Raw genomic sequence first — 55,200 nt, 5'->3', positions numbered from 1 at the left:
GGACCTTTTCCCGGCCGACGGCTGACGGCCATGCCGGAGCGACGGAGGCGGTTGCCTGAGGCAGCCCTGTCGGCTCGGCTGCCAGCCATGCAGGGCACCCCCGCTGGTCTTGGTGACCAGGCCGCCGGCGAGCGCGCTCCGGCCCGCTCGGCTCATCGGCTGGTGTCAGGCTTGTGAGAAGGAGCCCCAGGCGGAGGCCCCTGGAGCGTTCGGACCGGCGCCGGAACCCGGAACGTGGAGGGTTCGGGTCATGCCGGAACGCCAGGTCACGGCGACCGGTCCTCCTGCTGTGTGACGGGTTCGACGCCCCTGTGCCGCCCGCATGTCCATGGTCTCGGTGGCCCCAGTTAAATGGACGTCCTACTATCGGAGTGCCAACGACGGTCGTTGGTGTCCGCGTACCGTCCTCGGGAGCAAGCCACATGAGCGCAGCCACCGTGGTGGGCCAGGAGGCCCCCGCCCTGCACGTGCCCGTCTGGCCGGTGCGCGTCGTCACCGCGGCGTCGCTGTTCGACGGCCATGACGCGGCGATCAACATCATGCGCCGGATCCTGCAGGCCCAGGGAGCCGAGGTGATCCACCTCGGTCACGACCGGGGCGTCGACGAGATCGTGACGGCGGCGATCCAGGAGGACGCGCAGGCGGTCGCGATCTCGTCCTACCAGGGCGGTCACGTCGAGTACTTCACCTACCTGGTGGACCGGCTGCGGGAGCGGGGAGCCGGGCACATCGGTGTGTACGGCGGCGGCGGCGGGGTCATCGTGCCGGACGAGATCGCGCTACTGCACTCCCGCGGTGTCGCGAGGATCTTCTCCCCGGAGGATGGCCAGCGGCTCGGCCTGCACCTGATGGTCAACAGCATCGTCCGTGACGGGGACGTCGATCTCGCGGCGGGCCCGCCGGCGGTCGAGGCGGTGCGGGCCGGCGACGAGTCCGCGCTGGCCCGGGCGATCACCGTGCTCGAGGACGGCCGGAACCCGGCCCTGGCCGCAGCGCTGCGCGAGGCGGCCGAGCGCGGACCGGCCGTGCCGGTGCTCGGCATCACCGGTACCGGCGGGTCCGGGAAGTCGTCGCTCACGGACGAGGTGCTGCGCCGTTTCCGTCTCGACCAGGAAGACGGCCTGCGCATCGCCGTCCTCGCGGTCGACCCGACCCGGCGGCGTGGCGGCGGTGCGCTGCTCGGCGACCGGATCAGGATGAACGCGCTGGGAGCCGGCTTCCTCGGCGGTGAGCCCGACGGCGGCGGCCCGGCGGACGGCGGTCCGGCGGACGGCGGTCCGGCGAAGGGCCGCCAGGGGAACGGTGCCCAGGGGAGTGGCGTCCACGGGAGCGGGGTCTTCTTCCGCTCGCTGGCCACCCGCGGCGCGGGGCGCGAGCTGCCCGAGCACCTCGCCGACATCATCGCGGCCTGCAAGGCCGCCGGGTACGACCTGATCATCGTGGAGACTCCGGGCATCGGCCAGGGCGACGCGGCGATCGTGCCCTTCTGTGACGTCTCGATGTACGTGATGACCCCCGAGTACGGGGCCGCGTCCCAACTCGAGAAGATCGACATGCTCGACTTCGCGGATGTCGTGGCGGTCAACAAGTTCGAGCGCCGCGGAGCGGAGGACGCGCGGCGCGACGTCGCGCGTCAGATAGTGCGCAACCGGGAGGACTTCGGCGCTTCCTGGGAGGAGATGCCGGTGTTCGGCACCTCGGCCGCGCGGTTCAGCGACGACGGGGTGACCGCGCTCTACCAGTTCCTGCGCGACCTGCTGCGCGAGCGCGGGCTGCGCGTGGTCCCGGGCCGGCTGCCGGCGGTGGACGTCCGTGTCTCCTCGGGGCTGACGACGGTGGTGCCGCCGGCACGGGTCCGCTACCTCGCGGAGATCGCCGATGCGGTGCGCGGCTACCACGCGCACACCGAGGAGCTGTCCGAGCTCGCCCGCCGGCGCCAGCACCTGTCCACGGCGATCGCCGAGCTCGACGGCGCCCAGGCGGATCACGCGAGCTCGAATGGCGCCGGCGGTCCGGGTGACGCGCTGGCGCGGCTGCGGAGCCTCCGGAACGCGGCTGACGCGGCGCTGGACGCGCGGACCCGCGAGCTGCTCGACGGCTGGCCCGCCCTGGTCGCCGAGCGGTCCGGCGAGGAGATGGTCTACACGGTGCGCGACCGGGAGATCCGCACCCCGCTGCGGCGCACGACGCTGTCGGGTACCGCCGTCCCCCGGGTGGCGGTGCCGCGGATCGACGACGACGCCCGCCTCGTACGGTTCCTGCGGCGGGAGAACCTGCCGGGGCTCTTCCCGTTCACCGCGGGCGTGTTCCCGTACAAGCGGGCCGGTGAGGCGCCGGCGCGGATGTTCGCCGGCGAGGGCGACCCGTTCCGCACGAACCGGCGGTTCCACCTGCTCTCCGCCGACTCGCCGGCGACCCGGCTGAGTACAGCGTTCGACTCGGTCACGCTTTACGGGCGGGACCCGGGCCCCCGCCCGGACGTGTACGGAAAGATCGGGACGTCCGGGGTCTCCGTGGCGACGCTGGACGACATGAAGGCGCTTTACGCGGGATTCGACCTGTGCTCGCCGACGACGAGCGTCTCGATGACGATCAACGGCCCGGCCCCGGCGATTCTGGCGATGTTCCTCAACACCGCGATCGACCAGCGGCTCGAGCTGTTCCGGACGGAGAACGGGCGCGAGCCGTCGGCGGCCGAGACGGCCGAGGTGGCAGCCTGGGCGCTGGCGAACGTGCGCGGCACCGTGCAGGCGGACATCCTCAAGGAGGACCAGGGCCAGAACACCTGCATCTTCTCGACGGAGTTCGCCCTGCGCTGCATGGCGGACGTGCAGGAATGGTTCATCGACCACCGCGTCCGAAACTTCTACTCGGTTTCGATCTCCGGCTACCACATCGCGGAGGCCGGGGCGAACCCGATCAGTCAGCTCGCGTTCACGCTCGCCAACGGGTTCACCTACGTCGAGGCCTACCTGGCGCGCGGAATGCGGATCGACGACTTCGCGCCCAACCTGTCGTTCTTCTTCTCCAACGGCATGGACGCCGAGTACAGCGTGATCGGCCGGGTGGCCCGGCGGATCTGGGCGGTCGCGATGCGCGAGCGCTACGGCGCGGCGGAGCGCTCCCAGAAGCTCAAGTACCACGTGCAGACCTCGGGTCGGTCGCTGCACGCGCGGGAGATGAACTTCAACGACATCCGGACGACATTGCAGGCATTGTGCGCGATCTATGACAACTGCAACAGCCTGCACACCAACGCCTACGACGAGGCTGTGACGACGCCCACGGAGCAGTCCGTGCGGCGGGCGCTGGCCATCCAGATGATCATCGATCAGGAATGGGGGCTCGCCGGGAACGAGAACCCGCTGCAGGGCTCCTTCGTGATCGACGAGCTGACCGACCTCGTCGAGGAGGCGGTGCTGGCCGAGTTCGAGCGGATCTCCGAGCGGGGCGGTGTTCTCGGCGCGATGGAGACCGGTTACCAGCGCGGGCGCATCCAGGATGAGTCGATGCTCTACGAGCGGCGCAAGCACGACGGCTCCCTGCCGATCATCGGGGTGAACACCTTCATCGGGCCGGACGCCGACGACAAGGGAGCCGGTCCGCTGGAGCTCGCCCGGGCCACCGAGGAGGAGAAGCAGTCCCAGCTGCGGCGCCTGGCGGACTTCACCAGCCGTAACCGCGAGCCCGCCCAGCAGGCTCTCGAGCGGCTGCGGCAGGTCGCCGCGGCGGGCGGTAACACTTTCGAGGTGCTGATGGACGCCGTGCGGGTGTGTTCCCTGGGCCAGATCAGCGCGGCGTTCTTCGAGGTCGGCGGACAGTACAGGCGTAACATCTGATGACGTGACCGCGGGCCGGTGCCGGTGCGCGGGCAGCGGCGCGTCGAGCGTGTGCACCCACGCCACCTGGTTCGTCGATCATCAGGCGATCACCAGATGTCGGTCGGACGTCGATCCGGGCGTCGGCGGGGATGCGCACCTGGGCGCGCTGTGTGGCCTTCATGTTGCCGGCATCGCCAACGTTGCCAGCATCGCCGTTCCCGGATGCAACGGTCGTACGCCGGAATGGCTATTGTTGATGGCTCCGCTGTCGATGGTCTGCCGGCCCGACGATCCCGTCCTGGAGATATTGCACCCGTGTCACAGCCGAAACCGCTTCCGACCGACCCGATCGCGGAGGCGCACCGGCAGTGGACCGCCCACGGATGGGGGCCCGTCGCGGACGGCATGGCCGCCGTCACCTCGCTGATGCGCGCGCAGCAGATCCTGCTCGCCCGGGTCGACGAGGTCCTGCGGCCCCTCGATCTCACGTTCGCCCGCTACGAGCTGCTCATGCTCCTGCTGTTCAGCCGCAAGGGCTCGCTGCCGCTGAGCCGCATCGGGAGCCTGCTGCAGGTGCACCCGACCAGCGTCACCAGCGCCGTGGACAGGCTGGAGGCCCGCGGGCAGGTGCGCCGCCTGCCGCATCCGACGGATCGGCGCGCGATCCTCGCCGAGATCACTGAGGACGGGCGGGCGACGGCGCTCGCGGCCACCGAGAAGCTCAACGACACGGTGTTCGCCGACCCCGGGCTTCCTGACAGCGGTGTGCGGGACCTCGTCGAGCTGCTCACCGACCTGCGGCGCGGTGCCGGCGACTTCTGACCCGCCCGGACCCGGACCCGGGCCAGCCGGTGCCCCGGCCCGGTGCGCGGCCGGGTTCGGGCGGTCGTCCCGAGGCCGGGTGGGGCGCCCGAGTGGCAGCTACCCTCTACAGACGTGACCTACCTCGACCACGCGGCGACCACGCCGATGCGCCCGGAGGCCGTCGCGGCGTTCACCGCCGTGTTGACGGACGCCGGGAACGCCTCATCGCTGCACGCCGGCGGTCGGCGCGCCCGCCGGATCGTCGAGGAGTCGAGGGAGTCCCTGGCCGAGGTGCTGGGCGCGCGGCCGTCCGACCTGATCTTCACTGCGGGCGGCACGGAGAGCGACAATCTGGCGATCAAGGGGCTGTACTGGTCGCGCCGCGCCGCCGACCCGCGCCGGCGCCGGATCCTGGTCAGCGCGGTGGAGCACCCGGCGGTGCTGGACACCGCGTCCTGGCTGGCCCGGCGGCAGGGGGCGGTGCTGGAGACGCTGCCGGTGGACGAGACCGGCCTGGTCGCCCCCGAGGTGCTGCGCGCCGCGGTGGAGTCCGACCCGGCCTCGGTCGCGCTCGTCTCGGTGATGTGGGCGAACAGCGAGGTGGGCACCATCCAGCCGGTCGCCGAGCTGGCCCGGGTCGCCCACGCTCGCGACATCCCGTTCCACACCGACGCCGTCCAGGCGTTCGGGCAGATCGAGACGTCGTTCGCCGCCAGTGAGGCGGACGCGCTGACGATCAGCGCGCACAAGATCGGCGGCCCGGTGGGGGTGGGCGCGCTGCTCGTGCGGCGCGGGGTCGAGGTGGAGCCGCTGGCGCACGGCGGCGGGCAGGAGCGCGACGTCCGCTCCGGGACGCTCAACACCCCGGGAGTGGCCGCCTTCGCCGCGGCGGCGGCCGCCGTCACCGCGGAGCTGCCCGCCGAGCGGGTCCGGCTGGCCTCGCTGCGCGACGACCTCGTGCGCCGGGTGCTGGCCGAGGTGCCCGGGGCGACGCTCAACGGTGCCGCCCCCGGCGCCGGCCGGCTGCCCGGAAACGCACACCTGACCTTCCCCGGCTGCGAGGGCGACTCGCTGCTGATGCTGCTCGACGCGCACGGGGTGGAATGCTCGACGGGCTCGGCCTGCTCGGCGGGAGTGGCGCGGCCCTCGCACGTGTTGTTGGCGATGGGCGCCGGTGAGGCCCACGCCCGTGGGTCGCTGCGGTTCTCGCTCGGGCACGGCTCGTCGGCGGCGGACGTCGACGCGCTGGTCGCCGTGATCGGTCCGGTGGTGGCGCGTGCCAGCCGCGCCGGTGAGCTCGCGGGTCTGAGCGCGGGGTGAGTCGATGAGCCGGCGGCGGGAGCGCCCGCCGAGCCGGCGGTGTGGACGAGGGGTGGGATCGTGAGCCGGATGAGGGTGCTCGCGGCCATGTCGGGCGGCGTCGACTCGGCGGTGGCCGCCGCCAGGGCCGTCGACGCCGGCCATGACGTGACCGGCGTCCACCTGGCGCTGTCGCGCTCGCCCGCCTCGGACCGGGTCGGTGCCCGTGGGTGCTGCACGCTCGAGGACGCCCGCGACGCCCGCCGTGCCGCCGACGTGCTCGGCATCCCCTTCTACGTCTGGGATCTCGCGGAGCGTTTCGAGACCGAGGTCATCGACGAGTTCGTCGCCGACTACTCGGCCGGGCGCACGCCCAACCCCTGCGTGCGCTGCAACGAGCGCATCAAGTTCGCCGCGGTGCTGGAGAAGGCGCTCGCGCTCGGCTTCGACGCGGTCGTCACCGGGCACCACGCCCGGCTGGACGAGGACGGCACGCTGCGCCGCTCGGTGGACCCGGCGAAGGACCAGTCGTACGTGCTCGGCACCCTGCGGCCCGAGCAGCTCGCCGCGGCCCGGTTCCCGCTCGGCGACTCGACGAAGGCCCAGGTCCGCGAGGAGGCCGCGCGCCGTGGCCTCGCCGTCGCCGACAAGCCGGACAGCCACGACATCTGTTTTGTGGCCTCCGGGGACACCGGCGCCTGGCTGCGCGAGCGCCTGGGGCCGCGTCCGGGCCCGGTCGTCGACGCGGAGACCGGCGAGACCCTCGGCGAGCACGACGGGGCGTACGCCTTCACGGTCGGGCAGCGCCGGGGGCTCGGGCTGGGACGTCCCGCGCCGGACGGCCGCCCGCGCTACGTGCTGGAGATCTCCCCGGCGACGTCGACGGTGACCGTCGGCCCGTCCAGCGCGCTGGACATGCGCAGCCTGGTCGCGGAGCGGATGGTCTGGCCCCATGACGGGCCGGTGTCGTGCACCGCGCAGGTCCGGGCGCACGGCGGGGTGGTCCCCGCGGTGGTGACGGCCCGGGGCGACGAGCTCGACGTGCGGCTGGCGGAGCCGGTGCGCGGCACTGCGGCGGGCCAGGCCGTGGTCTTCTACGACGGCGACCGGGTGCTCGGCGGCGGGCGCATCCGCTCCCTGGCGGCCTGAGGCACCGGGCCCGCCCGAAGCCCGGCCGCCCGCCTGGCCGGAGTGGCTCGTGTGGCCTGCGGCGCGCCTTCGGTGATGCGCCGGGCGCGGTTGCCGCGTGCTGACGGGTCCTGCCAGCGAGTCATCCGAGGGGTTCCGCCGGCGGGTCGTTCCGACGGGTGATCCTGGTGGGTGATTCTGGCGAGTGATTCTGGTGGGTGTTGTTCGCCGGCCGTGGCCTGGGGTCGCGGCCGGAATCTAAGGAGTCGATGTGGTGATGACGTGGTCTGCCACTGAGCGGGGCGCGGGCCCGGAGCCGATCCGGGACGTGCCGGGGGAGGGTGTCTCACCGCTGGGCAGCGACGGGACCGCCGAGCGGGCGGGCATCCCCTGGCCGCCCGGGACAGCCTCCGGGATCGGGTCGCTGCCGGATCTCGACCCGGTCGAGGCCGCGCGGTACGTCCTGGGGGAGGTGCCGGACCTGCCGTTCCTGCCGGAGCTGCCGGGCCGCGGGGTCGGCGCCGACATCATCGGCCGTTCGTGCGCGCTGCTGGTGGACCTGCCGGTCGACTTCCAGCCGTCCGGGTGGCGGCTGGTGCCGCGGCCCGGCCTGGACCTGCGCCGGGCCCGTGACCTGCTCGCCCGGGATCTGGACGCGTTCACCGAGGCGGCCGCCGGCTACACCGGGCCGCTCAAGGTGTCGGCCGCGGGCCCCTGGACGCTGGCCGGCGGGGTCGAGCTGCCGCGCGGGCACAAGGCGCTCGCCGATCAGGGCGCGGCCCGGGACCTGGCGGAGGCGCTCGCCGAGGGGCTGGTCGCCCACCTGGCCGACCTGGGGCGACGGATTCCGGGTGCCCGGATGCTCGTCCAGCTCGACGAGCCGTCGCTGCCGGCTATGCTCGCCGGCCACATCCGCACTCCCAGCGGGTTCTCCGTCCTGCCCGCCGTAGAGGAGGGGCCGGCGACCGAGCGGCTGGCCGGCGTGCTGTCCGCGGTGACCGGGGCGGCGTCGGTCGCCGCGTCCGGCGTGCACTGCTGCGCGCCGGACGTGCCGCTCGACCTGCTGCGGCGGGCCGGCGCGCGGTTCGTCGGCCTCGACGCGACCCTGCTCACCCGGGCGCAGGACGACGCGGTCGGCGAGGCGGTCGAGGCGGGCGTCGGCCTGATGTTCGGCCTGGTGCCGACGGACGGCGCCGGGAACCTGTCGGACCCCCGTCGTACGGTCGCGGTGGCGGTCGACCTGTGGCGTCGGCTGGGGTTCGCTCCGGAACTACTCGGGGAGGTGGTGGCCGTGACACCGACGTGTGGTCTGGCCAATGCCAGGGTGGGTGACGCGCGCGCCGCGCTGCGGCACTGCCGTGAGGCGGCGCGGGTCCTGGTGGAATCTCCACAGTGAGCGTGGACGAGCGCGGCCTGGCTGCCGACGAGCGTGGCCTGGCCGCTGACGAGGTTGGTCTGGCCGCCGACGAGCGTGGCCGGGCCGCCGAGCTGGCCCGCGAGCTGGAGGAACACGCCTACCGCTACTACGTGCTCGACAAGCCGACCGTCGCCGACGCCGAGTACGACGCGCTTATGCGCGAGCTGGAGGCGATCGAGGAGCGGCACCCCGAGCTGCGCACCCCGGACTCGCCGACCCAGAAGGTCGCCGGCTCCTACTCGACGCTGTTCACCCCGGTCGAGCACCTGGAACGGCTGCTGTCACTCGACAACGTCTTCACCGACGAGGAGTTCCACGCCTGGGCGGCGCGCGCCGCGCGGGAGCAGCCCGTCACGGCGTGGCTGTGTGAGCTGAAGATCGACGGGCTGGCGGTCGACCTCGTCTACGAGGGCGGCCGGCTCGTCCGCGCGGCCACCCGCGGTGACGGTCGCACGGGGGAGGACATCACGCCCAACGTGCGGACCCTGGCGAGCGTGCCGTCCCGGCTGTGCGGCCCGGCCGTGCCGGAGCTGCTCGAGGTGCGCGGCGAGGTGTTCTTCCCGACCGAGCGGTTCACCGAGCTCAACGCCGCGCTGGTTGAGGCGGGGAAGGCACCGTTCGCCAACCCGCGCAACGCCGCCGCCGGGTCGCTGCGCCAGAAGGACCCCCGGGTCACCGCCAGCCGTCCGCTCGACATGATCGTGCACGGCCTCGGCGCCCACCAGGGCTTCGACGTGGCGTCCCAGTCGGGCGCGTACGCGCGGTTCGCCGAGCTGGGGCTGCCGGTCTCCGCCCGTCACGAGGTGATGGCCTCGGTGGAGGACGTGCTCGCCTTCGTCCGGCGCTGGGGCGAGCACCGCCACGACGTCGAGCACGAGATCGACGGGGTCGTCGTGAAGGTCGACGACTTCGGCCAGCAGCGTCGCCTCGGCGCCACCTCGAAGGCCCCCCGCTGGGCGGTCGCGTTCAAGTACCCGCCGGAGGAGGTCACCACCCGGCTGCGCGACATCCAGGTGAACGTCGGCCGCACCGGCCGGGTGACCCCGTTCGGGGTGCTCGAGCCGGTGAAGGTGGCGGGGTCGACGGTGGCGATGGCCACCCTCCACAACATCGACGAGGTGGGTCGCAAAGGCGTCCTGATCGGCGACACCGTGGTGCTGCGCAAGGCCGGTGACGTCATCCCCGAGATCGTCAGCCCGGTCGTCGACCTGCGTGACGGTTCCGAGCGCGCGTTCGTGATGCCCACGCACTGCCCGGAGTGCGGCACCGAGCTGGTCCGCCCCGAGGGCGAGGTCGACATCCGCTGCCCGAACACCGTCTCGTGCCCGGCGCAGCTGCGGGAGTCGGTGTTCCACCTGGCGTCGCGCGGCGCGCTCGACATCGACGGGCTCGGTTACGAGACGGCGACGGTCCTGCTCGCGGAGGGCCGGATCCACGACATCGGCGACGTCTTCCACCTGGCCCCGGAGTCCTTCGAGGGGCTGCGTGGCTTCGCCGACAAGAAGATCGAGCAGATCCTGCGCGGCCTGGAGGCGGCTCGTGACCGCCCGCTGTGGCGGTTGCTGGTCGGGCTGTCGATCCGTCACGTCGGGCCGACGGCCGCCCGCGGGCTGGCCCGGGAGCTGCGTTCCCTCGACGCGATCGCGACGGCGCCCGCCGAGCGGCTCGCGGCCGTCGACGGCGTCGGGCCGAAGATCGCCGACGCGGTGGTCGACTGGTTCGCCGACCCGCGGCACCGCGACATCGTCGCCCGGATCGCCTCGGGCGGGGTCCGCCTGGCCGACGAGGGCGCCGGCGAGGGCCCCGGGCCGCTGGACGGCGTCGCGGTGGTCATCACCGGCACCCTGGACGGCTGGAGTCGGGACACGGCGACCGAGGCGGTGCAGTCCCGCGGCGGCAAGGTGACGGGCTCGGTGAGCAAGAAGACGACGTTCGTCGTCGCCGGCGCCGATCCCGGGGCGTCGAAGTACGACAAGGCCCGCACCCTGAAGATCCCGCTCCTGGACGAAGCCGGATTCGCCGTGCTTCTCCGTGACGGAGCGGATGCGGCTAGGGCACTCGCCGTGCTCGAGGAGGTCGACGGGTAACCTTCGCATCCTGGCAGCGAAAGGTTCATTACGGTGAGCACTCATATGTTCCGTCATGTTCTCGTCGGTGTGGCCGGGCGTCGGTGCGCCCGTCCCCGACGCGTCGAGGGATCGACGCGGGGCCGTTCCGGTCGCCGCTGATGCGCGCCCCGCGAGCCGGCGGCGTGCCGCCGGAGCCAGGGGCCGGGTGGGGGGCCGCGGTCGGCGCGGCGGGATGCCTGACGGCCGCGGTGGTCGCCGTCGCCGGGGGCTGGCGCGGTGCCTTCGACAACCTGGGCGTGGCCTTCGTGCTGATCGCCGGGCTCGCCCTTCTCGTCGGGTCGCAGCCGGTGCCCGTCGGTGGGACCTGGCCGGGCGCCTTCGGGCCGGCCGGTCTGCCGGCGGGCGCGCTGGGTGCCCGGCGCCGAGCGGGCGGGCCGGGCGCCGGCGGCAGTGATCTCACGATGACCTTCCTGTTCGCGCTCCTGCTCGGTTGGGGAACGCCGCCCGCGCTGGCGGCGCACCTGGTCGTCGGCGTCCTGCTGGAGCTCGTGCGGGGCGCGCGCCCGCGGTGGGTGATGGTGGTCGTCGGGCGCCGCTCGCTGGCGCTGTGCGCGGCGGGAGCCGTGGTGGCCGCGTACGGCCTCGGAGCCGATCTCGGGGCCGGGGATCTGCCCGAGGTCGCGCTCGCCGGCCTCGCGCTGTTCGCCGTCGACGACCTGCTCGGCCTGCCTACGCACCCGCGCGGGCCGGCGGCCGTCGGCGGCGCGGCCGGCCGTGGCGGGGGCCGTGCCCACGCCGGGTACCGGGCTCCCCTCGCCGACCTGCGGCGCCGGGTGGCGGGCGGGGTGGCGACGCTGTCCCTCGCGCCGCTGGTGGTGGTCGCCGCAGCGCGAAGCGCCTGGCTGGTGCCGCTGCTGCTGCCGGCGCTGCTGGTGGTGGCCCGGGTCGGTGAGGTCTCCCGGCAGAAGGAGCACGAGGCCCGCCACGACGGGCTCACCGGGCTGCCGAACCGGGCGGAGCTCGCCGAGCGCGCGGCCGCCAGCTTCCGCGCGGCCGAGCGGACCGGCTGCCGGGTCGGCCTGCTGCTGCTCGACCTGGACCGGTTCAAGGAGGTCAACGACCGGCTGGGGCACGAGGTCGGCGACCGGCTGCTGGTCGTCGCCGCGGCCCGGCTCACCGCCGCGCTGCGCCCCGGTGACGTCGTCGCGCGGCTGGGCGGCGACGAGTTCGCCGTCCTGCTGCCCGCGCTGCCGGCCGGCGAGGCGGGCCGGACGGTGGTCGGGGAGGTGGCCGGGCGCGTCCGAGGCGTGCTGCGTGCCCCGTACGAGATCGACGGGCAGTTCTGCGACGTCGACGCGAGCGTCGGGGTCGCGCTCTACCCGGACCACGGCGGCGACCTTCCCGCGCTGTCGCGGTGCGCCGACCTCGCCATGTACACCGCGAAGGAGCACCACCTCGGCGTCCAGGCCTACGGGCCGCGTGACGCCAGCCGTGCCCGGCTACGGGCCCGGACGACCGCCGAACTCGGCTACGCCCTGGAGCACGGGCAGCTCGAGGTGCACTACCAGCCGCAGGCGGAGATCGCCGACGGGCGGGTGCGGCGGGTCGAGGCGCTGCTGCGCTGGCGGCACCCCAGCCGGGGGCTGCTGCTGCCGGGAGTCTTCGTCCCGCTCGCCGAGTCCGCCGGCCTGATCCGCCCGATCACGTCGTGGGTGATGGGCCGCGCGCTCGCGCAGGTCGCCCGGTGGAACGCGGCGGGGATCCCGGTGGCGGTCGCGCTGAACGCGTCCGCGCGTGACCTGCGCGACCCCGGCTTCGTCGGCTCGGTCGCGGCCGCGCTGGCCGAGACCGGCCTGCCGGCCACGGCGCTGACCTTCGAGGTCACCGAGGGCGCCGTCACCGCGGACGGTGACGAGCCGGCCGGGGCGCTGCGCGACCTGGCGGACCTCGGTGTGCGGGTCAGCCTGGACGACTTCGGCACCGGCCGGGTCTCCCTCGACGCGCTGCGGCGCCTGCCGTTCGAGGAGATCAAGATCGACCGGACCGTGATCGGCCGGATGGCGGGCGCCGACCGCGACGCCGACTTCGTCCGCGCGGTCGTTCGGATGGCCGCGGACCTGGGGCTGCGGGTCGTCGCCGAGGGCGTGGAGACTCCCGTCGAATGGCGCCGGCTGGCCGGCTTCGGCGCGGACGCGGCCCAGGGGTGGCACGTGGCGCCCGCGCTGCCCGCGGTGCTGCTCACCCCGTGGCTCGCCGCCGCGTCGGCGGAAACGGCCGCGCCGCCGCGGTCGGCAGCCGCGGTCAGCGGCGCGCAGCCGTGCTCAGCGGCCGGGGCCGGCCGTGCGGGCGAGGGTGGCGGCGATGCCGGCCAGGTGCGCGAGCCGGGCCACCTCGGAGGAGCGGAACGCGGGGCCTCCCGGCCGGCCGACCAGGACGGCCAGCCGTTCGTGCCCGACCGGGGCCGCGGCGAGCTCCATGTTGACCGCCTCCCAGCGGGCCGGGAACTCGCCGTCGTCCGGCACGACGCGCCGCGCCGCGCGCAGCGGCAGCCAGGGCAGCGGGAGGCGCACCCGCTCCGGAACGCCGAGGTCGTCGCCGCCCAGGCTCGGCGCGCCCACCGAGGCCTCCCGGACCCGGACGTCGCCCGGCCCCAGGTACTCGAGCAGCAGCGTCCAGTCGGCGTGGAAGACCCCGGCGACCAGGTCGGTCAGCACGGCCACGGCGTCGGCGGGGCGTTCGGCGAGCGCGTCGACGAGCTCGAGGTCCTCGCTGATCCCGGCGCCGTCGGCCTGGTAGGGCCGCAGCGACTCGACTGAGACCCCGGGCACGGAGTGGGCCGCGGTGAACAGCCGCTCGGCCAGGCCGCCCGGGGGCAGGAGCACGATCAGGTCGTCGACCGCCCCGGCCGGTGTGTGCTCCACCACGGTGAGGCTGACGATGTCGATGCCGGCGGCACCGAGTGCCGTGGCCACCGCTCCCAGCACACCGGGATGATCGGGAAGCAGGAGCCGGAGCAGGTACGACATGTGGTTGAGCATGCGCAAGGGGCGTGACGGAACGGTGGCCGCCGGGTCACGCCCGCGTGTCGCGCCGCCCTACCGACGCCCGCCGCGCCCATGCCGTGTCGCCAACCGCCACGGATGAGTCGGGGTGGGGTGGTGGGCCGTACGATGTGGGGAACGCCGACGTTGTGTTCGCCGGCATGTCACCGCCGGCAGCAACCGGCGCGGCAGTCGTCCGGCGCCCAGCCGGCCGGGCCGCGGTCAGGGTCGCCGGTAGCGGCCTGCCGCCGGTCGTGGCCACCACCGGGCCACCACCCGCACGACGGCGCGCGACGACCTGACCGATCTCGGGCCTGTGCCCACCGCCCACGAGGGGTCCACCGGAATGGCGATCACCCGGGACGAGGTAGCCAACCTCGCCCGCCTGTCGCGGATGTCCCTGTCCGACGCCGAGCTCGACGCGCTCGCGCCGCAGCTCGAGGCGATCCTCGGCGCCGTCGCGCGGGTCTCCGAGGTCGCGGCCGCGGACATCCCGCCGACCTCGCACGCCGTGCCGCTGACCAATGTCTTCCGCGCGGACGTGACCCGCCCGTCGCTGCCGGTCGCCGACGTCCTCGCCGGTGCGCCCGCCGCCGAGGAGGGCCGGTTCCGGGTGCCGCGCATTCTCGATCCGGACGAGTGAGGGGCACCAGGCCGCACATGACCGACGTTTCCAGCACCTCAACGCCTGCCGCCGCGGCTGCCGCCGGCGCGGGCGCCCCCCGCCGCACGGACGACGTCGTCCGGCTGACCGCCGCCGAGACGGCGGCCGCGATCGCCGCGGGCGAGCTGTCCGCGCAGGACGCGACCCTCGCCGCGCTCGACCGCATCGCCAAGGTCGACGAGGCCGTCCACGCCTTCCTGCATGTTGACGCCGAGGGCGCGCTCGCCGCCGCCCGCGCGATCGACGCCCGCCGCGCCGCCGGGGAGAAGCTCGGCCCGCTCGCCGGCGTCCCGCTCGCGCTCAAGGACGTGCTCACCGCGCGGGGCATGCCGACGACCTGCGGCAGCCGCATCCTGGAGGGCTGGCGGCCGCCGTACGACGCGACCGTGGTCTCCCGGTTGCGCGCCGCCGACGTGGTCATCCTCGGCAAGGTCAACATGGACGAGTTCGCGATGGGCTCATCCACCGAGAACTCGGCGTACGGGCCGACCCGCAACCCGTGGGATCTCACCCGCATCCCCGGCGGTAGCAGCGGTGGCAGCGCGGCGGCGGTCGCCGCCTTCGAAGCGCCGCTGTCCATCGGCACCGACACCGGCGGGTCCATCCGCCAGCCGGCAGCGGTGTGCGGGCTGGTGGGGGTCAAGCCGACCTACGGCGGGGTGAGCCGCTACGGCCTGGTCGCGTTCTCCAGCTCGCTCGACCAGGCCGGGCCGCTGGCCCGCACCGTCGGCGACGCCGCCCTGCTGCACTCCGCGATCGCCGGGCACGACCCGCTGGACAGCACCAGCGTCGACCTGCCGGTGCCGCCGGTGGTCGAGGCCGCCGCGCGCCGCGACATCCGCGGCCTGCGGGTGGGCGTGGTGCGCGAGCTCTCCGGTGAGGGCTACGACCCGGGTGTGCAGGCGGCGTTCGACGCGGCGGTCCAGGAGCTGGCCGGTCTCGGCGCCGAGGTCGTGGAGGTGAGCTGCCCGCACTTCACCTACGCGCTGGCGGCGTACTACCTGATCGCGCCGAGCGAGTGCTCGTCCAACCTGGCCCGGTTCGACGCGATGCGGTTCGGGCTGCGCGCCGGGGACGACGGCCGGGCCGGTGCCGAGGAGGTCATGAGCCACACCCGCGACGTCGGCTTCGGTGCCGAGGTCAAGCGGCGGGTCATGCTCGGCACGTACGCGCTGTCCTCGGGCTACTACGACGCCTACTACGGGCAGGCGCAGAAGGTCCGGACGCTGATCAGCCGCGACTTCGCCGCCGCCTACGAGAAGGCCGACGTGCTGGTCTCGCCGACCACGCCGACGCCGGCCTTCCCGCTCGGCGACAAGGTGGACGACCCGGTGTCGATGTACCTGTCGGACCTGTGCACGATCCCGTCCAACCTGGCGGGCGGGCCGGCGATGAGCCTGCCGGCCGGCCTGGTGGGCGGGCTGCCCGCCGGCATCCAGATCATGGCCCCGGCGTTCGCGGACGACCGGCTCTACCTGGTCGGCGGAGCGCTCGAGGCCGCCCTGGAGGCGCGCCGCGGACATCCGCTGCTGGACGAGGCACCCGCGCTCTAGCACCGGCACCGGGAAGCCGGGGAAGCCGGGAAGCCGGGGAAGGTCGGGAAAGTAAGGACGAGGAGGGACATGGCCGGGCTGCGCAGCGGCCGGCAGGACCGCGCACTGCTGCTGATCGTCTGGGGGCTCACGCTCCTGGTGCTCGTCCTCGGCGGCCTGACGCTGAGCCCGATCCTGCTGGTCTGGGGGATCATCGGGCTGCCCGCCGCGATCGCGCTGAGTTACGTCCACGTCCGTGACACCCGCTCCGCTCCCCGCCCGCCCGCCGCGGGTGAGGAAGACGGCGTCGACGGCATCGAAGAGGAGTCATCCCGGTGAGCACATCGGCTCCCGTCATCGCCACCCCGTCCTACGAGGACGCCACCGCCCGGTACGAGTCGGTGATCGGGCTGGAGACCCACGTCGAGCTCGGCACCGCGTCCAAGATGTTCTGCGGGTGCGCGACCGCCTTCGGCGCGGAGCCGAACACCCAGGTGTGCCCGGTCTGCCTGGGCCTGCCCGGCGCGCTGCCCGTGGTCAACGAGGCCGCGGTGCGTTTCGCGACGCTGATCGGGCTGGCGCTGAACTGTTCGATCGCGTCCTGGTGCCGGTTCGCCCGGAAGAACTACTTCTACCCGGACATGCCGAAGAACTTCCAGATCAGCCAGTACGACGAGCCACTGTGCTCGAACGGCTGGCTCGACGTCGAGGTCGAGGGCGAGATCCACCGGGTCGGGATCACCCGGGTGCACATGGAGGAGGACACCGGCAAGTCCCTGCACGTCGGCGGGGCGACCGGTCGGATCCACGGGGCGACCCACTCGCTGGTCGACTACAACCGCGCCGGCATCCCGCTGGTCGAGATCGTCACCGAGCCCGACATCCGCTCGCCGGAGGTCGCCCGCGCCTACGTCGACGAGCTGCGTGAGCTGTGCCGCGCGCTGGCCGTCTCGGACGTCCGGATGGACCAGGGCTCGCTGCGCTGCGACGCGAACGTCTCGCTGCGGCTGCGGCCCGCGCCCGGTGAGCCCGACGCGCCGTTCGGCACCCGGTCGGAGACGAAGAACCTGAACTCGCTGCGCTCGGTCGAGCGGGCGGTGCGGTTCGAGATCGTCCGGCAGGCCGCGCTGCTGGACGCGGGCGACCGGGTCGTGCAGGAGACCCGGCACTTCGACGAGGCCTCCGGGCGGACGTCGTCGGGCCGGTCCAAGGAGGAGGCGACCGACTACCGGTACTTCCCCGAGCCGGACCTGACGCCCCTCGCGCTCACGCACGAGTACATCGAGGCCGTTCGCGCGGTGGTGCCGGAGCTGCCGGCGCAGCGGCGCGTCCGGCTCATCGCCGAGCACGGGTACACGGTGCGCGACATCCAGGAGATGCGCAACGCCGGGGTGCTCGACCTGGTCGAGGCGACGGTGGCCGCCGGGGCCAGCCCGCCCGCGGCCCGCAAGTGGTGGCTCAACGAGCTCGCCCGGCGCGCGGCGGACGCCGGGGTCGAGCCGCGCGAGCTGGCGATCGGCCCGGCTGACGTGGCGCGGATCTGCGAGCTGGTCGCGGCCGGGCAGCTCACCGACGCGCTCGGGCGCAAGGTCATCGACGGGGTGCTCGCCGGTGACGGCTCCGCCGACGAGGTCATCGCCGCCCGTGGCCTGGCCGTGGTCTCCGATGACTCGGCGCTGCGCGACGCGGTCGACACGGCGATCGCCGGCGCGCCCGACATCGCAGAGAAGGTGCGGGGCGGCAAGGTGAACGCCGTCGGCCCGCTGGTCGGCGCGGTCATGAAGGCGATGCGCGGCCAGGCCGACGCCGCGGCCGTCCGCCGCCTGCTGCTGGAGCGCCTCGAGGCCTCCTGACACATCCGGGGCGGCGTCCGGGGCGGCGACGTGGGCCACATCACTGGTTCCGTTCTCGCTCCGGGCCCGGGGCGGCCGGTGTGCGACGATCGTCAGTGATGCAATCGACCACGCCGGGCCGGATGCCGGCGACCACACAGGGGCGGCTGCTCGCCACCAGCGACATCCACGTCCGCCACCCCGACAACCGGGCGATCGTCGAGGCGATGCGCCCGGGCCGCCCCGACGACTGGCTGCTCGTCGTCGGCGACGTCGGGGAGCTCTACGAGGACGTCGAATGGGCGCTGCGGCTGCTCGCCGACCGCTTCGCGCAGGTCGTGTGGGTACCGGGCAACCACGAGCTGTGGACGCTGGGGCGGGACCAGACGTCGCTGCGCGGCGAGGCGCGCTACCGGCGCCTGGTCGACCTGTGCGCCGGGCTCGGCGTGCTCACCCCGGAGGACCCCTACCCACTGTGGACGGGTCAGGGCGGCCCGGCGCGCATCGTGCCGATGTTCCTGCTCTACGACTACACGTTCCGGCCCGAGGGCACCTCGACCAAGCAGGAGGCGCTCGCCGCCGCCTACGAGGCCGGCATCGTGTGCTCGGACGAGTCGGTCCTCTTCCCCGACCCGTACCCGACCCGGGACGACTGGTGCCGGGCCCGGGTCGAGCTGACCCGGCGGCGGCTCGACGCGTGCCCGCGCGACGTCCCGCTCGTTCTCGTGAACCACTTCCCGCTGGTGCGGGAGCCGACCAGGATCCTGCGTTACCCGGTGTTCGCCCAGTGGTGCGGCACCGAGCTGACCGCGGACTGGCACACCCGCTACAACGTCGCCGCCGTGGTCTACGGGCACCTGCACATTCCGCGGACGACCTGGTACGACGGGGTGCGGTTCGAGGAGGTCTCGGTCGGCTACCCGCGCGAGTGGCGGTCCTGGCCGGCCCGTCGGCCGGTGCTGCGCCAGATCCTGCCGGCGCCGACGGGCGAGCCGGTGCCCCCGTGGGGGGCGCCCCGGGACGAGTCCGCCGCCGCGGCGATCCGGTCCGGGCTGGCAACGGATCGGGTGGATTAAGCCGAACGTCCGGTCGGTCGGCGTGGTCCTCCGTGTTACCACCATCAGTGCATCCGCGTGTCGGCTTGCCGACGAGCGACGGCGCGTCGGATGCGGAGCGGGTTAGCCGTTCGTAGGGTGTGGTCGGGCCGCACGGTCCTGTCAGGCGGTTCTCCGAGCGAGGGGGGAGGCGAGCCGTCGTGCCTCTCACCCCGACGGGGTTCAGCCCGTCCATGTCACGCCGCCGAGGCCGGGGCCGCGGCCGGCGTAACGTACTCATCGTCGCGCTCGTTGTGGTCCTGCTGGCGGTCGGCGGCGGGGTGGCCTACTGGTTGAAGTCCCGCTCCGACGCGCGTGAGGCCGACCGCCGGGTGGCCGCGGTCGCCCACGCCTACCTGGACGCCTGGAAGACGCTGACGACCGCGCCGGCCGCCGAGGAACCGGCGGCGGGTGACCCGGGCGGCGGCACCGCGGGCGCGCCGGCGACGGCCGCACCGGCAGCATCGGCCGCGCCGGCAGCTGCCGGGCAGGTCCGGGAGCGGGCGGGCGCCGCCGTGACGGCCCTCAGCACCGACGGCGACATCGCGGTCGGTGCCCTTGTCGGGCTGATGGGCGACGTGCGCGACCGGCTCTCGGTGACCGGGGCCGAGCTCGTCCCCGGCGAGCTGACCCGGTCGGGCACGAGCGCCACCGTCCCGTACACCGCGAAGCTGACGCTCGCCGGTTTCGCCGAGCCGCTGGCCTACGTGGGTGAGCTGGCCCTCGTCGACACCGGCGGCGGGCAGTGGAAGGTGCGGGCCCGGCCGTCCTCGGTGCACCCGTCCCTCAAGCCCGGCCTGCGCCTCGACCGCGCCGTGTCCACCGGCGAGCGCGGCGCCCTGCTCGACGTCAACGGGCGGCCGCTGGACGGCAGCCCCGAGCTCGCCGGGAACCTCGTCGGCCGGGTCGATCCGGCGTCCGGCCTGCAGCGGGTGTACGACGCCAGGCTGCGGCCGCAGGGCGGCTCGGTGGTGGTGCGCACCGACGGCAACGAGACCGTCGAGACCCTCAAGACCTACCCGAGCAGCAACGGCGAGGAGATCCGCACCACCATCAACCTGGACGTCCAGCGCGCGGGGGAGGCGGCGCTGGGGACCGCGTCGCGCCCCAACGGGGCCCTCGTCGCGATCGACACCCGTACCGGCGGGGTGCTGGCGGCGGTGAACCACCCGCTCAACGGCTACGGCCGGGCGGTGCGCGGCTCCTACCCGCCGGGCTCCACCTTCAAGATCGTGACGGCTACCGCGGCGCTGATGAGCGGCAAGGCCGCCGACACCATGATCGACTGTACGCAGACGGTGAGCGTCGGCGGGCGCGAGTTCCAGAACGCCGAGGCGGAGCAGTTCGGGGCCATCCCGCTGCGGACGGTCTTCGCCAAGAGCTGCAACACCGCCTTCATCCGGCTCGAGCAGTCGCTGCCCGACGACGCGCTCGAGCGGGCCGCGAAGCTCTACGGGTTCGACAGCTCCGAGCCGTTGCCGATCGCCAGCGTGGGCGGCTCGTTCCCGACCCCGCGCGACGCCGTCGAGTCGGCGTCCGCCTCGATCGGGCAGGGGCGGGTGGCCGCGTCGCCGCTGCAGATGGCGAGCGTCGCCGCGGCGGTGGCCAGCGGCACCTGGCATCAGCCGTTCGTCGTCGGAGAGTCCCCGCGCAGCAACCCCCTCCCGGCCGAGGCACTGGGGCCGCTGCGGGACTTCATGCGCGCGGTGGTCACCGAGGGGACCGCGGCCGGCGTCCCGATGCCCGGCGACGTCCACGGCAAGACGGGCACGGCCGAGTACGCCGACGGCAACCCGCCGCCCACGCACGGCTGGTTCGTCGCCTACCGCGGCGACGTCGCCGTCGCGGTGGTGATCGAGGACGGCGGGTTCGGCGCCGAGTCGGCCGCGCCGGTGGTGTCGGCGTTCTACACCGCCCTCGACGGCGGCCAGGTCGGCGGCCCGCCCGCCGCGGCCGGCTGATCGGTTCCCTGCCACCCCGCCGGCATCGACCGGACCATGATCACACGGCCGTCGCCGGCGGGGTGGCGCATGCTTGTCTGGCGTCCCGGCGGGCGGCGCGGCGACTGTCGTCGCGGTGTCGGTGTTGTGGTCTGTCTCTCCGGACGCGACGTGGTGCTTGACGCGGTGGCGGATGTCGGGGATGGTTATCCGCATGCTGCTCGGCATTCTCGTACGCTCGGAGCGCGTGTAGTCGGACCAGATCGGTCTCCGACCACCCGCGCCGCCCCTCAGTGCCCATGGCACGAGGGGTTTTTTCGTGTCCGGCCCCGACCCCGGCCCCGCGTGACGCCGTTCCCGGACACGGGCACGGCGGCAACGCCGCGCACGGCGGCAACGCCGCGCACGGCGACCACCCGTCGCCGTCCGTGGACCCGCCCGTGAACGACGTCCCGTCCGCACCTCGCCGGCCCCGTCAAGGAAGACGACAGATGACCAGAGAGACCAGACAGATCACCGGAGCGCAGTCGCTCGTCCACTCGCTCGAGGCGGTCGGTGCCGACGTGGTCTTCGGCATTCCGGGCGGGGCGATCCTGCCCGCCTACGATCCGCTGTTCGACTCCACCCGGGTCCGGCACGTGCTCGTCCGGCACGAGCAGGGCGCCGGGCACGCCGCCGAGGGGTATGCCCAGGCCACCGGGCGTGTCGGGGTCTGCATGGCGACGTCCGGGCCGGGCGCGACGAACCTCGTGACACCGATCGCGGACGCCTACATGGACTCGGTGCCCATCGTCGCCATCACCGGGCAGGTGCCGAGCGCGGCCATCGGCACCGACGCCTTCCAGGAAGCCGACATCTGCGGCATCACGCTGCCGATCACCAAGCACAACTTCCTGGTGCAGTCGGCGGACGACATCCCGCGCACGATCGCCGAGGCGTTCCACATCGCCTCGACGGGGCGCCCGGGCCCGGTGCTGGTCGACCTGCCGAAGGACATCCTGCAGGGCGTCACCTCGGTGCTGCCGCACGAGGTGTGGCCGCCCACGCTCGACCTGCCCGGCTACCGCCCGGTCACCCGGCCGCACGCCAAGCAGGTCCGCGAGGCGGCCAAGATGATCAGTGCGGCGCGCCGGCCGGTGCTCTACGTGGGCGGTGGGGTGCTGAAGGCCCGTGCCGCCGCCGAGCTGCGGGTGCTCGCCGAGCTCACCGGCATCCCGGTGGTCACCACGCTGATGGCGCGCGGCGCGTTCCCCGACTCCCACCCGCAGCACCTGGGCATGCCCGGGATGCACGGCTCCGTCGCCGCGGTCACCGCGATGCAGAAGGCCGACCTGCTGATCACCCTGGGGGCCAGGTTCGACGACCGGGTCACCGGCAAGCTGTCGTCGTTCGCGCCCGGCGCGGCCGTCATCCACGCCGACATCGACCCGGCCGAGATCGGCAAGAACCGGATCGCCGACGTGCCGATCGTGGGCGACTGCCGGGAGGTCATCGCCGACCTGACCGCGGCACTGCGCACCGAGGAACGCCCCGACCTGGAGGGCTGGTGGCGGTCGCTGGACCGCTGGCGCAAGACCTACCCGCTCGGCTACGACCAGCCCGCCGACGGCTCGCTCGCCCCGCAGCAGGTCATCGAGCGGATCGGCCGGATCGCCGGCCCGGAGACCGTTTTCGCGGCCGGGGTGGGGCAGCACCAGATGTGGGCCGCCCAGTTCATCTCCTACGAGCACCCCTACACCTGGCTGAACTCCGGCGGCGCCGGCACCATGGGCTACGCCGTGCCGGCCGCGATGGGCGCCAAGGTCGGCCGCCCGGAGGCCACCGTGTGGGCGATCGACGGCGACGGCTGCTTCCAGATGACCAACCAGGAGCTCGCCACCTGCGCCCTGGAGGGCATCCCGATCAAGGTCGCGGTCATCAACAACGGTTCGCTGGGCATGGTCCGGCAGTGGCAGACGCTCTTCTACGACAAGCGCTACTCGAACACCGACCTGGGCACCCACCCGGTGTCGGCGCGCACCGGGGTGACCCGGGTCCCCGACTTCGTGCGCCTCGCCGAGGCCCTGGGCTGCGTCGGCCTGCGCTGTGAGTCGCCCGCGGACGTGGACGCCACGATCGAGAAGGCGATGAGCATCGACGACGCCCCGGTTGTGGTCGACTTCGTGGTCCACCCCGACGCGATGGTGTGGCCGATGGTGGCCGCCGGCTCGAGCAACGACGAGATCCGCGTCGCCCGCGACATCGCCCCCGACTTCGACTACTCCGGCGACGCGGAGGTCAACCTGTGACCCGGCACACTCTCTCGGTGCTCGTCGAGAACAAGCCCGGCGTCCTGGCCCGGGTGTCCGGCCTGTTCTCCCGGCGCGGCTTCAACATCGAGTCGCTCGCCGTCGGGCCGACCGAGCACGCGGACGTCTCCCGGATGACGATCGTCGTCGCGGTGGAGGACCTGCCGCTGGAGCAGGTCACCAAGCAGCTCAACAAGCTGGTGAACGTGCTGAAGATCGTGGAGATGGACACGGCCGTCTCCGTGCAGCGCGAGCTGATGCTGGTCAAGGTGCGGGCCGACCTCTCGGTCCGCTCCCAGGTGCTCGAGACCGTGCAGCTCTTCCGGGCCAAGGTCGTGGACGTCGCCCCCGACGCGGTGACGATCGAGGCCACCGGTACCCGTGACAAGCTGGACGCGCTCATCCGCATGCTGGAGCCCTTCGGGATCCGCGAGCTGGTCCAGTCCGGCATGGTCGCGCTCGGCCGCGGGTCGCGGTCGATCACCGATCGCAGTCTGCGCGCCGTCGAGCGCTCGGCCTGACTCCCATCCCTCATTCACCCCTCATTTCCCTCGAGGAGATTCACCGAAGATGGTCGAGATCTACTACGACGACGACGCCAACCTCGACAACCTGGCCGACCGCAAGGTCGCCGTGATCGGCTTCGGCAGCCAGGGGCACGCGCACGCGCTGAACCTGCGCGACAGCGGGGTCGACGTCCGCGTCGGGCTGCCGGAGACGAGCACCAGTCGGGCCAAGGCCGAGGAGCAGGGCCTGCGGGTGGTGACCCCGGCGGAGGCGTCCGCCGAGGCCGACATCATCATGATCCTCACGCCGGACACGACCCACCGCAAGATCTACGCCGAGTCGATCGCGCCGCACCTCACCCCCGGCAAGGCGCTGGCGTTCGGGCACGGGTTCAACATCCGGTACGGCCTCATCGAGCCGCCGGCCGGCGTCGACGTCTTCATGGTCGCGCCCAAGGGCCCGGGTCACCTCGTCCGCCGGGTGTTCGTCGAGGGCAAGGGCGTACCGGTGCTCGTCGCCGTCGAGGCCGACGCCACCGGCAAGGCGCTCGACATCGCGCTCGCCTACGCGAAGGGCATCGGCGGCACCCGGGCCGGCGCGCTGCGCACGACCTTCACCGAGGAGACCGAGACCGACCTGTTCGGCGAGCAGGCGGTGCTCTGCGGCGGCGCCAGCGCGCTGGTCCAGGCCGGCTTCGAGACACTGGTCGAGGCGGGCTACACCCCCGAGGTCGCGTACTTCGAGTGCCTGCACGAGCTGAAGCTGATCGTCGACCTCATGTACGAGGGCGGCATCTCGCAGATGCGCTACTCCATCTCGGACACCGCCGAGTACGGCGACGTCACTCGCGGCCCGCGGGTGATCACCCCGGCGGTCAAGGCCGAGATGCGCAAGATCCTCGACGAGATCCAGGACGGGACGTTCGCCCGCGAGTGGGTCGCCGAGGACGACGCGGGCCGGGCCACCTTCACCAAGCTCGTCGAGGAGGGCAAGCAGCACCCGATCGAGCAGGTCGGTGGCAAGCTCCGCCCGATGATGTCCTGGATCGCGAAGGACTGAGGCGGGCCGGGCCGGGCGGCACGTGCCGCCCGGCCCGTCGACGTGCGCCCGCGCCCGCCACAGGTGAGAGCGGGCACACCCGTCGCGGCGCCCGAACGTGCGGAGCTGCGTCTGTAGGCTGTACCCGCACCGAACCGCCCACCGATTCGACATCGTCGTCGTCCGCCCGGGCCGCGGCGCAGCGCGTCCACGCCGCTGCGTCCTCCTCAGCGGTGGCCGGCGACGAGCGTGCTAGGAGCAGACCGTGCCCGTCGTACTCGTCGCCGAGGAACTCTCACCGGCCGGGCTGGAGGTCCTGTCCGGGGACTTCGAGATCCGTCATGTGGACGGGGCCGACCGATCCGCCCTGCTGCCGGCGCTGGCGGACGTCGACGCGGTCCTCATCCGCTCGGCAACGAAGATCGACGCCGAGGCGCTCGCGGCCGCCCCGCGACTGAAGGTCGTGGCCCGCGCCGGGATCGGGCTCGACAACGTCGACGTCCCCGCCGCCACCAACCGCGGCGTCATGGTGGTGAACGCGCCGCAGTCGAACATCGTCAGCGCCGCCGAGCACGCCATCGCACTGCTGCTCGCGGTCGCCCGCCGGGTCCCGGCCGCCCATGAGTCGCTCGTCGGCGGTGAGTGGAAGCGCTCGAAGTACGTCGGCGTGGAGCTGACGGAGAAGACCGCGGGCGTCGTCGGCCTCGGCCGCATCGGTGTCCTGGTCGCGCAGCGGCTGGCGGCCTTCGGGATGAAGGTCCTGGCCTACGACCCCTATGTCTCCGTCGCCCGCGCCTCGCAGCTCGGTGTGCGCCTGGTGGACCTCGACGAGCTGCTCACGTCCAGCGACGTCATCACGATCCACCTGCCGAAGACACCCGAGACGCTGGGGCTCATCGGGGCCGACGAGCTGGCCAGGGTGAAGCCGGGCGTGATCATCGTCAACGCGGCGCGCGGCGGCCTGGTCGACGAGGGCGCCCTGGCCGACGCGGTCCGGTCCGGCCGGGTCGGCGGTGTCGGGCTCGACGTGTACGTCAAGGAGCCGACCACCTCCTCGCCGCTGTTCGGGCTGGAGAACGTCGTCGTCACCCCGCACCTGGGCGCCTCGACGCAGGAGGCGCAGGACAAGGCCGGTCTGGCCGTGGCCCGTTCGGTGCGCCTCGCGCTCAGCGGCGAGTTCGTCCCGGACGCGGTGAACGTGCAGGCCGGCGGGGTCGTGGCCGAGGACGTGCGGCCCGGTCTGCCGCTGGCGGAGAAGCTGGGCCAGCTCTTCTCCGGGCTGGCCGCGGGCGTGGCCGCCGCGATCACCGTCGAGGTGCGCGGCGAGATCGCCGCGCACGACGTGTCGGTGCTGCAGCTCGCCGTCCTCAAGGGTGTCTTCATCGACATCGTCGAGGAGCAGGTCACCTACGTGAACGCGCCGCTGATCGCCAAGGAGCGCGGCGTCGACGTGGCGCTGGAGACCTCCGAGGAGAGCCCGGACTACCGCAACCTCGTCACGGTGCGCGGCGTCCTGCCCGACGGGACGGCGGTCTCGGTCAGCGGGACGCTCGTCGGTTCCCGCCAGGTCGAGAAGATCACCGCGATCGACGGGTTCGAGGTCGACCTGCGTCCCGAGGACCACCTGGCGTTCTTCCGTTACGAGGATCGTCCCGGCATCGTCGGGGCCGTCGGCGCGCTGCTGGGCGAGGCCCACATCAACATCGCCAACGCTCAGGTCAGCCGGCTCAGCGCCGGTGGCGAGGCCCTCATGTCGCTGTCCCTGGACGACGCGGTGGCGCCCGACATCCTGGCCGAGATCGCCAAGATCATCGGTGCGTCGTACGCCCGCGCGGTGAGCATCTCCGCGGGCTGAGCGCGCCCCGGTGCAGGTAGGGCGCCTGTGCGGCAAGATTCTCCGTACTTGACCGGGGTCGTGACGACTCGGCCCGGTGTGGGTGATCTTTAGCGGGAAGCGGCGCTCTTGCGCGCTTGCGCGCGTTACCGTGACAGGCATGGCGGCACGGCACCCGGATCCGTTCGAGGACCTTCGGCTCGACGAGCGCTTCGTCCGGTCGGCCCGGTTTCTCGAGCCATCGGCCCGTGAGCGGGCCGGTCAGGTTGTTCGGGGCCACGGGACACGGTGCCAGGTGGTGCCCGCGCCCCGTGGGCTGCAGGGATTCGTTCACCGGTTGTTCGTCGCGCCGCCACGCCCGGCGCCGCGGACGAGGCGACTCACCCGGGTGCTGGCGGTTGTCACGCTCGCCGTCGGCATGATCAGCCTGACGTTCGTGGCGCTGCGTCAGACCGCGGGCCGCGGCACACCGGTGGCGACGGAACCGCTGCCGGTCTCGCAGGTCAGCACCCCCGTCGGCGGGCCGGCGTCGGCGAGCAGCGGGGGTGAGCTCGCCGACGGCGCCGCGGCCACCGGCGGTGGGGGCGGGAGCGGGGGCGGTGTCGGGTTCTCGGCCAGCTCGGTTCCGCTCACCGTCGACCCCGCGGTCGGGGTGCCGGGGGGCTTCGACCTGGCGCCCGGGCTGTTCGCCGCGATCCGCAAGGGTGACTGCATGGCCTGGTCGGCCCGGTCCGTGTCTCCGGTCACGCCGGTCCGCGTCGACTGTGCGGCCCCGCACGTCGACGAGGTCACGAAGATCGTCAATCTCGGCGGCCGCTTCGCCGACTGGCCCGGCGTCGAGGTCCTGCACACCACGGCGCGGGACGTCTGCGCCGGGTCGATGCGCGAGTACGTCGGCGCCCTCGACGTGGGCCCGCACCAGGTCGTCGGGTCGGTGCGGCCGGACGAGGCGAGCTGGGAGCGGGGGGTGCGAGCCGTGGTCTGCACCATCCGCTCGGATGATCTCGCCGCGCGCTCGGGGCGGTTCGTGGTGGCTGGCGTGGTGGCTGGCGCCGTCCGGAGCTGACCGCTGGGCCGGCGGGTGGGCTGGGCGATCCGGTAAACTGCCACCGTGATGCGTGCGCTGCTTCTTCTTAGGTGCCGCGGCGGGGCCTGATCCGATCCGGCTGATCCGAGCCGGACAGATGGCTGGCTTCCCCGCCGCGGAGTTCTCGTGCGTCAGCGCCGGGTCCCGCTCGGCGGGGGATAACCGCCGGCTCTTCCGAGGAAGCAGGAGCAGTGATCACACCGCAGCAACCGTCCGGCATGCCCATTGAGAAGTACCGCCCGTTCCCGGCGGTCGCGCTGCCGGACCGCACCTGGCCCAACGCCACGATCACCGAGGCCCCGCGCTGGTGCAGTGTCGACCTGCGGGACGGCAACCAGGCCCTGATCGACCCGATGACGCCGTCGCGCAAGATGCAGCTGTTCGAACTGCTGGTCGCGATGGGCTACAAGGAGATCGAGGTCGGCTTCCCGGCGGCGAGCCAGACCGACTTCGACTTCGTCCGTCAGCTGATCGAGGATGACCTGATCCCCGACGACGTGACGATCCAGGTGCTGACCCAGGCCCGCGAGGAGCTGATCGAGCGCACCGTCACCTCGCTGGTCGGCTCCCGCCGCGCCCTGATCCACCTGTACAACTCGACGTCCACCCTGCAGCGCCGGGTCGTGTTCGGCCTGGACCGGGCCGGCGTCACCGACATCGCGGTGCAGGGCGCCCGCTGGTGCGCCCAGTACGCGGAGAAGCTGCTGGAGGGGACCGACGTCCGCTGGCAGTACAGCCCCGAGTCGTTCACCGGGACCGAGCTGGAGTACGCGCTCGAGGTCTGCGAGGCGGTGATGGACGTCTGGGCGCCCACCCCGGACAACCCCGTCGTGCTGAACCTGCCCGCCACGGTCGAGATGTCGACGCCGAACGTGTACGCCGACCAGATCGAGTGGATGAGCCGCAACCTGACCCGCCGGGACTCGGTGGTGCTGTCGCTGCACCCGCACAACGACCGGGGCTGCGCGGTCGCCGCGGCGGAGCTGGGCGTCATGGCCGGCGCCGACCGGGTGGAGGGCTGCCTGTTCGGTAACGGCGAGCGTACCGGCAACGTCTGTCTGGTCACGCTGGGGATGAACCTGTTCTCCCAGGGCATCGATCCGATGATCGACCTCTCCGACATCGACGGCGTGCGCCGCACCGTGGAGTACTGCAACCAGCTGCCCGTGCACCCGCGCCATCCCTACGGCGGCGACCTTGTCTACACGGCCTTCTCCGGCTCCCACCAGGACGCCATCAAGAAGGGCTTCGAGGCGATGGAACGGACCGGCCAGACGCTGTGGGAGGTCCCCTACCTGCCGATCGACCCGAAGGACGTCGGCCGCTCGTACGAGGCCGTCATCCGGGTGAACAGCCAGTCGGGCAAGGGCGGCGTGGCGTACCTGATGAAGTCGGAGTACGCGCTGGACCTGCCCCGCCGGCTGCAGATCGAGTTCTCGGGCGTGGTCCAGAAGCACACCGACGACGCCGGCGGCGAGGTCACGGCCGGCCAGCTCTGGGAGATCTTCACCCGGGAGTACCGGCCGGAGGGCGGGGACCCGGCGGCATCGCTGGAACTGCTCGGATCACGGACGACCGCGGCGAGCGGCGCACGGGACGAGGTGACCGTCTCGGTACGTCTGGACGGCACGGAGACGGTCATCACGGGCAGCGGCAACGGCCCGATCGACGCGTTCGTGGCCGCGCTGTCCGAGCGGGGTGTGCCGGTGCGCGTCCTCGACTACAACGAGCACGCGCTGGGTTCGGGCGCGGATGCCCGCGCCGCGGCCTACCTGGAGGTCGCGGTGGGGGAGACGGTGCTGTGGGGGGTCGGGATCGACCCCAACATCGTCACCGCCTCGCTGCGCGCGGTCGTCAGCGCCGTGAACCGGGCGTCCCGGGAGAGCTGAGTATCCGGCCGGTGCGGGTGGGCGGGCGGGATGGCCGTGCCGTCGTCCGCACCGGCCACGACCTGCGCCGCGGCCAGTGCCGTGATCAGTCGTTGAGGGAGGCCGGCTCGGCGTCCCTGATGCCCTGCCGGACCTGGTCGACCAGCTCGGCGGGAACGTCGGCCATCGAGTGGTCGACCCGGGCGTGGGTGTTGACCGCGCCGAGGAGCTCGTCCTCGGTGCCGGCGACGAACCGGGCCTCGCAGCCGGGGATGATCGCCCCGCAGTAGAACTCCTTCATGGCGGGCGGCCGCGCGATGCTCACCTCGCGCACCCGCGCGCCCGGGTCGCCGACGGGGCGCGGGCCCATCAGCGCCTGCGCCGTCCAGAATCGGTTCCGCCTCATGCGGCCGACAGATCCGCGAGACGCAGCATCAGGCGCTCCATCCGTACCAGGCCGAGAGGCCGTCCCATCTCGGTCACGATTATCACCGGGTCGAACCGGCAGCCGGCGGGCCGGGTCATCGCCCGGCGGGCGACCTCCGTGACGGGCTCGTCCGGGAGCGCGAACAGCGACGTGGGAATCCGCTGCGGCTCCCGCCCACCCGCGCCGCCGGCCAGCCGCACGGCGACCGGCCGGCACCGGTTGCTGACGATGATGGCAGTCCCGCCACCGGAACCGTCGCCCCTGAGCGTTTCGTGATCCTCGGCGTGTTCTTCGGCGTGTTCTTCGGCGTGTTCCTCGGGACGTCCGCCCGGGGACGGCGAGCCGGCGTCGTCGCTTGGAGCGGGCGAGCGCGCGCAGGGCGGGCAGCCCGGGACCTGGCCGCAGCGCCCGTAGTCGCCGGTCGAGATCCGGACCGGCTCCATCAGGCTCACGATGCGCGAGGAACGGTCGGAGCGCGCGGAGAGCAGCCTGATCCGCCTGGCCACGGCCGGGTCGAGCTCCTGCCAGCGGGCGGACGGCCGTCCGAGCAGGAAGCCCTGCCCGAGGGGGACGCCGAGGGCGACCAGCATGGTCAGCTCCTGGACGCGCTCCACACCCTCGGCGATGACCCAGCCGTTGAGGCGGCTGGCGAATCCGCCGACCAGCTCGGTGAGTGCGATCTTCACCTGGTCGTCGTCGATGTTCGAGACCAGTGACGCGTCGAGTTTCACGAAATCGGGCCGGATGTGGGTGAGCTGGCGCAGGCCGGCATATCCCGAACCGACATCGTCCATGGCGAGGAACGCGCCGTGGTCCCGCAGCTCCTGCGAGGTCGCCGTCAGACCGGTCGCGCGCTCGATGTCGACGGCCTCGTTCAGCTCGAGAACGATGCGGGAGAGATCGGCGCCCCGCCAGACCGCCGCGACCTCGGGGGAGGAAAGGAGATGCGGGAACACGTTGACGGCGAGAAAACAACGGTCGGGAAGATGATCGCGGGCGGCGAGTGCCCGGCGCAGGACCCGGGCCTCGAGCTCGGCCGCGCAGCCGCGGCGGTCCGCCTCGCCGAACACGAGATGGGGTGCGTTGCGCGGGTCCGGGCCGAAGCGTGCCAGGGCCTCGTAGCCGGCCGTGACGCCGCGGCGCAGGTCCACGATTGGCTGGAAGACAAGGGATGGCGCGTCGGGGTCGGCCAGGATGCCGTCGAGATCCGGCCGCACGGGCAGGCCGGGAACCTGGCGGCGTCCGTCCGCGGGGCAGGCTCCGCCCGCCTCGTCCACCTGACCCTGACCGGCGGGTTCGCGCGCCCCCGGTGGACCAGCCTCGACCGGGCGCCTGATGGTCGACTGTTGAGAAACCATGCGCCGTGCACCCCCTCGTGTCGCCGCACGCCGCATCGTCGATGTTGTTGATTTCTTATCACTTTTTCAACGCTCTGGGCACGGCTGGTGGCGGGAGTTGTGGTGCCGTTCGAGTGCGTGGTCCGAATTTTGTCTGCTGCGCATTTATCGTGGCCAGGGCGATTGTGGTCCGGTTGATGTGGTGGCGTCTTTGTCTGCTGCCGCTTACGTCAACGCGCGATGTGTCCTCGTATGTCGTCTCCTGGTTCAGTGGAATGACGACCGGCGACGGCCGGGGCGGCACGATCCGTCGCCGGTGACCCGGGTCGCCCCGGGCCACCCCGGGGTGGCCAGCGAGCTGTTCCCCGGCGGGCGCGACCGGGCGCCCGTCCGGCCTGGTCGCGCCCGGGGCGGGCGCGCCGGACGTCCACGCCGGGCGGACTAAAGTCGAGCCCCATGAGGCTTGCGGTCATTGGTGGCGACGGAATCGGTCCGGAAGTGGTCGCGGAGGGGCTGCGCGTGCTACGAGCCGTGCATCCCAAAGTGGAGACCACCGACTACGACCTGGGCGCGCGGCGCTGGCACGAGACCGGCGAGACCCTGCCCGACAGCGTCCTGGCGGAGCTGCGCGGGCACGACGCGATCCTGCTCGGCGCCGTCGGCGACCCCGGGGTGCCCAGCGGCGTCCTGGAACGCGGGCTGCTGCTGCGGCTGCGGTTCGAGCTGGACCACCACGTCAACCTCCGGCCGGTCCGGCTGTACCCCGGAGTGACCTCACCGCTCGCCGGTGACCCCGCCATCGACATGATCGTGGTGCGGGAGGGGACGGAGGGCCCCTACGCCGGCGCCGGCGGCACGCTGCGGCGCGGGACGCCACAGGAGGTGGCGACCGAGGAGAGCCTGAACACGCGCTTCGGGGTCGAGCGGGTCGTGCGCGACGCCTTCGCGCGGGCGAGCCGGCGTCCCCGCGCCCACCTCACCCTGGTGCACAAGACCAACGTGCTCACCAAGGCGGGCGACCTGTGGGCCCGCACGGCCGCCGAGGTCGGCGCCGAGTTCCCCGGCGTCAGCGTCGACTACCAGCACGTGGACGCCGCCTCGATGTTCTTCGTGACCGACCCGGCCCGGTTCGACGTGGTGGTCACCGACAACATGTTCGGCGACATCCTGACCGACATCGGCGCCGCGATCACCGGTGGCATCGGGCTCGCCGCCAGCGGGAACCTCGACCCCTCGGGCGCGAACCCGAGCATGTTCGAGCCGGTCCACGGCAGCGCTCCCGACATCGCCGGCCAGGGGCTGGCGGACCCGACCGCGACGGTCGCCTCGGTCGCGATGCTGCTGGACCACCTCGGCCACGCCGACGAGGCGGCTCGGGTGGAGGGCGCGGTGGCCGCGTCGCTGGCCGCCCGCGCCGCGGCCGGCGGTGCCCGCCGCTCCACCCGCGAGATCGGCGACGACCTGGCCGCCCGCGCCGTGGGCTGAGTCGGGCCCCACTCCGACCGGCCGCGCGAGCGGGAACGACCGCGCGGCCGGCGAGCCGGGGGAGGGCCGGTGTGTCCCCGCCGATTCGTCGTTCGTTTTCCGTCCGGTCATCCGGCGGCTATTCTTCGGTGAAGCCGTAGATCCGGTACGACGGCAGCCGACAGGGCCCGACCACGGCGACGATCGGCGGTTTCGTCCTCTCTGACCGTTTGTTCGCTGATCGTTCGGCACTTCGCTGATCGTTCGGCACGGAGCCGTTCGTCACGGCACCGGTGGGCGACAGCGCAGGCGAGCGCTGGTCAGTGACAGCGTTCGCGCACCGCGGTGCTCGTGCCCGCGGTGCTCGCCAGCCCGCACGTCCCCCTGACGTAGCCCGTCCTGGAGTCATCATGGCCATCACGCCCACCTCGAAGATCTGGATGAGCGGCGAGTTCGTCGACTGGGACGACGCCCGCATCCACGTGCTCAACCCGACCCTGCACTACGGCTGGGGCGTGTTCGAGGGCATCCGCGCCTACTCGACGCCCGTCGGCAGCGCGGTCTTCCGGCTGACCGACCACATCGCCCGCCTGTACCGCAGCGCGAAGATCTACCTGATGGAGCCGACCTTCACGCCGGAGGAGCTCGTCCAGGCGACGAAGGACACCATCGCGGTGAACAACGTCGAGGAGTGCTACATCCGGCCCCTGATCTACCTCGGGTACGGCGAGATGGGCCTCAATCCGCTCCCGTCCTCGATCGAGGTCATGATCGCGGTCTGGCCCTGGGGCTCCTACCTGGGCGAGGACGCCGAGCGCAACGGGGCTCGGGCGACCATCTCGACCTGGCGCCGCAACGACCCGAACATCATCCCGCCGGCCGCGAAGGCGTCCGGCCAGTACCTCAACTCGTCGCTCGCCAAGGTCGCCGCGATCAAGGCCGGTTACGACGAGGCGATCATGACCAGCCCGAACGGCCACATCGCTGACGGCTCCGGCGAGAACGTCTTCATCGTCTCCGGCCGGCAGGTGATCACCCCGCCGCTCAGCGACGGGCCGCTCGGCGGCATCACCCGCGCCTCCGTCATGCAGATCGCCGCGGACCAGGGCTACGAGGTGCGCGAGCAGCACATCGTGCGCACCGACCTCTACCTCGCCGACGAGGCGTTCTTCACCGGCACCGCGGCCGAGATCGTTCCCATCTCCGAGGTGGACGACCGGCGGATCGGCACGGGCCGGCCCGGCCCGGTCACCCGGGAGATCCTCGACATCTTCCACCAGGCCACCCACGGCGAGGTCGACCGCTACAAGGACTGGAACGAGCTCGTCAGCTGACGTCCCGCCCGGCGGCGAGCCGACTGCGTGACCACGCCGCCGCCGCGTGTGCCCTGGCCAACCCGACCTTGGACGCCTACCGTCTCCAGTAGTCGTTTCACGAGCGCACAAGCGTCCGGAGTCGGAGTTCGGGAGGACGTCATGCGGGTTTCGGAGGGCACGCGTGTTTCGGGGGATACACGCGTTTCGGAGGATATGCGGGCTTCGGAGGGCATGAGTGTCTCGGAGGGCATGAGCGCTCTGGTCCTCGTCGTCGGGCCCGGGCACACCCTGCGCCAGGCGGCCCGGCTGATGGCCGCCCGGCACGTGGGTGCCGCCGTCGTGCTCGACGGCGACGGCCAGGGGTTCGGAATCCTCACCGAGCGCGACGTCCTGCGGGCGATCGCGGCCGACCAGGATCCGGACGTCGAGGTCGTGGGCGACCACGTCACCCGGGACGTGGTGGTCGCCGCCCCCGACTGGTCACTCGACGAGGCGGCCGCGGCGATGCTGCGCGGCGGGTTCCGGCACCTCGTGGTCACCACCGGCGCCGAGGTCGAGGGCGTGCTTTCGATGCGTGACGTGGTGCGCTGCTGGAGTCGGCAGCGGGTGTCGGCCTGACGTGCCGGCCGCGATGGATATTACCGGTCGTGTTCGCATTATCACGATTGCGCGATGAACGTGTCGGCTCCGGGATCTGCAGCACACGAGACCGCCGAGCGGCGCTACGTTCACCGCATGCACGACACTGAGGCGGTCACGCTGCTGCGGGCGACCACGCTGCTGAAGGAGCTCGACGAGGAGGATCTGCTGCGGCTGGCCAGCCGGTCCGTGACCCGGCGTTTCCGCCGGGGCCAGGTGGTCTTCACCGAGGGGGAGCCGGCCGACACCCTCCTCGTCATCGCGTCCGGGCGACTCAAGATCCTCACCAAGGCCGACGACGGGCGCGACCACGTGCTCAACATCGCCGGTCCCCGGGAGACGCTGGGCGAGCTCAACATCGTCGAGGCCGGGACGAGGTCCGCGAGTGTCGAGGCGCTGGAGCCGAGCACCGCGCTGGTGCTCGAGCGCAGCGCCGTGTGGGAGCTCGTCCGGGAGCGCCCGGCTGTCGCCGAGCAGCTCATCCGCGCGCTGGTGGCGCACGTGCGCCGGCTCACCGGGGCGAACGCGGACCTGGTCTTCCTCGATCTCCCGCGCCGGGTCGCGAAGCTGCTGCTGATGCGGATGCGCGAGGCCGGCCGGCCGGTCATCGAGCTGGGCCTGACGCAGACCGAGATCGCGTCGCTGCTGGGCGGCTCGCGCCAGTCGGTCAACCAGGCACTGCGCGAGTTCGAGCGGCGGGCGTGGATCCTGTCCGAAGGTCAGACGATCACCATCATGCAGGTTGACCGCCTCCGCCGGTTCGCGGGCGACTGACCGCCGCGGCGGGCGTGCGCGGCGTCCACGGCGTGCACATGGCGTCCATGGCACTTGCCACACTTGCCGCGTGTCCAGCGTGTTACATCGTATGGTGGGACGCTGGCGGCGAACCCGTCCCCGTCGCGCGTTCCGGTCACTGACCAGGCAGACCGGGCGCGTGACGGCCAGACACGGTTCCAGCGAGAGGTCCATCGTGGTTCACGACACCCCAGCTCCGCTCGGTTCAGCTCCGCTCGGCGCGGTCGGCGGGCTCCCGTTCGACCGGGAGTCGCTGCACATCTACGACACCACGCTGCGCGACGGCACCCAGCAGGAAGGCCTGTCGCTGTCGGTCGCCGACAAGCTGGCGGTCGCCCGGCACCTCGACGACCTGGGTGTCGGCTTCATCGAGGGCGGCTGGCCCGGCTCGAACCCCAAGGACGCCGAGTTCTTCCGGCGGGCCCGCACCGAGCTCGACCTCAACGGCGCGCTGCTGACCGCGTTCGGGTCGACCCGGCGGGCCAGCAAGGCCGTCGCCGACGACTCCCAGGTCGCCGCGCTGCGCGACGCCGGCACCTCCGTGGTCTGCCTGGTGGCCAAGGCCGACCGCCGGCACGTCGAGCGCGCGCTGCGGACCACGCCCGCCGAGAACCTCGCGATGATCCGCGACACCGTCCGTCACCTGACGAACGAGGGCAAGCGGGTCTTCGTCGACGCCGAACACTTCTTCGACGGCCACCGCGCCGACCCCGCCTACGCGCTCGAGATGGTGCGCACAGCGGCCGAGGCCGGTGCCGAGGTGATCGTGCTGTGCGACACCAACGGCGGCATGCTGCCCACCCGGATCGGTGACGTCGTGGCGGCCACGCTCGCGAGCACCGGAGCGCGCCTGGGTATCCACACCCACGACGACGCCGCCTGCGCCGTCGCGAACAGCCTGGTGGCGATCGAGGCCGGGGCCACCCACGTCCAGGGGACCGCCAACGGCTACGGCGAGCGTTGCGGGAACGCCAACCTGTTCAGCGTCGTCGCGGGCCTGGAGACCAAGCTGGGCCGCCAGGTCCTGCCGGCCGGGCGGCTGCGTGAGCTCGTGCGTGTCTCACACGCCATCGACGAGGTCACCAACTCGGCCCCGAGCACGCACCGGCCCTACGTCGGCGCCAGCGCCTTCGCGCACAAGGCCGGCCTGCACGCGAGCGCCGTCAAGGTCGACCCCGACATGTACCAGCACATCGACCCGGCCGCCGTCGGCAACGACATGCGGATGCTCGTCTCCGAACTGGCCGGCCGCGCGACCCTCGAGCTCAAGGGCCGCGAGCTCGGCATGGACCTCTCCGGGGAGCGTGAGGCGCTCGGTCGGGTGCTGGAGATGGTCAAGGACAGGGAGGCCTCCGGCTACGCCTACGAGGCCGCCGAGGCGTCCTTCGAGCTCATGCTGCTGGACGAGGTCTCGGGCCGGGAGCGGTTCTTCACCCTGGAATCCTGGCGGGTCATCGTCGAGCAGCGCTCCGGCGGCGAGGTCGTCAGCGAGGCCACGGTGAAGCTCACCTCCCACGGCGAGCGGCACGTGTCGACGGCGGAGGGCAACGGGCCCGTCAACGCGCTCGACACCGCCCTGCGCAAGGCGCTGGAGAAGGCCTACCCGGGTCTGGCCGATCTCGACCTGGTCGACTACAAGGTTCGCATCCTCGACGGCCGGCAGGGCACCGGTGCGGTCACCCGCGTCCTGGTGGAGACCAGCGACGGCCGCGGCCGCTGGGACACCATCGGCGTCGACGAGAACATCATCGCCGCCTCCTGGGTGGCGCTACAGGACGCCGTCACCTACGGCCTGCGCCGCCAGGGTGAGCGCCCCGACCCGGATGCCGTCTGACTATCTGACCGGGCCGGCCCGATCGCCCGCGCCGCGGGTTTTTCATCATCGGATGATCTACACGGCCAACGCCGTCCGGGCGTTTCGGGCCTGTCCTGTCAAAGAATTCCCGGTTGACGCCAACGCCGCCCGGTCATCCTTTGGTGCCCGTTACGCTGACCGCGACGCTTTCGGGCATCCCGGTCATCCGCCGCAGGTGGCGGTGGACGGGTTCGGGGGCTCCCGGGGGCGACGGTGATGGGCGATCTCGGCTGCTGCGGCCGAGGAGAGGGGACGGCCGTGTCGCGGTGCCCGGCGGTTGAGCGCCCGACAGGGCGCGACCGTGCTCGGGGAGGTCGGCGATGAGCCGTCGTTCCACCGGCAGCGTGGGTGGACGCCGAGGCGGCTCGCACCGCTCGTCGCCCGGAGTATCGGACATCGTGTGGGTCGACCCGCCGTCCGGGGGCCGCCGCCGGACGGGCGGTCGCCGCCGTTCCACCTCAGGGCGCGTCGAGGCCACCGCGCGCACCGAGCTTCCTGAGCGCACCGACAGCCTGGCGCCCGCCGAGGGCCACGTGCCCACCGACGACGGCGTGGGCACCGACGGCCGCGTGCCGGCCAGCCGCGTGCCGGTCGAGGGCCGCGTGCCTGCTGATGGCCGCGTGCCCGCCGGCGGCGCCGGACCGGCTGGAAGCCCCCCCCGCGCCATGCCGTCTCCGGACGCCGATGCCTCCGAGCAGGACGTTCTCTACGGTCGGTCGTCCTCTGCCGAGCGGGCTGCGGCCCGCCGGGGCGGGATCGCCGCCGGCCGCCGGGTACGGCTGGGGCGGCGCCCCGCGCCCGGCGCGTGGCCGGTGGGCGGGAGCCGGTCGCGCACCACGCGGAGCCGGGATCTGGCCGGGGGGCGCGGCCGGAGACGGGACCGGGACGCTTCCACGAACGGGTCCTGGTCGCTGCCGAAGATCGCGCTCGCGGCCACGGCTCTCGCGCTCGCCGTCACCGCGGTGGCCGGGCCGTCGTCCGAAACCGCCGCAGCGAAGCTCACCGGCCCCGTCAACGGACGGGTCGACCAGACCGAGCTGCTGCCCGAGGGTGGCGCCGCCTTCGGGGGCGCGACCGTGGAAGACCTCGCCAGCGTCGTGGGCGCGTCCGGGCAGGTCCGCCTGCCCGTGCGAGCCGGGCTCGCCGCCTCGCCGGTCGCGAGCCGGCCGGCCGGGTCCGCCACGGCCACGTCCGGCACGTCCCCGACGGCAGGCGCGTCGCCTTCGCCGGCCGGAACAGCGTCGACCGGAACAGCGACCGCGGGCGCGTCGGACGACGGCACCGTCCGCAACGCGCCGCTCGCGACCCCGCCCGGCTCCAGCAAGGAGGCGTCGACCATCCCGGCCCGGGCCCTGGCGGCGTACACCAACGCGGCCGACCGGGCCGCGACCGAACATCCAGGCTGCTACCTGCACTGGTCGGTCCTCGCCGGCATCGGCGCGATCGAGTCGGGCCACGGGCAGGGTGCACGCACGGACAGTAACGGCCGGGTCGCGCCCACCGTTGTCGGCCCGCGTCTCGACGGCTCGCCCGGGATGTTCCGCATCCGCGACACCGACGACGGCTGGCTCGACGGCGACACCGTCTGGGACCGGGCGGTCGGCCCGATGCAGTTCACGCCGTCGATGTGGCGGTGGATCGGGCGCGACGCCGACGGCGACGGCCGCGCGGACCCCAACGACTTCGACGACGCCACCCTGACTGCCGCCGATCGCCTCTGCCAGGCCGGGGGTGACCTGCGCGTACCCGACAACGTGCTCTCCGCGGTGCGCTCCTACAACCCCTCCGACGGCTACATCCGCTCCGTGCTCGGCTGGGCGGCCTGGTACGCCGTCGGACCGACGGTCGTCGGGAACCTGGGCACCGGGACGGCCGACCCGGCGGGCGCCGGCGCGACCGGGGGCGACGGCGGCGACCCGACCACCGACGCCCTGGCGACCGACCAGCCCTTCCAGGTCACCACCCTCGTCCCGCTGCCGGGCTCGTCCGACGGCACCTGCGTGGCCCCCGTGATCGACCAGGCGTCGATCAGCGCGGGCGGTGTCGGCGGGGACGTCGTGACCGGATCGGAGTACGAGTCGCTGGAGGTCCGCGCCCGGGTGGGCGGCACCGCCGAGCGGACCGTGACCATCGAGCTCACCCTGCTGGACGAGACCGGGGCGACGGTGGCGACCGGGGTGAGCGCGCGGGCGCTGCCCGGCGGCGACGGCGTCGTGCCGCTGGGCCGGCTGGACGGGCTGGCGATCGGGCGGGCCACCGGCCGCGGCCCGTTCGACGTGAAGGTCCAGGTCCTGCCGGCCGGCCAGGACTGCCAGCCGGTGCAGGCCACCGCGCGGGTCGGCAACGTCGATCCCGCGGACTTCGCCGGTGCGCCGTCCACGCTGGCCAGCCTCCGGCGGCGGCTGGAAACCTACCGGGACACGGGACGGATCACCCAGACGGCCGCGGCGGACCTGCTCGCCACCCTGCCGGCCGGCGACGGCGGCCTGCAGGCCTCGGTGGAGCTCGCCCGCTTCCTCGACCGCCTCGCCGCGGCCATCCGGATCGGGGAGATCGCCGCCGACGCGGCGACAGGCCTCGGTGACGTCGCCAATGCCCTGCAATCCCAGCTGAACCCACCGGCGAGCACACCGCCCGCGGGCGGGGCCCCGTCACCGGGCACGACCGAGGACGTCCCCCTGCCGTTCGACGTGGTCCCGCTGGCGCCCGGGACCTGACGCACGCCGCCGATCGCGGTGATCCGGACCCGGAGGTGGCCGAGCTCCTCGACGAGGCGCGTGCGCTGGTCACGGTGTCCGGCACCGACGTCCTGCGCTCGCCGTGGCCGTACCTGCCCTCGCCGTGCGCCGACCCGCCCCACCACGGGCGGGAAGGCGCCGCGGCCCACGGCGGGCGCGCAGGCGTCCCGGACCATGATGGGCGGGAAGGCATCACGCCAGCGGCACTCGTGTCCGCCGGCACGACATCAGTTCACTGGACGGGGACGCCCCCGGCGTCTCAGTCCTCGTCCGGGATCTCCTCCCACCACTGGCACCACCAGTCGCCGCCGACGAGGACCCGCAGCTTCGGGTGCCAGCAGTAGGTGATGTCCTTGTCGGTGTCCAGGTAGTACAGGCAGTTGTCGCAGCGCTCGTCACCGTTCGGCTTGCCGCGGAGTATGGCGTCCTCCGCGAGGTGGCCCAGCTTGACGCTGAGCTCCTCGTCGATCGGCTTGGGCTCGGGTGCGCCGACGTCATAGACGGGGGTCGCGTCGATCTCGGTCACCGTTCTCCTTCCAGGTCGATGGCGGATCGTGCTGGGCCACGCCGTGTCCCGACCGGGGCGCCGACCCGTATCCGGCAATCCTGCCTGATTCTCGGCTTCCGTTGCGGATCAGTGGTCATGGGCGATCATCAGTTCCGCAGCCGCCTGTCTCCGGGCGGCGGTCCCCGTCTTGCCCGCTCGTGCGGTGCGGGGTTCCCGCTTCACGGCCACCCGCCCCGCGGGCGGGGTCTTACGGTCGGCTCCACGGGCGTTCGGCGCATACGCGCCCGGGTCTCCGGCCACTCCGGCACCCGTTGCGAAACGTCTCAGGTTCAGCGAGGCGTTGTAGTCGCGGTCGATCACCAGAGCGCAGTCCTGGCAGACGAACGTGCGGTCCGACAGCGTGAGGCTTGGGTTTCGCCATCCGCAGCCGGAACAGGTCTTGCTCGACGGGTACCAGCGGTCCGCGACGATCAGCCGCGAGCCGTACCACGTCGTCTTGTAGGTGAGCTGTCGCCGGACTTCGGCCATGCCGGTGTCCGACACGCCACGGGCCAGCCGGCGGTTGCGGACCATCCCGGCGACGTGGAGATCCTCGACCACCACCACGTCGTGGGACGTCGCCAGGCGGGTGGTCAGCTTGTGCAGGCCGTCGCGGCGCTGGCCGGCGACCCGGGCGTGGATGCGCGCCAGCCACGCGGCCCGCTTGCGGCGGCCGACGCTGCCCGGCTTCGACCGGGCGTAGGCGCGCGACGCGCGGCGCAGCCGGCCCAGCGCGGCGTCCAGGTGCTTCGGGTTGGGCACCCTCTCGCCCGTCGACAGGACGGCGAGGCACCTCACCCCGAGGTCCACCCCGACGGTCCCACCCTTGCGCTGCCGCCGCGACGGGGCGTCGGGCAGGTCGCGGGCGACCTGCACCGTGAACGACACGAACCAGCGGCCGGCGGTCCGCGAGACCGTGGCGCCCCTCAGCCGTGCGGTGCCGGCGTCGAGTCGGCCGATCAGCGCGCCCATGGGTTCGTGAACCTTCACCCGGCCGATCCGGGGCAGCTTCACGTGCCGGTCGCCGTCCGGGCCGTAGGCGCCGGTGGTGTACCGGAACGAGTCGCGGGCCTTGCCGCGCTTCTTGAACCGGGGGAAGCCGACGCGGCGCCCCTTGCGCCTGCCCTTACGGGAGTCGCTGAACGCCTTGAGGCCGCAGGCAAGCTGATCCAGCCCGGCCGAGTACGTCTCCTTGGAGCACTCCGGCCACCACGAGGCGACCTCGCCCTTGGCGTCGTTCCACTGCCTGCGCAGCGTCGGCATCGTCCAGGGGACCGGTGTCCGCTCGGCCTCGGGCACGCCGTAGGTGGCCTCGGCCGCGCGCTGGTCCATCGCGGCCTTCACCCGGGCCAGGCCCCAGTTGAACGCGAACCGCGCCGCGCCCGCGTGCCGACCCAGCGCGACGAGCTGCGCCGGAGTCGGATCGAGGGCGTAGCGGTACGCCTGCAGGACCGTGCTCACCCAGCATCCCCGGGGCCGGCGACAGCGACGGCGGCCGCGCGCCGCGCCCGGTTGGCCGCCGCGCGCCGGCCGTACAGCCGGGCGCACAGCGAGGTGAGGATCTCGGTCACGTCGCGCACGAGGTCGTCGTCCACCTCGGACGGGTCGACGACGAGCAGCCCGCCGAGACCGGCAGCTTGCCGGCCGCGAACCAGCGCCGGGCCCTCACGTACGCGACGCCCTGCGAGCACGCCCACCGCTTGAGGTTCACATGAACATTACAGATCACCATCGGTCGCTATCGACCACTCGACACGCAACAGTTGCCACCCTTCGCCGTCCCGGTGAACCGGATCCGGCGGCCGGGCGGCCGAATGATCGAGTGGTTCGGGCCACAGTGCGGCCGGACGCCGCCACGTGCCGGAACCCGGCCCGGATCCGGACACCCCGATTCCCGCGTTCGGTCGGTACGGTCGCGGAGTGCGCATAGCGAGGTACACCGACGGGTCCGAGCCGGCATTCGGAGTGGTGGAAGGCTCCGTGGCGGACGGAACCGCCATTGTTGCCGGGATCACACCGCATCCGTTCGCGCCCTTCACCTTCACCGGGGTGCGGCGACCGCTGGCGGAGGTACGGCTGCTGGCCCCCGTGCTGCCCAGCAAGATTCTCTGTATCGGGAAGAACTACGCCGACCACGCACGGGAGATGGGCGGCGAGGCCCCGACCAGTCCCGTCCTGTTCCTGAAGCCGTCCACGAGTGTGGCCGGCCCCGGGGACCCGATCGTGCTGCCGCCCGACAGCGAGCGGGTCGACTACGAGGGCGAGCTGGCCGTCGTCATCGGCCGGCTCTGCCGTGACGTGCCGGCGGAACGCGCATTGTCCGTCGTCCTCGGCTTCACCTGCGCGAACGACGTGACCGCTCGCGACCAGCAGGCGACGGACGGCCAGTGGACCCGCGCCAAGGGCCACGACACCTTCTGCCCGATCGGCCCCTGGATCGAGACGGACCTCGACCCGTCCGACCGGGTCATCCGGACGACGCTGGACGGCGAGGTCCGCCAGGACTCGCGGACCAAACTCCTCCTGCACGACGTCCCGGCGCTGGTGGCGTTCATGTCCCGCGCGATGACCCTGCTCCCGGGAGACGTCCTGCTGACCGGTACCCCGGCCGGAGTCGGCCCGATGCGCGCCGGCCAGACCGTAGCCGTCACGGTGGACGGCATCGGAACCCTGACGAACCCCGTGACCACCCGATAACCAGGCCACGGCCGCGACCAGGCCGCTCCCGCCCCCGGTCGTCCCGGCCTCGAATCCCGGGGTTCCCGCCGCCCGGAGCCCCGGGCCCCGAGCCCGCCACGCATTTGGCCGTGATGGCGGTGTGCTGGGTGGGGACGGGGATGTTCGGTTCTGGGGTTGGGGTGGTGTCGCGGGCCTGCTCCGGGGGTGCGAACGGCTCGGATGGGACGACTCGCCCCGCGCCCACCCCTCGTGTGGACCGCGGTCGCCGATGGGGTACAGTAGGCATCGCCCGCGAGGGCCCCATGGGGTATGGGGTAATTGGCAGCCCAACGGATTCTGGCTCCGTTAGTCTAGGTTCGAGTCCTGGTACCCCAGCTGCACAAGATGCACCACGATGCTGTATATTGAACGAGACACACAGACAGTCTTGGCCCCGTCGTCTAGCGGCCCAGGACGCCGCCCTCTCAAGGCGGTAGCGCCGGTTCGAATCCGGTCGGGGCTACGTTACAAATAATCGCGAGCGCCAACCTTCTTAGGTTGGCGCTTTTGCGTTTCCATTGTTTCACCCCGCCTCGCTCACCCCTGTGCTCCGGGCCCAACGACGTCCGCCCGGCGGGCGTGAGCTTTCGAAGTTCGGGGAGCGCGGTGCCCTCCGCCCTGTCACGTCGGTGTGACGACTCCACCGGCCTGGCCGTACCCCACCGATGGCCGCCCAGCCGTGTGCCGTGCGCGCTGGGCCGGGTGGCGTGGGCCGTCCGGGGTGAGCCGGGGCGCGCGGATGGCATGCGGGATGCGGGATGCGGGTGAGGCGGGGACGAGCGCGGTGCGGAGCGGTGCGCGGGCGGGGGTGCGCGGGTAGCGCGTAGGGGTGGAACGGTGCGGGCGGTACGAGTCCGCCGCGACGGGTGCGCCGGAGGCGCGGACAGCGTGCCGGTGGCATCGGAGTGCCGGCGGCGTGCAGAGTGCCAGTGATGTCCGGTGGCGTGCCGGTGCTGGCGGGTGTCCCGGTGGACCTCGGGTCGCCGGACTGCCGTCAGCCGGACTGCCGTCAGCGGGTGGGGTCGGAAGCGGGCGAAGGACTAGTCAACGACGCGCAGGCGGGGCATGGCCGCGGGGTGGCGGGCCATGGCGCAGGGGCGGCAGCTGCACGTGCTCGGGCCGCCCCAACCGTGGACGACCTCCTCGGCAGCCTCGGACGAGCCGACCGGCTCCGAGCCGACCAGACGCAGCACGGGACGGGTGGTGAGCGAGGCCGGGGCGCAGCCGTCAGCGAAGGTCTCCGCAGGCTGTGGCACCGCCTGGGTGATGCGGACGGGGGCGGTCGCGGTAGTCAGGGCCACTGGGGGCACGAGTCCTCCTCCGCGGGTGGCCGTCCTGGGGCCACCTCGCGGACCACAGCCTGTCGGGAACCGCGGTATGTGCGCCATGCTTCTTTGAGCCCGTTACCAGGTGGTACAGATGGCCTAGTCAAAGCTGGGCATAGTCGTCATACGACACCACCCTTGACAGCCATGGTGCTCCAAGGCCGGAACGGGAGAAACTTGCTCGGATGTCCTCCGCCAGCCCCTCCATGCCCGAACGGGCGCGCCGCCGTCACGGCAGCGCCCACGTCGGGCGCGCCGCCCGGCGGCTCGAGAAGTCTCGGTCGTCCCGGTCACCCGCGGCGGATGCCGGGCTGGCCGCGGCGACCGCCGACGCCGTGCTCCGCGGTCCCGTCGCGTGGTTCCCCCGCGGCCGCGGCCTGCCGACCGAGGACTGGGCCGCCCGCCACGCGCTGATGTGCTGGGTTCTGGCCCTGCACCTTCCGGCCATCGTCGGGTACGCGCTGTGGCGCGACCACAGCCTCCCGCACGGCCTGCTGGCGGCGAGCCCGCCGGCGCTGCTGTTCGCGGCCGCGCTGGCCCCCGGCATGCGGCGGGTGCGCGCGCTGGCCGCGAGCCTCGGCCTGCTGTGCTGCTCGGTCGTCTTCGTGCATCTCTCCGACGGCCTGACCCCGATGTACTTCCACTTCTTCGTGGTGGTCGCGCTCATCGCGCTCTACGAGGACTGGACCGTCTACCTGCTGGCCATCGCCTTCGTCTTCCTCGCCATCCTCGCGATCGGCGACCTGATCACCGACGAGGCCGCGTCGCGGATGGACAACGCCCTGCTCCTGGCAGGGCTCCACGCCGGCTTCATCTTCGCCCTGGCCGGTGCCCAGATGGTCTTCTGGCACTACAACGAGCAGTCCCGTCGGCGGGTGGAGGACTACCGCCAGCAGCTCTACGAGGGCCAGCAGAGCCTCATGGCCCGGCTGGAGGAGACCGACCGCATCCGCAGCGACCTGGTCGCCACGGTCTCGCACGAGTTCCGGACGCCGCTGACGGGCATCCGGGGGACCCTGCTCACGATCAGGCGCCGCCGGGACCGCCTCTCCGACGCCCAGCTCGACGACATGCTCGACTCGGCCGTCACCTACTCGGACCGCCTGTCCAGGCTGCTGGAGAACATGCTGACGGCCGCCACGGCCACCGGCACCGACGACACCACCGCCGCCGACCTGCCCGAGGTCGTGCGCGAGGTGATCGCGAGCCTGAACTACGCCGGCAGCAGCGTGACGGTCGACCTGCCGCCCCAGCTCCCGGTGCGGATGGCCCGCCAGGCGCTGCACCAGGTCGTGGCGAACCTTGTGGACAACGCGCTGGTGCACTCCTGGCCGGGCGCCCCGGTGCGGCTCATCGCGGGCCGGGTCGGCGACGAGGTCGTCCTGCGGGTCCGCAACCCCGGTCCGGATCTCGACCCGGCGACCATCCGCCAGCTCTTCGAGCCGTTCACCCAGCGGGACGGAACGGCGACCCGGCAGACCGACGGCGCCGGCATGGGGCTCTACGTGGTGCGGCGGCTGGTGGAGGTCCACGGCGGCCGGCTGCGGATGTCCTCCGAGAACGGCGAGATCATCGTCGAGGTCGACCTGTGGGCGGCGTCCACGACATCGGCCACCACCGGCACGGCCGATCCGGCTCCGATGCCGGTACCGATGCCGCTGCCACGCAGCATGCGCAACCGGTCGGATCTGCCCGACCCGCCCGCGCTGCCCGCCGGCTCCGGTGCGCTGCTCGGGCCGAGGGGCGGTCCCGCCGCGCCTGGTCACAGCGTGGCGGCGCCGACGCCGGAACCCGCGAACTTCCCCCGCCCCGCCTCGACACCACACCCGGCCGCGCCACCGCACGCCGCGTCCCGGCACATGACGCCGTCGCCCCGGCACTGGGGCTCGAGATCCTCGTCGTCCCTGCCCGCCGACTGGCTGCACTGACCTCGGAGTACGACGCCCGGGTTCGACGGCGATTCTGCGCAGCGCAGGCCCGGGTCCGGTTGGCACCCGGCGTCGGATGCGGCGGGGGGCCTGCGGTCACGCCGCCGGCCCGACCGAGCAGTGGACCAGGCCCGTACGCCAGCACGCCTGTACGGGATCTCCGGCTGTATCCCGTGGGAGGCCGTCGAAGAAGTGAGTTGCCTCAGCCAGTCCATGTGCCGGCGAGTCAACTCGCTTCGGTGTGGGCGGCGGCCGGTTCGGGGCGGGCCGCCGGTGGCGGCGGAAGCACCCGGGATGAAGCAGGCAGAAATGCGGTAGGCGAGCGCAGGTGATGCTCGGGCCTGCCGCCGGCGTCCCGGCCCGGAGCCGGGAGAGGCAGGCCGGGCGGGTCCCGGCTACGCGAAAGACCCCGGCGTGATGGACGCCGGGGTCTTTCGCATGTGCGGCCCGGGTGCGGTGGACGCCGGGTCGAGGACCGCTACTTGGCGGCGGCGGGGGTGGTGGGGGGCGGCTTCGCGCAGGTGGGCTCGAGCCAGACGCTGTCGCCCTTGCGCATCATCGTCCCGGCGGCAGGGTTCGTTCCCGCCGCAGTGGTGCCGGGACCGTTCTGGCAACCGCCGTTGCCGTCCAGGACACCCAGACCGGCGCCGATCAGCACGTTGCGGGCGGCGGCGAGCGTCTGATTCGCGACGGCGGGGACCTCGACGCAGTTCGTTGCCTGGACCGTGAGCGTTACCTTCGTGGTGACCGGGACGACGCTGCCCGCGTTCGGGCCCTGGTCGAGCACGACGCCGCCGTTCTTGCCCTTCTGGCAGACCTCGGTCGCCGTGACGTTCGTGAAGCCCTTGCCCGTCAAGGTGTTGGTGGCCGCCGTCTGGCTCTGGCCCACCACGTTGGGGACCGTCGCTTCCTTGGCCGTCGGTGTCGGCGTCGGTGCGGCGCTGGCGTCCGGCGGGGCCGTGGTCTGACCCGGCTGGGTGGGGGTGGCCGGCCCGGGCGTGGCGCTCTGGCCAGGCTTCGGGGAGGTACTTGGATGCGGCGTCGTTCCTGCTATGGAGCTTGTGGGGACAGTGCCCGGGTCCATCCCCGGGGGCATCGGGGCGCCGCCGGGCAGCGTCGCGGTGATCGACGGGTCGGCGACGACCTGCGAGCCGCCGTCCGCGGTGAGCGCGCTCTCGCTGTCACCGGCCGCGGCCAGGGCCCAACCACCGGCGCCGGCGACCAGCGCGACGACCAGGCCGGCTCCGGCCGCGATGCGGCTGCGGCGGCGGCGGTCGCCGGCAGAACGCCCGCCCGGTCCGCCCGGTCCGCCCGACGAGCCCGAGCTGCCCGGGGCCGGCTGCTTGTTCGCCGGGATCGCGGAGATCACCGTGTTGCGGTCGGACGCGGAGCCCGTGGAGCGGGCCGGGACGCGGACCGCCGGCCGGCCACCGGTGTCGTCGTCGCTCCAGTCGGCGCGGACGGGTGGCATCCCGGCGATCTGGGTGTGCTCGGCGTCGTTCCAGTCCGGCCGGACGGGTGGCATCCCGGCGATCTGGGTGTGCTCGGCGTCGTTCCAGTCGCCGGTCGGGCCACCCGCACCCGCGACGCTGGTCGCCGCGACCGCGGCGCCGGCGCCGGCGAGGCGGCGCCCCGCCGCGGCCGGCTGGCGGCCGCGCTCGTCCTCCGCCCAGTCGGCGGCCGAGCCGATCCGGGTCTGCGCCGCGTCGAAGGCCGCTTCCCGTTTCCCGGGCGCGTCGCGGCGAGGTTCGGGGACGGCGCCGCGCCCACGCTGACCCGCGGACCGGTCGTCGAACTCGCGGTCCCGGTTGTCGGGACGGCGGTTGTCGAGGTCCAGCTGGTCGTCGGAGTCGAAGTCCGGGTCGTCGCGGTCGCGGTCGTTCTCGAGCGCCTCGATCAGGTCCTCCGCGGCGTCCGCGGCGGAGGCGGGCCGCTGGCGCGGCGACTTCGCGAGCATCGACGACAGGACGTCCCACAGAGCCGGCGGGACGCCCTGGATGGGCAGTGGCTGGTCCTCGCGGTGCGCCCGCACCATGTCGGCCGGGTGCGCCTCGTCGAAAGGCGGGCTGCCGGCGATGAGCTCGTAGAGCACGATCCCGGCGGCGTAGATGTCGACGGCCGGCGTCGGAGGGGCGTCGGTCGTCAGCTCCGGCGCCATGTAGAGCGGGGTGCCGATCGGGCCGGTCAGCGAGGCGCGGGTGGGGGTGTGCACCATCCGCGCCACGCCGAAGTCGGTCAGCCGGACGTAGGGGCGGCGCGGGTCCGAGGTGTCGATGAGGACGTTCTCGGGCTTGACGTCGCGGTGGATGATCCCGGCCGCGTGCACGCTGTCCAGCGCCCAGAGGAGCCCGACGACGAGGTTGACCGCCTCGGTCACCGGTCGTGGCCCGCTCTGGTCGAGGTGTGCCCGGAGGTCGATGCCCTCGACGAGGTCCATCACGATCGCCAGGGGCGTGTCGGGCTCTCTGATCAGGTCACGAACCCGCACCAGGTCAGGGCTGTCGAGCTCGACGAGCAGGTCCCACTCGCGCAGGAACCGGTCGACGATCTCGGGGTCATGAGCGAGCTCCGGCCGAAGTACCTTGATGGCGACGGGCTCTCCGTCGGGGACATGGGCCCCGCGCCAGACCTGGCCGGCCGTTCCCTGCCCGAGCAATTCGTGCAGGACGTACCGTGCACCCAGTTTGCGCACTGCGCCTTTCCCCCTTTGTGTGCCGTCCGGGAGCGGACGGCGCGAGCCTGTGACGCTGCCGCGGCGGGGGCTGCGGAAGCCTGAGGACTCCGGTGAACCCTCTCGCCTACCAGTGGCGAGAGCCCGTTGACGTAAAGTCCGACCGGGCCACCGGATCGACGCACAGCGACGGACGCCCCCTGTCCGGTCGGCATCCCACGGGCTGGCGGGCTGACCGGACTGCGCCATCACTGCTTGTGTGCAGAAACTGCTCAGTACGTCGATCCTGCTCTGTTGACAACACCAGAGGCTACGATGCCGGGCTCTCTCCGGGTGCGTCGGGGTGCCGGCGGGGCCGGCTGGTGCGGGAGCATTGTGTTTCCGGACATCGAATATCGGCTTTCACGGTGGAGCGGCGGTGGTTTTCGCTGTGCCCGGTGGGGTTCTTGGCGCATTCGTCGTGATCTGAGACACGATTCCCGTTTCGGGTGTGGGGATTCGGTCGGCACCCGTCGGAGCCTGCGGGCTGGACAGCTCCCGGGCCGCGGCGACCACCGCGGTACCGTGCCGCCGTCCCGGCGACCGGGTCAGCCGTTCGACCGGGCCGGACAGCGACAGCGCGGCGACCACGCCGGACGCGCCGTACACCGGGGCCGACACCGAGGCCAGGCCCGGCTCGCGCTCGCCGAGGCTCTCCGCCCAGCCACGCCGGCGCACCTTCGGCAGGACGTCCGCCGTGAACGCCGCGCGCGCCAGCAGTTCGGGCTCGGCCGCGTCGTCGAAGGCGAGCAGGACCTGCGCGCCGGAGCCCGCGGTCATCGGCAGGGCCGCGCCGACGGGCACGGTGTCGCGCAGCCCGGTGGACCGCTCGGAGGCGGCGACGCAGACCCGGACCGGCCCGCGCCGGACGTAGAGCTGGGTGCTCTCGCCGGTGGCCTCGCACAGGGCGGTGAGCACCCGGCCGGCCGCGTCGATCATCTCCCAGGGCAGGGGGGTCGGGCCGCCGGCGGCCAGTCGTGGGCCGGGCACGAACCGGCCGTCGGAGTCGCGGGTGAGCAGGCGGTGGGTCTCCAGGGCCAGGGCGAGCCGGTGGGCCGTCGCTCTGGTCAGGCCGGTGCGAACGACCAGGTCGGCGAGCCCGGCCGGCCCGTGCTCAACGGCGCTCAGGACCAGGGCGGCCTTGTCCAGCACGCCGACGCCGCTACTATGTTCCATAGTCTGATATTGCCATCTCATTCTCTGAGATGCACGACCGCGAGACGGTGACCGCGAGACGCATGCCCCGTGGGAGGCACGGCACGGCCATGGGGCGCGCGGTCCCGTCATGACAGCGAAGTCCGAGCAGCGTGGGCCCGCCCACGCGAGAGAGGGAGTGGGGCCAATGGGTCGCACACTCGCGGAGAAGGTCTGGGACGCACACGTCGTCCGCCGCGCGGACGGAGAGCCCGACCTGCTCTACATCGATCTGCACCTCGTCCACGAGGTCACCTCGCCGCAGGCGTTCGAGGCGCTGCGGCTGGCCGGGCGACCGGTCCGCCGTCCCGACCTGACGCTGGCGACCGAGGACCACAACGTCCCGACGACCGACACGCTGCTGCCGATCGCCGACCCGGTCTCGCGGGCGCAGGTCGACGCGCTGCGCAAGAACTGCGCCGACTTCGGGGTCCGCCTGTTCCCGATGAACGACCCGGGCCAGGGCATCGTCCACGTGGTCGGCCCGCAGCTCGGCCTGTCCGAGCCGGGCATGACGATCGTCTGCGGCGACAGCCACACCTCGACGCACGGCGCCTTCGGGGCGCTCGCCTTCGGGATCGGCACCAGCCAGGTCGAGCACGTGCTGGCCACCCAGACGCTGCCGCAGCGCCGCCCGAAGACGATGGCGGTCACCGTCCAGGGTGAGCTGCCCGCCGGGGTCACCGCGAAGGATCTGATCCTCGCCGTGATCGCCCGGATCGGCACGGGTGGCGGCGCCGGCTACGTCATCGAGTACCGCGGCGAAGCCGTCCGCGGGCTGTCGATGGAGGGCCGGATGACGGTCTGCAACATGTCGATCGAGGCGGGCGCGCGCGCCGGGATGATCGCCCCGGACGAGACCACGTTCGAGTACCTCAAGGGACGTCCGAACGCCCCGACCGGGGCCGACTGGGACGCCGCGGTCGAGTACTGGCGCACCCTGGCCACCGACCCCGACGCCACGTTCGACCACGAGGTCGTCATCGACGGGCCCAGCCTGAGCCCGTACGTCACCTGGGGGACCAACCCGGGCCAGGCTGCGCCGTTGAGCTCGCCCGTGCCCGACCCGGCCGCCTACGCCGACCCGGCCGCGCGCGGCTCGGTGGAACGCGCCCTGGCCTACATGGATCTCGTGCCGGGCACCCCGCTGTCCGACGTCGCCGTCGACACCGTCTTCATCGGATCCTGCACCAACGGCCGGATCTCCGACCTGCGTGCCGCCGCCGACGTGCTGCGCGGGCGCCAGGTGGCGGACGGCCTTCGGGTCCTGGTCGTCCCCGGCTCGATGGCGGTCAAGGCCGAGGCGGAGGCGGAGGGCCTCGACGAGGTGTTCCGCGCCGCGGGCGCCGACTGGCGCAGCGCCGGCTGCTCGATGTGCCTGGGCATGAACCCGGACACCCTGCGGCCGGGGGAGCGCAGCGCGTCGACGTCCAACCGCAACTTCGAGGGCCGGCAGGGCCCCGGCGGGCGGACCCACCTCGTCTCGCCGGCGGTCGCCGCCGCCACCGCGGTGACCGGCCGCCTCACGGCGCCCGCCGACCTGTAGGGCGCCCCGGCCCGGTCGAACTCCGGGCTCCCGGACCCCGGGCCACCGGACTCCCAGACTTCCGAAACTTCCGAACGGACTCGAAGGGAACGTGCCGTCATGGAGGCGTTCACCATCCACACCGGTCGGGCGGTGCCGCTGCGGCGCAGCGACGTCGACACCGACCAGATCATCCCGAGCGAATGGCTCAAGCGCATCGAGCGGACGGGCTTCGGCGCCGGGCTGTTCTCCGAATGGCGGGCGGACCCGTCGTTCGTGCTGAACGACCCCGCCCACGCCGGTGCGTCGATCCTGCTCGCCGGCCCGGACTTCGGCACCGGCTCGTCGCGTGAGCACGCGGTCTGGGCGCTGCAGGACTACGGCTTCCGCGCGGTGCTCTCGCCCCGCTTCGCCGACATCTTCCGCGGCAACGCGCTGGGCAACGGCCTGCTCCCGGTGGTGCTGCCGGCCGACACGGTCGAGGCGCTGACCGCGGCGGTGGAGGCCGACCCGACCACGGAGATCACCGTCGACCTGGTGGCCCGGGAGGTCCGCGGCGCCGGTCAGGTCGCCGGCTTCGAGCTCGACGACTTCACCCGCTGGCGGCTGATGGAGGGCCTGGACGACGTCGGCCTGACGCTGCGCCACGAGCAGGACATCACCGTGTTCGAGGCCAGCCGGCCCGGGTGGCTCCCGACCACGGCCTGAGCCTCCCGCGTCACCTGAGGATTTTCCCCGGGCCGAGCTGGGACGTCCCCGCTCGGCCCGGGGATTTCCGGCCCACTGACGGGCTCCCGGGCCGCCCTCGCGGATGTTGCGTTGATCACGTTCCAACCCCTTGCGGCGCCCCAGGTGGTGGGTGGTCCGCGCGCCGCCGGCCGGCCTGCCGCCCGGTGTTCGTCGCAACGCTGAGGGTGATCTCACATCCGCATGGGGTAGTTCCATGGTGTGTTGCTGTGAGGACCTTCTCTGGCTGGCGTCTGCCGGCTACCAATTCGTGACTTTCGGCTTGAATTCGCCCCCGTCAAAAGTTACTGAAGGTGACCAAGTTGCAGGATGCGGCGGGCTCGTAGGACAGCGCGCAACCTGTAGCCACCCGACGCGAACCCGCTGACGTGCGGGTTTGTGTGACGCGACACGCTCATGGGAATTGCCCTCGACAGTGGAGATGCCTACGGTGCAGCGCAGTGTGATGCCCGATCTGCTCCCCACCCCGCACCGTGCGGGGGCGTCCGGAGGTTGTTGTGAACAAGTCCCAGTTGGTTGACCGCATCGCCCAGCAGATCGAGGGTGGGCGGTCGAACGCCACCAAGGCGGTCGACGCGGTGTTCGACGCGATCCAGGAGGCCGTGGCCGGCGGCGAGAAGGTCACGATCACCGGGTTCGGTGTGTTCGAGCGGGTGGAGCGCGCCGCGCGCACGGGCCGCAACCCCGCGACCGGCGAGCCCGTCCACGTCGCCGCGTCCGTGGTGCCGAAGTTCCGTCCCGGCTCGGAGTTCAAGGCCAGCGTCTCGGCCAGCAGCGACTGAGCGGCTGACGGCCGTGCCCTCACGCGGCCGCGCTCCGGAGCGAGCGTGGACACCCACGACGCTCCGGAGCGCGGCCGCGGCGGACGCAGAGCCCGCCGCCGCCCGTCTGCCCTGCTAGCTAGCGGCGCCCGCGCTCGTACGCCTGCGCCATCAGGTCGGCCTGGTAGTCCGAGAGACGCTCGTCGTCCGCCGAGGTCGTCTGGCGCTCCCAGCGGCCGTCCGCGGCCAGGGTCCAGGCCTCCACCTGGTCGGAGAAGGCGTGGTCGAGCATCCCCCGCACCGTGGCCTGCCGCTCGGTGTGCGGGACCCGCACCAGCGCCTCGATCCGGCGGTCCAGGTTGCGGTGCATCATGTCGGCGCTGCCGATCCAGAACTCGCCGACCGAGGCGAACTCCAGCACCCGGCTGTGCTCCAGGAACCGCCCGAGGATCGACCGGACGTGCACCGTCTCGGACAGCCCCGGCACCCCCGGCCGCAGCGCGCAGATGCCGCGCACCAGGCAGTGCACCGGCACCCCGTCGCGGGACGCCCGGTAGAGCGCGTCGATGATCTTCTCGTCCACCAGGCTGTTGACCTTGACCCGGATGCCGCACTCGCGGCCCTCCCGGGCGGCCGCGGCCTCGGCCTCGATCCGCTGGATGATGCCGTCCCGCATGTGCTGCGGGGCGACCAGCAGCGAGCGGTACTCGGTCTGCCGGCTGTAGCCGGTCAGCACGTTGAACAGGTCGGTCAGGTCGGCGCCGACGTCCGGGTCGGCGGTGAGCAGGCCCAGGTCCTCGTAGAGGCGCGCGGTCTTGGGGTTGTAGTTGCCGGTGCCGACGTGGCAGTAGCGGCGTAGCCCGCCGCGCTCCTGGCGCACCACCAGACAGATCTTGCAGTGCGTCTTGAGTCCGATCAGCCCGTAGACGACGTGGCAGCCCGCCCGCTCCAGCTCGCGCGCCCAGCGGATGTTCGCGCTCTCGTCGAACCTGGCCTTGATCTCCACCAGGACGACGACCTGCTTGCCGGCCTCGGCGGCCGCGACGAGCGCGTCGACGATCGGTGAGTCGCCGGAGGTCCGGTAGAGCGTCTGCTTGATCGCCAGGACGTTCGGGTCGGCCGCGGCCTGCTCGATGAACCGCTGCACCGAGGTCGTGAACGAGTCGTACGGGTGGTGGACGAGGACGTCCACCTCGCGCAGCACGCTGAAGAAGTCCGGCGGCTCGCCCTCGTCGGTGAGCAGCCGCGGATGCGTGATCGGCACCCGCGGCGGGTCCTTCAGCTCCGGCCGGTCGAGGTCGTAGAGGGCCCAGAGCACCGACATGTCGAGCGGGCCACGGACCCGGTGGACCTCGCGGTCGCTGATCTCCAGCTCGCGCATCAGCAGGCTGAGCAGGTCGTCGTCGATGTCGTCGTCGACCTCGAGGCGGACCGCCGGGCCGAACCGGCGCCGGGCCAGCTCGCGCTCCAGTGCCTGGAGCAGGTCCTCCGCCTCGTCCTCCTCGACCTCCAGGTCGGCGTTGCGGGTGACCCGGAACAGGTGCGAGTCGGCGACCTCCATCCCGGGGAAGAGCTGCCCGAGATGGGCGGCGATGACCTCCTCGAGCGGGACGAAGCACGCGGTGGTGTCGTCCTGGGCGCGCCGGGGGGCGGCCTCCGTGCCGGCCCGGTCCCCGGCCGGCTCGTCGACGTCCACCCGGATCAGCCGCGGGACGTTCTGCGGCACCTTGACCCGCGCGAAGCGCTGCGCGTCGCCGCCAGGCTCGCGCACCGCCACGGCCAGGTTCAGCGACAGGCCGCTGATGTAGGGGAACGGGTGCGCCGGGTCGACCGCCAGCGGGGTGAGCACCGGGAAGATCTGCTCGTGGAAGTAGTCCCGCAGCCGCTCCCGCTGCGGGTCGCCGAGCTCCT

At 72.9% G+C, this 55,200-nt stretch carries 38 protein-coding genes, 2 tRNA genes and 2 pseudogenes (1 of these 42 cut by a window edge); 32 read left to right on the top strand and 10 right to left on the bottom strand.

Features of this window, described 5'->3' with window-relative positions:
* The first annotated feature begins 422 nt into the window (after positions 1–422).
* The 7 genes and pseudogenes from E0504_RS23890 to E0504_RS53535 all read left to right on the top strand — a co-directional run.
* Positions 423–3,839, top strand: a complete 3,417-nt coding sequence (locus tag E0504_RS23890; RefSeq protein WP_131625910.1) for a methylmalonyl-CoA mutase family protein — start codon at positions 423–425, stop codon at positions 3,837–3,839.
* Between the two features lie 297 nt (positions 3,840–4,136).
* Entirely contained in the window at positions 4,137–4,643 is a 507-nt protein-coding gene (locus E0504_RS23885) for a MarR family winged helix-turn-helix transcriptional regulator (protein ID WP_071060699.1), read from the top strand.
* A gap of 114 nt (positions 4,644–4,757) precedes the next feature.
* Positions 4,758–5,945, top strand: a complete 1,188-nt coding sequence (locus tag E0504_RS23880) for a cysteine desulfurase family protein (protein WP_071060697.1) — start codon at positions 4,758–4,760, stop codon at positions 5,943–5,945.
* A gap of 69 nt (positions 5,946–6,014) precedes the next feature.
* Positions 6,015–7,073, top strand: a complete 1,059-nt coding sequence (gene mnmA, locus E0504_RS23875) for a tRNA 2-thiouridine(34) synthase MnmA (protein WP_071060695.1) — start codon at positions 6,015–6,017, stop codon at positions 7,071–7,073.
* 256 nt (positions 7,074–7,329) lie between these two features.
* The gene (locus E0504_RS23870) at positions 7,330–8,448 is read left to right on the top strand and encodes a methionine synthase (protein ID WP_112107625.1); all 1,119 of its coding nucleotides are present in this window, start codon (positions 7,330–7,332) and stop codon (positions 8,446–8,448) included.
* Positions 8,445–10,556 (top strand): NAD-dependent DNA ligase LigA, encoded by a 2,112-nt coding sequence (ligA, locus tag E0504_RS23865; RefSeq protein ID WP_112107619.1) that lies wholly within the window; start codon positions 8,445–8,447, stop codon positions 10,554–10,556. Before E0504_RS23870 ends, ligA begins: the two co-directional genes overlap by 4 nt.
* A 140-nt stretch (positions 10,557–10,696) precedes the next feature.
* Positions 10,697–12,697 (top strand): annotated as a pseudogene (locus tag E0504_RS53535) (putative bifunctional diguanylate cyclase/phosphodiesterase); the annotation flags it as partial.
* A 162-nt stretch (positions 12,698–12,859) separates the two neighbouring features.
* Here E0504_RS53535 and E0504_RS54315 read toward each other — a convergent pair.
* Positions 12,860–13,576 carry an ACT domain-containing protein gene (locus E0504_RS54315; RefSeq protein WP_112107621.1) on the bottom strand — a complete coding sequence of 239 codons (717 nt, stop codon included), beginning with the start codon at positions 13,574–13,576 and terminating at the stop codon, positions 12,860–12,862.
* Positions 13,577–13,925: 349 nt separating this feature from the next.
* Here E0504_RS54315 and gatC point away from each other — a divergent pair, with 349 nt between their 5' ends.
* From gatC to leuA, 12 genes are all read left to right on the top strand, one after another.
* Positions 13,926–14,222, top strand: a complete 297-nt coding sequence (gene gatC / locus E0504_RS23850; RefSeq protein ID WP_020458721.1) for an Asp-tRNA(Asn)/Glu-tRNA(Gln) amidotransferase subunit GatC — start codon at positions 13,926–13,928, stop codon at positions 14,220–14,222.
* Positions 14,223–14,239: 17 nt separating this feature from the next.
* Positions 14,240–15,796 (top strand): Asp-tRNA(Asn)/Glu-tRNA(Gln) amidotransferase subunit GatA, encoded by a 1,557-nt coding sequence (gatA, locus tag E0504_RS23845; protein ID WP_235014283.1) that lies wholly within the window; start codon positions 14,240–14,242, stop codon positions 15,794–15,796.
* Positions 15,797–15,865: 69 nt separating this feature from the next.
* Positions 15,866–16,114 (top strand): hypothetical protein, encoded by a 249-nt coding sequence (locus tag E0504_RS23840; protein WP_112107622.1) that lies wholly within the window; start codon positions 15,866–15,868, stop codon positions 16,112–16,114.
* Positions 16,111–17,628: an Asp-tRNA(Asn)/Glu-tRNA(Gln) amidotransferase subunit GatB gene (gene gatB / locus E0504_RS23835; protein WP_112107623.1), complete on the top strand. Its 1,518-nt coding sequence runs from the start codon at positions 16,111–16,113 to the stop codon at positions 17,626–17,628. Before E0504_RS23840 ends, gatB begins: the two co-directional genes overlap by 4 nt.
* A 98-nt stretch (positions 17,629–17,726) precedes the next feature.
* The gene (locus E0504_RS23830; protein ID WP_373693931.1) at positions 17,727–18,683 is read left to right on the top strand and encodes a metallophosphoesterase; all 957 of its coding nucleotides are present in this window, start codon (positions 17,727–17,729) and stop codon (positions 18,681–18,683) included.
* 212 nt (positions 18,684–18,895) lie between these two features.
* A complete protein-coding gene (locus tag E0504_RS23825; RefSeq protein WP_243657596.1) occupies positions 18,896–20,662 on the top strand; it encodes a penicillin-binding transpeptidase domain-containing protein in 1,767 nt (588 codons plus the stop codon).
* 419 nt (positions 20,663–21,081) lie between these two features.
* Positions 21,082–22,929, top strand: coding sequence for an acetolactate synthase large subunit (locus E0504_RS23820; RefSeq protein ID WP_373693929.1), 1,848 nt, complete (start codon positions 21,082–21,084; stop codon positions 22,927–22,929).
* The gene (gene ilvN, locus E0504_RS23815; RefSeq protein WP_020458728.1) at positions 22,926–23,450 is read left to right on the top strand and encodes an acetolactate synthase small subunit; all 525 of its coding nucleotides are present in this window, start codon (positions 22,926–22,928) and stop codon (positions 23,448–23,450) included. Before E0504_RS23820 ends, ilvN begins: the two co-directional genes overlap by 4 nt.
* 49 nt (positions 23,451–23,499) lie before the next feature.
* Positions 23,500–24,495, top strand: a complete 996-nt coding sequence (ilvC, locus tag E0504_RS23810) for a ketol-acid reductoisomerase (protein WP_020458729.1) — start codon at positions 23,500–23,502, stop codon at positions 24,493–24,495.
* Between the two features lie 244 nt (positions 24,496–24,739).
* Complete coding sequence (gene serA, locus E0504_RS23805; RefSeq protein ID WP_020458730.1) at positions 24,740–26,329, top strand: phosphoglycerate dehydrogenase; 1,590 nt, start codon at positions 24,740–24,742, stop codon at positions 26,327–26,329.
* A gap of 139 nt (positions 26,330–26,468) precedes the next feature.
* A complete protein-coding gene (locus E0504_RS23800; RefSeq protein ID WP_131625909.1) occupies positions 26,469–27,374 on the top strand; it encodes a septum formation family protein in 906 nt (301 codons plus the stop codon).
* Positions 27,375–27,613: 239 nt separating this feature from the next.
* The gene (gene leuA, locus E0504_RS23795; RefSeq protein ID WP_235015049.1) at positions 27,614–29,284 is read left to right on the top strand and encodes a 2-isopropylmalate synthase; all 1,671 of its coding nucleotides are present in this window, start codon (positions 27,614–27,616) and stop codon (positions 29,282–29,284) included.
* Between the two features lie 85 nt (positions 29,285–29,369).
* On the opposite strand, the gene E0504_RS23790 is transcribed toward leuA, so the two are convergent.
* Both E0504_RS23790 and E0504_RS23785 read right to left on the bottom strand, forming a co-directional pair.
* Positions 29,370–29,669, bottom strand: a complete 300-nt coding sequence (locus E0504_RS23790) for a DUF1059 domain-containing protein (RefSeq protein ID WP_071060673.1) — start codon at positions 29,667–29,669, stop codon at positions 29,370–29,372.
* On the bottom strand, positions 29,666–31,048 hold the full coding sequence (locus E0504_RS23785) for an EAL domain-containing protein (RefSeq protein ID WP_131625908.1): 1,383 nt from the start codon (positions 31,046–31,048) through the stop codon (positions 29,666–29,668). The genes E0504_RS23790 and E0504_RS23785 overlap by 4 nt, the downstream gene beginning before the upstream one ends.
* Positions 31,049–31,483: 435 nt before the next feature.
* On the opposite strand from E0504_RS23785, the gene E0504_RS23780 reads away from it, so the two are divergent.
* From E0504_RS23780 to E0504_RS23755, 6 genes are all read left to right on the top strand, one after another.
* The gene (locus E0504_RS23780) at positions 31,484–32,512 is read left to right on the top strand and encodes a 3-isopropylmalate dehydrogenase (protein ID WP_112105832.1); all 1,029 of its coding nucleotides are present in this window, start codon (positions 31,484–31,486) and stop codon (positions 32,510–32,512) included.
* A 389-nt stretch (positions 32,513–32,901) separates the two neighbouring features.
* Positions 32,902–33,825 (top strand): branched-chain-amino-acid transaminase, encoded by a 924-nt coding sequence (ilvE, locus tag E0504_RS23775; RefSeq protein ID WP_071060665.1) that lies wholly within the window; start codon positions 32,902–32,904, stop codon positions 33,823–33,825.
* Between the two features lie 213 nt (positions 33,826–34,038).
* Positions 34,039–34,425: a cyclic nucleotide-binding/CBS domain-containing protein gene (locus E0504_RS23770; protein ID WP_041253718.1), complete on the top strand. Its 387-nt coding sequence runs from the start codon at positions 34,039–34,041 to the stop codon at positions 34,423–34,425.
* Between the two features lie 117 nt (positions 34,426–34,542).
* Positions 34,543–35,220 (top strand): Crp/Fnr family transcriptional regulator, encoded by a 678-nt coding sequence (locus E0504_RS23765; RefSeq protein WP_041255536.1) that lies wholly within the window; start codon positions 34,543–34,545, stop codon positions 35,218–35,220.
* A gap of 196 nt (positions 35,221–35,416) precedes the next feature.
* Entirely contained in the window at positions 35,417–37,075 is a 1,659-nt protein-coding gene (gene cimA / locus E0504_RS23760; RefSeq protein ID WP_112105831.1) for a citramalate synthase, read from the top strand.
* A 341-nt stretch (positions 37,076–37,416) separates the two neighbouring features.
* Positions 37,417–39,813 (top strand): murein transglycosylase, encoded by a 2,397-nt coding sequence (locus tag E0504_RS23755; RefSeq protein ID WP_112105830.1) that lies wholly within the window; start codon positions 37,417–37,419, stop codon positions 39,811–39,813.
* 280 nt (positions 39,814–40,093) lie between these two features.
* On the opposite strand, the gene E0504_RS23750 is transcribed toward E0504_RS23755, so the two are convergent.
* From E0504_RS23750 to E0504_RS23740, 3 genes and pseudogenes are all read right to left on the bottom strand, one after another.
* A complete protein-coding gene (locus E0504_RS23750) occupies positions 40,094–40,360 on the bottom strand; it encodes a hypothetical protein (RefSeq protein WP_112105829.1) in 267 nt (88 codons plus the stop codon).
* 108 nt (positions 40,361–40,468) lie between these two features.
* Entirely contained in the window at positions 40,469–41,842 is a 1,374-nt protein-coding gene (gene tnpB, locus E0504_RS23745) for an IS607 family element RNA-guided endonuclease TnpB (RefSeq protein WP_112105828.1), read from the bottom strand.
* Positions 41,839–42,000, bottom strand: a pseudogene (locus E0504_RS23740) (IS607 family transposase); the annotation flags it as partial. The gene tnpB and the pseudogene E0504_RS23740, both read right to left, overlap by 4 nt.
* A 301-nt stretch (positions 42,001–42,301) precedes the next feature.
* Between E0504_RS23740 and E0504_RS23735 the strand changes: the two are divergent.
* The 3 genes from E0504_RS23735 (at position 42,302) to E0504_RS23725 (ending at position 43,562) form a co-directional block, all read left to right on the top strand.
* Positions 42,302–43,078 (top strand): fumarylacetoacetate hydrolase family protein, encoded by a 777-nt coding sequence (locus E0504_RS23735; RefSeq protein ID WP_112105833.1) that lies wholly within the window; start codon positions 42,302–42,304, stop codon positions 43,076–43,078.
* A 285-nt stretch (positions 43,079–43,363) separates the two neighbouring features.
* Positions 43,364–43,435: transfer RNA gene (locus E0504_RS23730), tRNA-Gln, on the top strand.
* Between the two features lie 54 nt (positions 43,436–43,489).
* Positions 43,490–43,562: transfer RNA gene (locus E0504_RS23725), tRNA-Glu, on the top strand.
* 577 nt (positions 43,563–44,139) lie between these two features.
* Here the strand turns inward: E0504_RS23725 and E0504_RS23715 are convergent.
* Positions 44,140–44,409: a hypothetical protein gene (locus E0504_RS23715; RefSeq protein ID WP_165938593.1), complete on the bottom strand. Its 270-nt coding sequence runs from the start codon at positions 44,407–44,409 to the stop codon at positions 44,140–44,142.
* A 200-nt stretch (positions 44,410–44,609) separates the two neighbouring features.
* On the opposite strand from E0504_RS23715, the gene E0504_RS23710 reads away from it, so the two are divergent.
* Positions 44,610–46,352 (top strand): HAMP domain-containing sensor histidine kinase, encoded by a 1,743-nt coding sequence (locus E0504_RS23710; RefSeq protein ID WP_112109250.1) that lies wholly within the window; start codon positions 44,610–44,612, stop codon positions 46,350–46,352.
* Positions 46,353–46,830: 478 nt separating this feature from the next.
* Here the strand turns inward: E0504_RS23710 and E0504_RS23705 are convergent, their stop codons facing one another.
* Positions 46,831–49,044, bottom strand: a complete 2,214-nt coding sequence (locus E0504_RS23705; protein ID WP_131625907.1) for a serine/threonine-protein kinase — start codon at positions 49,042–49,044, stop codon at positions 46,831–46,833.
* A gap of 381 nt (positions 49,045–49,425) precedes the next feature.
* A complete protein-coding gene (locus E0504_RS23700) occupies positions 49,426–50,238 on the bottom strand; it encodes an IclR family transcriptional regulator (RefSeq protein ID WP_131625906.1) in 813 nt (270 codons plus the stop codon).
* A 166-nt stretch (positions 50,239–50,404) separates the two neighbouring features.
* Here E0504_RS23700 and leuC point away from each other — a divergent pair, with 166 nt between their 5' ends.
* The 3 genes from leuC (at position 50,405) to E0504_RS23685 (ending at position 53,310) form a co-directional block, all read left to right on the top strand.
* Positions 50,405–51,802 carry a 3-isopropylmalate dehydratase large subunit gene (gene leuC / locus E0504_RS23695; protein WP_131625905.1) on the top strand — a complete coding sequence of 466 codons (1,398 nt, stop codon included), beginning with the start codon at positions 50,405–50,407 and terminating at the stop codon, positions 51,800–51,802.
* A gap of 99 nt (positions 51,803–51,901) precedes the next feature.
* Positions 51,902–52,489 (top strand): 3-isopropylmalate dehydratase small subunit, encoded by a 588-nt coding sequence (gene leuD / locus E0504_RS23690; protein WP_020458749.1) that lies wholly within the window; start codon positions 51,902–51,904, stop codon positions 52,487–52,489.
* A 536-nt stretch (positions 52,490–53,025) separates the two neighbouring features.
* Positions 53,026–53,310, top strand: a complete 285-nt coding sequence (locus E0504_RS23685; protein ID WP_006541029.1) for an HU family DNA-binding protein — start codon at positions 53,026–53,028, stop codon at positions 53,308–53,310.
* A gap of 118 nt (positions 53,311–53,428) precedes the next feature.
* On the opposite strand, the gene E0504_RS23680 is transcribed toward E0504_RS23685, so the two are convergent.
* Positions 53,429–55,200: the 3' portion of an RNA degradosome polyphosphate kinase gene (locus E0504_RS23680; RefSeq protein WP_112105285.1), read on the bottom strand. Its footprint extends 445 nt past the window's final position; 1,772 of the gene's 2,217 nt are visible here — the last part of the coding sequence; its start codon lies off the right edge, out of view; its stop codon occupies positions 53,429–53,431.

This window comes from Parafrankia sp. BMG5.11, from assembly GCF_004337455.1.
The sequence above is the reverse complement of the archived record's forward strand: the minus strand, read 5'-3'. Positions and strand labels throughout refer to the sequence as shown.

What these genes read in the sequence shown, in the direction of transcription:
- E0504_RS23890 (WP_131625910.1), top strand. Translation starts at nt 423, where the DNA reads ATGAGCGCAGCCACCGTGGTGGGCCAGGAGGCCCCCGCCCTGCACGTG.
- mnmA (WP_071060695.1), top strand. Translation starts at nt 6,015, where the DNA reads ATGAGGGTGCTCGCGGCCATGTCGGGCGGCGTCGACTCGGCGGTGGCC.
- E0504_RS23870 (WP_112107625.1), top strand. Translation starts at nt 7,330, where the DNA reads ATGACGTGGTCTGCCACTGAGCGGGGCGCGGGCCCGGAGCCGATCCGG.
- E0504_RS54315 (WP_112107621.1), bottom strand. Translation starts at nt 13,576, where the DNA reads ATGCTCAACCACATGTCGTACCTGCTCCGGCTCCTGCTTCCCGATCAT.
- gatC (WP_020458721.1), top strand. Translation starts at nt 13,926, where the DNA reads ATGGCGATCACCCGGGACGAGGTAGCCAACCTCGCCCGCCTGTCGCGG.
- gatA (WP_235014283.1), top strand. Translation starts at nt 14,240, where the DNA reads ATGACCGACGTTTCCAGCACCTCAACGCCTGCCGCCGCGGCTGCCGCC.
- E0504_RS23840 (WP_112107622.1), top strand. Translation starts at nt 15,866, where the DNA reads ATGGCCGGGCTGCGCAGCGGCCGGCAGGACCGCGCACTGCTGCTGATC.
- E0504_RS23830 (WP_373693931.1), top strand. Translation starts at nt 17,727, where the DNA reads ATGCAATCGACCACGCCGGGCCGGATGCCGGCGACCACACAGGGGCGG.
- E0504_RS23825 (WP_243657596.1), top strand. Translation starts at nt 18,896, where the DNA reads ATGTCACGCCGCCGAGGCCGGGGCCGCGGCCGGCGTAACGTACTCATC.
- ilvC (WP_020458729.1), top strand. Translation starts at nt 23,500, where the DNA reads ATGGTCGAGATCTACTACGACGACGACGCCAACCTCGACAACCTGGCC.
- E0504_RS23800 (WP_131625909.1), top strand. Translation starts at nt 26,469, where the DNA reads ATGGCGGCACGGCACCCGGATCCGTTCGAGGACCTTCGGCTCGACGAG.
- leuA (WP_235015049.1), top strand. Translation starts at nt 27,614, where the DNA reads ATGCCCATTGAGAAGTACCGCCCGTTCCCGGCGGTCGCGCTGCCGGAC.
- E0504_RS23790 (WP_071060673.1), bottom strand. Translation starts at nt 29,669, where the DNA reads ATGAGGCGGAACCGATTCTGGACGGCGCAGGCGCTGATGGGCCCGCGC.
- E0504_RS23785 (WP_131625908.1), bottom strand. Translation starts at nt 31,048, where the DNA reads ATGGTTTCTCAACAGTCGACCATCAGGCGCCCGGTCGAGGCTGGTCCA.
- E0504_RS23780 (WP_112105832.1), top strand. Translation starts at nt 31,484, where the DNA reads ATGAGGCTTGCGGTCATTGGTGGCGACGGAATCGGTCCGGAAGTGGTC.
- ilvE (WP_071060665.1), top strand. Translation starts at nt 32,902, where the DNA reads ATGGCCATCACGCCCACCTCGAAGATCTGGATGAGCGGCGAGTTCGTC.
- E0504_RS23770 (WP_041253718.1), top strand. Translation starts at nt 34,039, where the DNA reads ATGAGTGTCTCGGAGGGCATGAGCGCTCTGGTCCTCGTCGTCGGGCCC.
- E0504_RS23765 (WP_041255536.1), top strand. Translation starts at nt 34,543, where the DNA reads ATGCACGACACTGAGGCGGTCACGCTGCTGCGGGCGACCACGCTGCTG.
- E0504_RS23755 (WP_112105830.1), top strand. Translation starts at nt 37,417, where the DNA reads ATGAGCCGTCGTTCCACCGGCAGCGTGGGTGGACGCCGAGGCGGCTCG.
- E0504_RS23710 (WP_112109250.1), top strand. Translation starts at nt 44,610, where the DNA reads ATGTCCTCCGCCAGCCCCTCCATGCCCGAACGGGCGCGCCGCCGTCAC.
- E0504_RS23700 (WP_131625906.1), bottom strand. Translation starts at nt 50,238, where the DNA reads ATGGAACATAGTAGCGGCGTCGGCGTGCTGGACAAGGCCGCCCTGGTC.
- leuC (WP_131625905.1), top strand. Translation starts at nt 50,405, where the DNA reads ATGGGTCGCACACTCGCGGAGAAGGTCTGGGACGCACACGTCGTCCGC.
- leuD (WP_020458749.1), top strand. Translation starts at nt 51,902, where the DNA reads ATGGAGGCGTTCACCATCCACACCGGTCGGGCGGTGCCGCTGCGGCGC.